Annotated in this window: 47 protein-coding genes (1 of these 47 running past the window's edge); 25 read left to right on the top strand and 22 right to left on the bottom strand. The window is 35.6% G+C overall.

The window, feature by feature from the left end; genetic code table 11:
• The 3 genes in view from BUB25_RS15470 to BUB25_RS15460 are tightly spaced (at most 8 nt apart) and all read left to right on the top strand, a layout consistent with a single transcriptional unit that may run on beyond the window.
• On the top strand, window positions 1-881 hold the 3' portion of the coding sequence (locus tag BUB25_RS15470; protein WP_072945928.1) for an efflux RND transporter periplasmic adaptor subunit. Its footprint begins 265 nt before the window's first position; the window shows 881 of its 1,146 coding nt (coding positions 266-1,146); its start codon lies beyond the left edge, outside the window; the stop codon is at window positions 879-881.
• Window positions 882-889: 8 nt separating this feature from the next.
• Window positions 890-4,060 (top strand): efflux RND transporter permease subunit, encoded by a 3,171-nt coding sequence (locus BUB25_RS15465; RefSeq protein ID WP_072945926.1) that lies wholly within the window; start codon window positions 890-892, stop codon window positions 4,058-4,060.
• Window positions 4,050-5,450, top strand: coding sequence for an efflux transporter outer membrane subunit (locus BUB25_RS15460; RefSeq protein WP_072945924.1), 1,401 nt, complete (start codon window positions 4,050-4,052; stop codon window positions 5,448-5,450). The genes BUB25_RS15465 and BUB25_RS15460 overlap by 11 nt, the downstream gene beginning before the upstream one ends.
• A gap of 160 nt (window positions 5,451-5,610) precedes the next feature.
• Here BUB25_RS15460 and chrA read toward each other — a convergent pair whose 3' ends face one another.
• The 3 genes from chrA to BUB25_RS15445 form a co-directional block, all read right to left on the bottom strand.
• On the bottom strand, window positions 5,611-6,744 hold the full coding sequence (gene chrA / locus BUB25_RS15455) for a chromate efflux transporter (RefSeq protein WP_072945922.1): 1,134 nt from the start codon (window positions 6,742-6,744) through the stop codon (window positions 5,611-5,613).
• Window positions 6,745-6,931: 187 nt separating this feature from the next.
• The gene (locus tag BUB25_RS16515) at window positions 6,932-7,141 is read right to left on the bottom strand and encodes a hypothetical protein (protein ID WP_139256921.1); all 210 of its coding nucleotides are present in this window, start codon (window positions 7,139-7,141) and stop codon (window positions 6,932-6,934) included.
• A 68-nt stretch (window positions 7,142-7,209) separates the two neighbouring features.
• On the bottom strand, window positions 7,210-7,734 hold the full coding sequence (locus tag BUB25_RS15445) for a GNAT family N-acetyltransferase (RefSeq protein ID WP_072945953.1): 525 nt from the start codon (window positions 7,732-7,734) through the stop codon (window positions 7,210-7,212).
• Window positions 7,735-8,541: 807 nt separating this feature from the next.
• Here BUB25_RS15445 and porX point away from each other — a divergent pair.
• From porX to BUB25_RS15420, 5 genes are all read left to right on the top strand, one after another.
• Window positions 8,542-10,095: a T9SS response regulator signal transducer PorX gene (gene porX, locus BUB25_RS15440; protein ID WP_072945918.1), complete on the top strand. Its 1,554-nt coding sequence runs from the start codon at window positions 8,542-8,544 to the stop codon at window positions 10,093-10,095.
• Between the two features lie 120 nt (window positions 10,096-10,215).
• A complete protein-coding gene (tsaE, locus tag BUB25_RS15435) occupies window positions 10,216-10,623 on the top strand; it encodes a tRNA (adenosine(37)-N6)-threonylcarbamoyltransferase complex ATPase subunit type 1 TsaE (RefSeq protein ID WP_072945916.1) in 408 nt (135 codons plus the stop codon).
• Between the two features lie 12 nt (window positions 10,624-10,635).
• Window positions 10,636-11,106 carry a GNAT family N-acetyltransferase gene (locus BUB25_RS15430; protein WP_072945914.1) on the top strand — a complete coding sequence of 157 codons (471 nt, stop codon included), beginning with the start codon at window positions 10,636-10,638 and terminating at the stop codon, window positions 11,104-11,106.
• 91 nt (window positions 11,107-11,197) lie between these two features.
• Window positions 11,198-12,397, top strand: a complete 1,200-nt coding sequence (locus BUB25_RS15425; RefSeq protein WP_072945912.1) for an alanine dehydrogenase — start codon at window positions 11,198-11,200, stop codon at window positions 12,395-12,397.
• 34 nt (window positions 12,398-12,431) lie between these two features.
• Window positions 12,432-12,809 carry a DUF4258 domain-containing protein gene (locus BUB25_RS15420; protein ID WP_072945911.1) on the top strand — a complete coding sequence of 126 codons (378 nt, stop codon included), beginning with the start codon at window positions 12,432-12,434 and terminating at the stop codon, window positions 12,807-12,809.
• Between the two features lie 78 nt (window positions 12,810-12,887).
• On the opposite strand, the gene BUB25_RS15415 is transcribed toward BUB25_RS15420, so the two are convergent.
• Complete coding sequence (locus BUB25_RS15415) at window positions 12,888-13,562, bottom strand: uracil-DNA glycosylase (RefSeq protein WP_072945909.1); 675 nt, start codon at window positions 13,560-13,562, stop codon at window positions 12,888-12,890.
• 113 nt (window positions 13,563-13,675) lie between these two features.
• Here BUB25_RS15415 and BUB25_RS15410 point away from each other — a divergent pair, with 113 nt between their 5' ends.
• The 3 genes from BUB25_RS15410 to BUB25_RS16820 all read left to right on the top strand — a co-directional run bounded on the left by BUB25_RS15410 (window position 13,676) and on the right by BUB25_RS16820 (window position 16,594).
• Window positions 13,676-15,844: an endonuclease MutS2 gene (locus BUB25_RS15410; RefSeq protein ID WP_072945907.1), complete on the top strand. Its 2,169-nt coding sequence runs from the start codon at window positions 13,676-13,678 to the stop codon at window positions 15,842-15,844.
• Between the two features lie 129 nt (window positions 15,845-15,973).
• Window positions 15,974-16,390 (top strand): thiol-disulfide oxidoreductase DCC family protein, encoded by a 417-nt coding sequence (locus BUB25_RS15405; RefSeq protein WP_072945906.1) that lies wholly within the window; start codon window positions 15,974-15,976, stop codon window positions 16,388-16,390.
• A gap of 75 nt (window positions 16,391-16,465) precedes the next feature.
• Entirely contained in the window at window positions 16,466-16,594 is a 129-nt protein-coding gene (locus tag BUB25_RS16820; RefSeq protein WP_262496854.1) for a hypothetical protein, read from the top strand.
• A 54-nt stretch (window positions 16,595-16,648) separates the two neighbouring features.
• Here the strand turns inward: BUB25_RS16820 and ettA are convergent, their stop codons facing one another.
• The 3 genes from ettA to holA are packed head-to-tail and all read right to left on the bottom strand — an operon-like array spanning window position 16,649 to window position 19,617.
• On the bottom strand, window positions 16,649-18,343 hold the full coding sequence (gene ettA, locus BUB25_RS15400; RefSeq protein WP_072945904.1) for an energy-dependent translational throttle protein EttA: 1,695 nt from the start codon (window positions 18,341-18,343) through the stop codon (window positions 16,649-16,651).
• Between the two features lie 41 nt (window positions 18,344-18,384).
• Entirely contained in the window at window positions 18,385-18,567 is a 183-nt protein-coding gene (locus BUB25_RS15395) for a CAL67264 family membrane protein (RefSeq protein ID WP_072945902.1), read from the bottom strand.
• A gap of 45 nt (window positions 18,568-18,612) precedes the next feature.
• Window positions 18,613-19,617: a DNA polymerase III subunit delta gene (holA, locus tag BUB25_RS15390; protein ID WP_072945900.1), complete on the bottom strand. Its 1,005-nt coding sequence runs from the start codon at window positions 19,615-19,617 to the stop codon at window positions 18,613-18,615.
• Between the two features lie 92 nt (window positions 19,618-19,709).
• On the opposite strand from holA, the gene BUB25_RS15385 reads away from it, so the two are divergent.
• The 3 genes from BUB25_RS15385 to BUB25_RS15375 all read left to right on the top strand — a co-directional run bounded on the left by BUB25_RS15385 (window position 19,710) and on the right by BUB25_RS15375 (window position 22,173).
• Window positions 19,710-20,162, top strand: coding sequence for a type I restriction enzyme HsdR N-terminal domain-containing protein (locus BUB25_RS15385; RefSeq protein ID WP_072945898.1), 453 nt, complete (start codon window positions 19,710-19,712; stop codon window positions 20,160-20,162).
• Between the two features lie 116 nt (window positions 20,163-20,278).
• Window positions 20,279-21,268, top strand: coding sequence for a glycosyltransferase family 2 protein (locus BUB25_RS15380; RefSeq protein WP_072945896.1), 990 nt, complete (start codon window positions 20,279-20,281; stop codon window positions 21,266-21,268).
• 71 nt (window positions 21,269-21,339) lie between these two features.
• Window positions 21,340-22,173 (top strand): OmpA/MotB family protein, encoded by an 834-nt coding sequence (locus BUB25_RS15375; RefSeq protein ID WP_072945895.1) that lies wholly within the window; start codon window positions 21,340-21,342, stop codon window positions 22,171-22,173.
• 73 nt (window positions 22,174-22,246) lie between these two features.
• On the opposite strand, the gene BUB25_RS15370 is transcribed toward BUB25_RS15375, so the two are convergent.
• From BUB25_RS15370 to BUB25_RS15350, 5 genes are all read right to left on the bottom strand, one after another.
• Window positions 22,247-22,984, bottom strand: a complete 738-nt coding sequence (locus BUB25_RS15370) for a LytR/AlgR family response regulator transcription factor (RefSeq protein ID WP_072945893.1) — start codon at window positions 22,982-22,984, stop codon at window positions 22,247-22,249.
• Window positions 22,984-24,024, bottom strand: coding sequence for a sensor histidine kinase (locus BUB25_RS15365; RefSeq protein WP_170860237.1), 1,041 nt, complete (start codon window positions 24,022-24,024; stop codon window positions 22,984-22,986). The genes BUB25_RS15370 and BUB25_RS15365 overlap by 1 nt, the downstream gene beginning before the upstream one ends.
• Before the next feature lie 473 nt (window positions 24,025-24,497).
• The gene (locus BUB25_RS15360) at window positions 24,498-25,118 is read right to left on the bottom strand and encodes an L-threonylcarbamoyladenylate synthase (RefSeq protein WP_072945889.1); all 621 of its coding nucleotides are present in this window, start codon (window positions 25,116-25,118) and stop codon (window positions 24,498-24,500) included.
• A gap of 34 nt (window positions 25,119-25,152) precedes the next feature.
• On the bottom strand, window positions 25,153-27,486 hold the full coding sequence (locus BUB25_RS15355) for an ATP-dependent helicase (RefSeq protein ID WP_072945887.1): 2,334 nt from the start codon (window positions 27,484-27,486) through the stop codon (window positions 25,153-25,155).
• A 78-nt stretch (window positions 27,487-27,564) separates the two neighbouring features.
• Window positions 27,565-28,332, bottom strand: a complete 768-nt coding sequence (locus tag BUB25_RS15350; RefSeq protein WP_072945885.1) for a sulfite exporter TauE/SafE family protein — start codon at window positions 28,330-28,332, stop codon at window positions 27,565-27,567.
• A gap of 150 nt (window positions 28,333-28,482) precedes the next feature.
• On the opposite strand from BUB25_RS15350, the gene BUB25_RS15345 reads away from it, so the two are divergent.
• Window positions 28,483-29,004: a DUF7935 family protein gene (locus BUB25_RS15345; RefSeq protein WP_072945884.1), complete on the top strand. Its 522-nt coding sequence runs from the start codon at window positions 28,483-28,485 to the stop codon at window positions 29,002-29,004.
• Window positions 29,005-29,006: 2 nt separating this feature from the next.
• Here BUB25_RS15345 and BUB25_RS15340 read toward each other — a convergent pair whose 3' ends face one another.
• Both BUB25_RS15340 and BUB25_RS15335 read right to left on the bottom strand, forming a co-directional pair.
• Entirely contained in the window at window positions 29,007-29,906 is a 900-nt protein-coding gene (locus BUB25_RS15340) for a patatin-like phospholipase family protein (protein WP_072945882.1), read from the bottom strand.
• Between the two features lie 64 nt (window positions 29,907-29,970).
• Complete coding sequence (locus BUB25_RS15335) at window positions 29,971-32,031, bottom strand: M1 family metallopeptidase (protein ID WP_072945881.1); 2,061 nt, start codon at window positions 32,029-32,031, stop codon at window positions 29,971-29,973.
• A 217-nt stretch (window positions 32,032-32,248) separates the two neighbouring features.
• Here BUB25_RS15335 and BUB25_RS15330 point away from each other — a divergent pair, with 217 nt between their 5' ends.
• Window positions 32,249-32,983, top strand: a complete 735-nt coding sequence (locus BUB25_RS15330; protein ID WP_084089660.1) for a Dph6-related ATP pyrophosphatase — start codon at window positions 32,249-32,251, stop codon at window positions 32,981-32,983.
• 211 nt (window positions 32,984-33,194) lie between these two features.
• Here BUB25_RS15330 and BUB25_RS15325 read toward each other — a convergent pair whose 3' ends face one another.
• Window positions 33,195-34,397 (bottom strand): sensor histidine kinase, encoded by a 1,203-nt coding sequence (locus BUB25_RS15325; protein ID WP_072945878.1) that lies wholly within the window; start codon window positions 34,395-34,397, stop codon window positions 33,195-33,197.
• A gap of 329 nt (window positions 34,398-34,726) precedes the next feature.
• Here BUB25_RS15325 and recG point away from each other — a divergent pair, with 329 nt between their 5' ends.
• The 7 genes from recG to BUB25_RS15290 all read left to right on the top strand — a co-directional run bounded on the left by recG (window position 34,727) and on the right by BUB25_RS15290 (window position 45,801).
• Window positions 34,727-36,832, top strand: coding sequence for an ATP-dependent DNA helicase RecG (gene recG, locus BUB25_RS15320; RefSeq protein ID WP_072945876.1), 2,106 nt, complete (start codon window positions 34,727-34,729; stop codon window positions 36,830-36,832).
• Between the two features lie 279 nt (window positions 36,833-37,111).
• Window positions 37,112-38,002 (top strand): hypothetical protein, encoded by an 891-nt coding sequence (locus BUB25_RS15315; RefSeq protein ID WP_072945875.1) that lies wholly within the window; start codon window positions 37,112-37,114, stop codon window positions 38,000-38,002.
• Window positions 38,003-38,356: 354 nt separating this feature from the next.
• A complete protein-coding gene (locus BUB25_RS15310; protein ID WP_072945873.1) occupies window positions 38,357-39,418 on the top strand; it encodes an efflux RND transporter periplasmic adaptor subunit in 1,062 nt (353 codons plus the stop codon).
• A gap of 80 nt (window positions 39,419-39,498) precedes the next feature.
• Window positions 39,499-42,594: an efflux RND transporter permease subunit gene (locus BUB25_RS15305; protein ID WP_072945871.1), complete on the top strand. Its 3,096-nt coding sequence runs from the start codon at window positions 39,499-39,501 to the stop codon at window positions 42,592-42,594.
• Window position 42,595: 1 nt separating this feature from the next.
• On the top strand, window positions 42,596-43,909 hold the full coding sequence (locus tag BUB25_RS15300; protein WP_106357598.1) for a TolC family protein: 1,314 nt from the start codon (window positions 42,596-42,598) through the stop codon (window positions 43,907-43,909).
• Between the two features lie 29 nt (window positions 43,910-43,938).
• Window positions 43,939-44,802 carry a bestrophin family protein gene (locus BUB25_RS15295; RefSeq protein ID WP_072945868.1) on the top strand — a complete coding sequence of 288 codons (864 nt, stop codon included), beginning with the start codon at window positions 43,939-43,941 and terminating at the stop codon, window positions 44,800-44,802.
• 81 nt (window positions 44,803-44,883) lie between these two features.
• Window positions 44,884-45,801 carry an AraC family transcriptional regulator gene (locus BUB25_RS15290; protein ID WP_072945866.1) on the top strand — a complete coding sequence of 306 codons (918 nt, stop codon included), beginning with the start codon at window positions 44,884-44,886 and terminating at the stop codon, window positions 45,799-45,801.
• Window position 45,802: 1 nt separating this feature from the next.
• Here the strand turns inward: BUB25_RS15290 and BUB25_RS15285 are convergent, their stop codons facing one another.
• A complete protein-coding gene (locus tag BUB25_RS15285; protein ID WP_072945864.1) occupies window positions 45,803-46,177 on the bottom strand; it encodes a DUF779 domain-containing protein in 375 nt (124 codons plus the stop codon).
• 77 nt (window positions 46,178-46,254) lie between these two features.
• Entirely contained in the window at window positions 46,255-47,760 is a 1,506-nt protein-coding gene (locus BUB25_RS15280) for an aldehyde dehydrogenase family protein (protein ID WP_072945862.1), read from the bottom strand.
• Window positions 47,761-48,024: 264 nt separating this feature from the next.
• On the opposite strand from BUB25_RS15280, the gene pheT reads away from it, so the two are divergent.
• Window positions 48,025-50,445 carry a phenylalanine--tRNA ligase subunit beta gene (gene pheT, locus BUB25_RS15275; protein WP_072945861.1) on the top strand — a complete coding sequence of 807 codons (2,421 nt, stop codon included), beginning with the start codon at window positions 48,025-48,027 and terminating at the stop codon, window positions 50,443-50,445.
• A gap of 84 nt (window positions 50,446-50,529) precedes the next feature.
• Here the strand turns inward: pheT and BUB25_RS15270 are convergent, their stop codons facing one another.
• The 5 genes from BUB25_RS15270 to BUB25_RS15250 all read right to left on the bottom strand — a co-directional run bounded on the left by BUB25_RS15270 (window position 50,530) and on the right by BUB25_RS15250 (window position 55,462).
• Window positions 50,530-51,084 (bottom strand): fasciclin domain-containing protein, encoded by a 555-nt coding sequence (locus tag BUB25_RS15270; RefSeq protein ID WP_072945859.1) that lies wholly within the window; start codon window positions 51,082-51,084, stop codon window positions 50,530-50,532.
• Window positions 51,085-51,315: 231 nt separating this feature from the next.
• Window positions 51,316-51,903, bottom strand: coding sequence for a TMEM175 family protein (locus BUB25_RS15265; RefSeq protein WP_072945857.1), 588 nt, complete (start codon window positions 51,901-51,903; stop codon window positions 51,316-51,318).
• Between the two features lie 49 nt (window positions 51,904-51,952).
• Window positions 51,953-52,843, bottom strand: a complete 891-nt coding sequence (locus BUB25_RS15260) for a Ppx/GppA phosphatase family protein (RefSeq protein WP_072945855.1) — start codon at window positions 52,841-52,843, stop codon at window positions 51,953-51,955.
• Window positions 52,844-52,898: 55 nt separating this feature from the next.
• The gene (gene ppk1, locus BUB25_RS15255) at window positions 52,899-54,968 is read right to left on the bottom strand and encodes a polyphosphate kinase 1 (protein ID WP_072945854.1); all 2,070 of its coding nucleotides are present in this window, start codon (window positions 54,966-54,968) and stop codon (window positions 52,899-52,901) included.
• A complete protein-coding gene (locus BUB25_RS15250; RefSeq protein ID WP_072945852.1) occupies window positions 54,968-55,462 on the bottom strand; it encodes a SixA phosphatase family protein in 495 nt (164 codons plus the stop codon). The genes ppk1 and BUB25_RS15250 overlap by 1 nt, the downstream gene beginning before the upstream one ends.
• A gap of 1,001 nt (window positions 55,463-56,463) precedes the next feature.
• Between BUB25_RS15250 and BUB25_RS15240 the strand changes: the two genes are divergently transcribed.
• Window positions 56,464-57,671, top strand: a 1,208-nt coding sequence (locus BUB25_RS15240) for a SprB repeat-containing protein (RefSeq protein WP_139256922.1), incomplete at its 3' end; no start/stop codon positions are given.

The following is a 57,671-nucleotide window of genomic DNA, read 5'->3' as shown; positions in this document are numbered from 1 at the left end:
TAGAAACACAAGCTTTAAATCAGGATGCGGCTGCGGCCAAAGCGATGGTTCAAGCTGCTCAAGTAGAAGTCGATCGATTAAAGCCTCTTGTAGATCGAAAAATCATCAGTACAGTTCAACTGGAAACAGCTAAAGCAAAATTAGCCCAAGCTAAAAGTGCTTACGGTAGTATTGCAGCAAATATTGGCTACGGGACAATTTATTCTCCTGCCAGCGGAACCATAGGAAGCCTACCATTCAAAGAAGGAAGTTTAGTAAGTGCTGCAAATCAAGAGCCTTTGACTACGGTTTCAGATACAAGAATCGTACGCGCATATTTCTCGATGAACGAAAAACAATTGCTTTTATTCAACAAGACTTTTAAAGGAGCAAACGCAGCCGAAAAATTAAAGTCGGTTCCTGAAGTTTCATTGCTTTTAGTAGACGGTTCTGAATACGATCAAAAAGGAAAAATTACAACCATAAACGGTTTAGTGAATGCCGCAACAGGAACTACTGATTTTAGAGCTGAATTTCAAAATCCACAGGGAATTTTAAGAAGCGGAAGCAGCGGAATTGTTCGTTTGCCAATTATTCAAACTAACGTAATTCTAGTGCCTCAAAATGCTGTTTTTGAAGTACAAGGAAAACAAATCATTTATGTGGTTGAAAAAGGGAATAAAGTAAAATCAAGAATCATTGAAACCAATGGAACTTCTGATTTGAATTTTATTGTAACAAGCGGACTTTCAGAAGGAGAAGTTGTTGTGGTTGAAGGCGCTTCAAAACTAAAAGACGATATGGAAATAGTTCCACAGCAAGCTAAAAGCAATATCTCAGAAAAGAGTGCTGCCGCCGCGATAGATTCGGTAAAAACAAATAGTACACCCGCTAAAAAATAATACTCAAGATGTTAAAAACCTTTATAGAGAGACCTGTTCTCTCGACCGTAATCTCGATCTTAATCACCATTTTGGGTATTTTAGGATTGATGTCATTACCCGTAGAACAATATCCCGAAATAGCGCCGCCAACAGTTCAGGTAACGGCTACTTATACAGGAGCAAATGCCGAAACGGTTCTTAACAGTGTCGTTATTCCACTGGAAGAAGAAATCAACGGTGTGGAAGGAATGACGTATATGACTTCTTCTGCCGCTAATGATGGTTCAGCAAAAATTTCCGTTTACTTTGAATTGGGTGTAGATCCTGATATTGCCGCAGTAAACGTTCAAAACAGAGTTTCCAGAGCAACATCAAAGCTGCCTCAGGCGGTAGTACAAACGGGAGTTACAACCCTTAAAAGTCAAACGAGTGCGTTGATGTTTTTTGCTTTGTATTCCAATAATGATAATTTTGATGAAACCTATATTCAGAATTATGCCAAAATAAACTTGGTACCCAAGTTACAGCGTGTAAAAGGTGTTGGACAGGTAAACGTTTTTGGAGCCAAAGATTACTCGATGAGAATTTGGATTGATCCGGCAAAAATGGCCAGTTACAATCTCTCTCCAAAAGACATTCAAACGGCATTACAAGAACAAAACGTAGAAGCAGCTCCGGGTAAATTTGGAGAAAATGCTGAAGGAGTTTACGAATATGTAATCAAATATAAAGGACGCCTTTCTGAAACAAAAGACTATGAAAACATCATTATCAAAGCCACTGGAAACGGAAATTTCTTAAGACTTAAAGATGTTGCCACGGTAGAATTAGGTGGTTTCAATTATGGAACTAAGAATATCGCCATGGGTAAACAAGGTGTTGCTGTTGGGGTGTTTCAAACTTCTGGTTCCAATGCACAAGATATCATTACCGAAGTTGTAAGTATTCTGAATGAAACAAAACCTAATTTCCCCGAAGGAGTAGATTATGTTATTCCTTACAATACTAAAACTTTTTTAGATGCGTCTATAGATAAGGTGATTTCTACATTAATTGAAGCCTTTTTATTGGTATTCCTTGTAGTCTATTTATTCTTGCAGGATTTTAGATCGACATTAATCCCAGCTATTGCGGTACCTGTAGCGATTATAGGAACTTTTTTCTTCTTGCAGATATTTGGCTTTTCGATTAATATGTTAACCTTATTTGCGATGATTCTCGCGATTGGTATTGTTGTCGATGATGCCATTGTCGTCGTCGAGGCGGTTCATGCCAAGCTCGATGAGGGAGCCAAATCAGGAAAAGAAGCTACTATTTCAGCCATGAGCGAAATTACCGGAGCAATTATTTCGATTACCTTGGTAATGGCAGCGGTATTTATTCCGGTATCTTTCTTGAGCGGACCTTCGGGCGTTTTTTACCAACAGTTTGCGATAACATTAGCCATTGCCATTTTGATCTCGGCAGTAAATGCATTGACTTTGAGCCCGGCTTTATGTGCTTTATTTTTAAAGCCGCATACTGATTCTGAACATCATAAGAAAAACTTTAAAGAGAGATTCTTCATTGCTTTCAATACTAGTTTTGATCGAATGAATAACAGATATGTGAAATCTCTTGGTTTTTTGGCCAGAAAAAAATGGATTACCGTTACAGCTTTAATCGTTTTTTCAGGAATCACTTTCTTTTTGTTTCAAACGACTCCTTCCGGATTTATTCCTAATGAGGACAGGGGAATTATCATGGCCGATTTGACACTTCCTCCGGGAACAACCTTGGAGAAAACACAGAAAGCGGTCAATGAATTGGATTCTATTTTAGCATCGATGGATATTGTTGAAGCCAGAATGAGCGTGGTAGGTTTCAGTTTGTTAAACGGCGTAAACGGAGGTTCTTATGCCTTTACGGTAATTAAATTAAAAGACTGGAAAGAACGTAAAGAAGCCAACCAATCGGTTGATGCCGTAGTGGGCGAATTATTTGGTAGAACAGCGCATTTTAAAGATGCCAGAGCATTGTTCTTTACGCCTCCAAGTGTGCAAGGTTTTGGTGCAGCAGATGGTTTTGAACTAAAAATCCAGGATAAAGGGGACGATGATTGGGCTACAGTGAGTAAAGTATCGAATGAATTTTTAGGGGAATTAATGAAAAGACCTGAAATTCAATACGCGATGACCAACTTCAACCCTTCTTTCCCGCAATATCAAATGGATATTAACGTGGAAAGGGCCAAAGATGCCGGAGTGTCTGTAACAGATATTTTCAATACGATGCAAGGTTATTATGGTGGATTGTACACTACGGATTTCAACAAATTCGGGAAACAATACCGCGTAATGATTCAAGCCAAAGCGTCAGACCGTGCTAATCTGGAATCTATTAATTCTATTTATGTCAAAAATGCCTCAGGACAAAAAGTGGCAATCAGCCAATTTGTTGATTTCAAAAGAATTTATGGTCCAGAAGCAGTAGCGCGATTCAACATGCTGAAAGCGGTAAACGTCAATGGTAAAGCTAAACCGGGTTACAGTTCCGGTGATGCGATCAAGGCGGTTCAGGAAGTAGCAGCTCAGCATTTACCTAAAAGTTATACTTACGAATTTTCAGGAATGACACGTGAGGAAATTTTGGCTGGAAATCAAGCTATCGGAGTGTTCTTATTGAGTTTAATATTTGTTTATTTCTTGTTGAGTGCGCAGTATGAAAGTTATTTAGTGCCACTTTCGGTATTACTTTCGCTTCCTGTGGGTATAGCCGGAGCTATTGGTTTTGTGAAATTGGCAGGACTAGAAAACAATATTTATTTCCAGGTTGCCCTGATCATGCTGATAGGACTACTGGCCAAAAATGCCATTCTGATTGTGGAGTTTGCCATACAAAGGCGCCGACACGGAATGGATCTTACGGCCGCTGCCATTGAAGGGGCAAAAGCCCGTTTACGTCCTATTTTGATGACCTCATTAGCCTTCATCTTCGGATTGATGCCATTGGCATTGGCCTCAGGAGTTGGTGCTGTAGGAAACCGTTCTATCGGTATGGGAGCTGTTGGAGGAATGTTAGTAGGAACTGTTTTTGGAGTGTTTGTGATTCCAATATTGTTCGTAATATTCCAAGGATTACAGGAAAGAATTTCCGGAAAACCATTTGATGATAAAGAAGCTGATGTAATACTTTTAGACGAAGAAAATGAAAAATAAAATATACAGAGTCGCACTATTGACTGTCACGGCAACACTGATGCAATCGTGTTTTGTCGCCAAAGACTACAAGCGTCCGGAGCTAAAAACAGAGAATTTATACCGAAATGAAGTAGTGACCACAGACACTACTTCATTGGCCAATGTATCTTGGGACAAGATCTTTACAGATCCTGTTTTGCAGGGCTACATCCAGAAAGGATTGCAAAACAATTTGGATATCCGAATTGCGATGCAAAACCTCGCTGCAGCAGAAGCTACGATGAAGCAAGGAAAGGCGGGCTACTTCCCTACTCTTTCCGCTGGAGCCGACTGGACGCATCAGGAACTTTCCAAAAACAGTCAGTTTGGTGCCTTGTTGAAAGATCGCAGTACTGACCAGTTTCAGATGACAGGTACTTTATCTTGGGAAGCGGATATCTGGGGCAAAATAAGAAGTAATAAGCGTGCTGCCAATGCATCTTATCTACAAACAACGGCAGTAAATCAAGCGATAAAAACGCAATTGATTGCTACGATTGCCACGACTTATTACCAATTGCTTTCGGTAGATGCTCAAATAAAAGTAGCCGAGAAAACGTTGATAAACAGAAATCAAAGTGTCGAAACAATCTTGGCTTTGAAAGATGCCGGAAATGTGACCGAAGTAGGAGTAAAACAAACCGAAGCGCAAAAATATGCCACCGAAATCATTATTGCCGATCTAAAAAACAACATTATTTTCTTAGAAAATACAATGAGTGTCCTTTTAGGAGAGCCATCAGCTAAGATCGCTCGTAGCACTTTTGAATCACAAACGATGCAACCCAACATAACATTGGGAGTTCCTGCCCATTTATTGAGAAACAGACCCGATGTTATTGCCGCAGAATACAATTTGATCACTAATTTTGAAATGACCAATGTGGCCAAAAGTGGCTTTTATCCAACGCTAAAAGTAACAGCGACAGGCGGACTTCAAAGTATTGATTTGAAAGAATGGTTCAGTGCCAATTCGATTTTTGCCAATATCATCACTGGTCTGACCCAGCCGATATTCAATCAAAGACAAGTGAAAACCAAATATGAAATAGCCAAAACCAATCAGGAAAAAGCTTATTTACAGTTTGAGCAATCCTTGCTTACGGCCGGTAAAGAAGTATCTGATGCTTTAGCGCAATACAACAATGAAACCTATAAAATCAAAGTTCGCGAGAAACAAGTAGATGCTCTTGTAAAAGCTTCTGAGTTTTCAGATGAATTATTGACTTATGGTTTAGCCAATTATTTAGAGGTTTTAACTTCTAAAAATGACGCTTTGAATGCCGAATTGAGTTTAGTAGATAATAAATTCCAACAATACAAAGCCATCATCCAATTATACAGAGCCCTTGGAGGCGGATGGCAATAGCTTAGTTCTTTAAGTAGAATTAAATTTGGTTGATTAGGTTCGAAAGCCGCTGAGTATTTTTACTTAGCGGCTTTTTTATGGTCACAAGTCACTAAAAACTGCTTCAAGGCCAGCTTTTTTGATTCAAAAGAAGCATTACAAACAGAAAAATGATTCGGAATTATATAAAATACAATAAATATCCCCCAATGGAACCGCCCAAAACAATCAAGGCACTGTTTATTTTTTTATACTGAAACGCAATCAAAATACTCGCTAAAGCAATCAGAATGGTGCGCCAATCTGTTATACTGTCTTTTCCCATTTGGATACAGATGGAAACAATAATCGCCACCGAAGCTACATTGACAGCATCAAGAAAGACGGAAAAAGGCTCAGAATTCCTAAGTTTTTTAACCAACGGATTGAGCAAAGCGACAAAAAGAAAAGAAGGCAAGAATATGGCCAAGGTAGAAAAAAAAGCGCCTGATACTCCATTGATTTGGTAACCTATAAAAGTCACCGACGAAAAAACAGGCCCCGGTGTAAACTGTCCCACGGCGATAGCGTCAATCAAAGCGGATCGTGACAATAAGCCTTTGGCAACTAATTCTGCGTCCAAAAAGGCAAAAAGCACATAGCCGCTTCCGTAAAGAATCGCGCCTATTTTCAGGAAAATCAGGAATAAATTGAAATTGGTCGAAGCAACTACAGTGGTTTTCGATAATGGGAAAAACGCCAGCGGCATCCAATTGAGTTTAGCCGTTCCCGATTCCCCCTTTTTTAGGGAATTGAAAAACAAACCTACAAAGCCAGCTCCAAAAAGAAGTGCAATTTCATTGATTTGCAACAGCGAAAGGGACAAAACCCCAATTCCTATTATCGTCAATAAGCCCGTTTTTAAGGATTTCTTGGCCAATGGAAAAATAGCGGCCAGAATAATGGCAATAATCGCGGGTTTTATACCGTATAAAAAAGCTTGCAGCTCCGGTAACTGTCCATATTCCTTGTACAAAAAAGCAAAAAATCCCGTAATCAAAACCGCAGGCAGGATAAAGCAAAGTCCGGCCACAATCAATCCCTTCCAGCCGGCTTTTTCGTGGCCAATATGAATAGCCATTTCAGTACTATTGGGTCCCGGAATCAAATTAGTGGCTCCTAATAAATCCAAAAAACGCTGTTCACTGAGCCATTTTCTTTTTACGACGACCTCTTGTTGCATCATCGCAATATGAGCCGCCGGACCACCAAAACCGATAATCCCCAATTTCAAAAATAGTTTGGCGACCTCTTTTAAATCCTCTTTTTTTTGCATTTTAGCTGCTGTTTTTTTTTTTTTTTTCCAGCAGCCAAGTTATACTAATATTTTAATTTGAATGTTACCAAAAAGTGTCCTTTTTAACGAAATTACAATCAGAAGAAGGTTAAGGAATGTTGCTGTAGCAATTGCCTTTGACTTTCATTTGGATCATAAAACCCCACTTCATTCAAGAGAAATATACTTATTTAAGAGTTTGCTTTTCGGCGTTTTTCATGTCCAAATAGAATTTCATAAAAAGTACGGCTGCCGCCAATCGGGACAATCGATACACCCAGATGTTTACTTCCCAAAGCAACAGCTTGTGTGTCGCTCCGGTATCAAACAAGGAGTCAATAAAAGAGAGTAAAAATAGTATGGCTAGTACCAGATAGACTGTTTTGGACATTTTCATAAGGCTAAAATGATTGGTTAGCTCCTGTGCGCAATCGCCCGGGAGAGAGACTATATTTTGTTGCTGTATTAGCGGTTTAATTTTAATTTCATCATTAGATCTGTTTGCTCGTCATCACCTAATTTGAAAAGGTGTTTGTCAAACTCCACGAAGCCATTTTTCTCGTAAAAACGTATTGCTCTAGAATTTTTTTCCCAAACGCCCAGCCAAATATATTCCGACCCTTTTTGCTTGGCAATTTCGATGGCTTTGTCATACAGCAATTGCCCTACGTTTTTTCCGTGAAATTCTTTTGAAACATAGATGCGTTCAATTTCGAGTGCCTGACTTTCTTTTAATTCCGTTTGTGCCGCTCCAAAATTGATTTTTAAATAGCCAATCACTTGCTCGTTCTGCAAGGCAAAATAAAAGGCTGAATTTTCGTCTTCAAGCTCTGCTGTGAGCTGTTCTATGGATAATGCCTCTTTCAGATAACTTTTCATATTCTCCGGAGAATTATAAGCTGCAAATGTCTCCTGAAAGGTTTGACGGCTAATTTCTTGCAAGGGTACAAGATCGTCTAGGCTTATTTTTCGAATTTCAATAGCGGTCATTTTTGGTAGAAATTTGATTGAACTATGGCTAAAATAGGCTGATTTCTTTGTTAATCGCGTTGCAAACGCTACGATTTGTCTTCTTTCTGTAGGTACTCGTTTCAAACGAGCACCAGTGGGACTTTCCTCATTGTGCGTGCGCAAAGTCGGAGACATTTGCGCAGCGAGCTACACTTTGCAGAGCTGGGAATTCCTTTGTTGCAATTTTATCCCGCATTGGCAACTTTGGGTGAATGTCTGTCAGCATAATAATTTAGTTTTTTATGTTGTCTTGTTTTATGTTGTGCGGTCTGTTACGCTTGCCACTAACTTGTATATACACGTTATAAAGTAGCGGATATACACCCCCTTTGGGATAGATTAGCGCTAGTCTATATCGTTTTCTAAACAAATATAAAATAATATTTTTATTACAAATCATCGAATAGGCTTTATATTTAACATAAGTTATAGTTTACCATTTTGTTGATATATAAATTCCTCATTATTTGTAAACAATTGACATTAAAAACTAAATCCTTCTTATAAATACTACTCCTTCTCGCAACCGCGTGAGAGACGGCAACGGAGAGCCCACAGTCGCGACTTTTTAGCGGCGAGGACTTGCAGTGAACTGCCTGACCGAAGCTTTGGCGGAGGACACGCCCAAAAAAAAGATAGGCCGGAGCGCCAATAAAAAGTCATTTTTGGAGTTCTATACTTGGCTTTTAACACTAAGATTTATCATAATATTAGCAAGTGGAAGCCTCAAAAAGCTGTAAATTGGCAGAATGATTCCCGGAACGGGAACACTAGTAGCACGACTATATGGATAAGATAAAAATACTTTGGGTTGATGATGAAATCGACTATTTGAAACCGCATATTTTGTTTTTGGAGAAGAAAAATTACAGCGTGACCACCTGCAATAACGGCCGCGATGCGATTGATATTTTTGAAAATGAGAATTTTGATATTGTTTTCCTAGACGAAAACATGCCGGGCATGAGCGGGCTGGAAACGCTCTCGGAAATGAAGGAGAAAAAAAGCTCTATTCCGATGATTATGATCACCAAAAGTGAGGAAGAATATATCATGGAAGAAGCCATAGGCTCTAAAATTGCCGATTACCTGATTAAACCGGTGAATCCAAACCAGATTTTGCTGAGTTTGAAAAAAAATCTGGATCACTCGCGACTGGTTTCGCAAAAAACAACCTTGGACTACCAAAAAGAATTCCGAAAAATTGCAATGGATATGGCGATGGTCAATTCCTATGAAGACTGGATTGAATTGTATAAGAAACTGATTTTTTGGGAACTCAAACTCGAAAACATCAACGATCAGGGCATGATTGAGATTCTGGAATCCCAAAAAGTAGAGGCCAACTCGCAGTTTGGAAAATTCATAGAGCGGAACTATGAAGATTGGTTTTTGCCAAAAGCAGATAAACCCATTCAGTCTCATACCTTATTCAGAGAATTAGTGGTGCCTGAAATCGTAAAAAAGGACAAACCTATTTTATTTGTCGTAATCGATAATCTGCGCTACGATCAATGGAAATCTTTTGAAAGCGTGGTGGCTAATTATTATAAATTGGAAAAAGAGGTTCCCTACTACTCTATTCTGCCTACAGCCACCCAATATGCAAGAAATGCCATTTTCTCTGGCTTGCTACCGGTGGAAATGGAAAAACAGTTTCCGCAATATTGGAAAAACGATCCCGAAGAAGGCGGAAAAAACCTGTATGAAGCAGAATTTTTGTCGGCGCAACTGAAACGCCTTGGACTAAAAATCAAAGAGGACTATTTTAAAATCACCAATCTTGCCGGTGGTAAAAAACTGGTTGAAAACTTCAAGTCCTTAAAAGACAATGATCTGGTGACGGTGGTCTATAATTTTGTGGATATGCTCTCCCATGCCAAAACCGAAATGGATGTAGTCAAAGAACTGGCTTCAGATGACAAAGCCTATCGCTCGTTGACTCTGAGTTGGTTTAGGAATTCGCCTTTACTGGAAATCATCCAACAAGCTCAAAAACTGGGTTTTAAATTGATTTTAACCACCGATCACGGAACCATAAACGTAAAAAATCCTTCGAAAGTAGTGGGAGACAAAAACACCAGTTTGAATTTGCGCTATAAAACAGGGCGTAGCCTTACCTACGAGCAAAAAGATGTTTATGCGGTAAAAGAACCAAAAAAGATTGGGTTGCCTGCCATAAATATGAGCAGTTCTTATATTTTTGCAAAAAATGATCTGTTTTTGGCCTATGTCAACAATTACAATCATTATGTGAGCTATTATAAAAACACCTATCAACACGGCGGAATTTCACTCGAAGAAATGATTATTCCTTGTTTGATTTTTAGTCCGAAGTAGGCTATTTTTGTTTCAGGTTTGAATTTTCATGTTTCAAGTTTTGGAAAAAAAGTACATATAGTGATATCCATCACGAATAATTTAGAATTTAAAATTCATAATTTAAAATAATAAAAAAGAATGGAATTTATTTTTTCATTAGATGAAATCGAAAATATAGCGCAGCAAGTAGTAGCAGAAAATCCTAATAAAGTGATTCTTTTTCACGGCGAAATGGGAGCCGGAAAAACTACTTTTATAAAACAATTGTGTAAGACTCTGGGGGTTAGCGAAGCAACGAGCAGCCCTACCTTTTCTTTAGTTAATGAATACCAAACCATTGACAATCAAATTGTTTACCATTTTGATTTTTACAGATTAAAAAATGAAACTGAAGCGCTCGATATGGGGGCAGATGATTATTTGTATTCCGGAAATTGGTGCTTTATCGAATGGGCCGAAAACATCCCAAACCTGATTCCCGAATCCCATTCGGTTATTTCGATCAAGGTACTTGCTGACGGCAAACGTTCTTTAGAATTAAGTTAACTGACTACTGTGATGAATTTAGAAAATGACGTTGCCATTGTCTCTTTTTCAGCGGACCTGAAGGAGCCGATAAAAACCCTGAATATAGAATGGCTTGAAAAATATTTCAGAGTAGAACCCAAAGATGAAAAAGTACTTTCGAACCCGCAGCAAGAAATAATAGACAAAGGCGGAATGATTTTTTATGCCCGATACAAGGATGCAATTGTAGGCACCGTGTCTTTAATTAAAATCGAGGAGACTGCATTTGAATTAAGTAAAATGGCGGTTACAGATGGACTTCAGGGCTTGGGAATTGGTAAAAAACTAATCAAGCATTGCATTGAAGTGGCTAAAGAACAGCAAATTGGAAAACTTATTTTGTATTCGAACAGGAGTCTAAAGCCCGCTATTCATTTATATAAGAAGTTTGGTTTTGAAGAAATAGACTTGGAAGAAGGTATTTATGAAAGAGCCGATATTAAGATGGAAAAAATAATTTAGAGTGTAAATAATTTTACGCAAGCATTTCTGGACAGAAAATGCTGTTTTTTAATCTTTTTACGTAAATTTACTTCTTATTATCATCATTACAATGTCAATAGCAATAACTCCATTTACTAAATCTCAGCTGTTACCCCAAGAAGAAAAACTTGAGGTAAAAAGACAAAAAAGCGAACTTTTTATAGGAATTCCTAGTGAAACCAGCTATCAGGAACGACGCATCTGTCTTACTCCTGACGCTGTGAACTCCTTGACGTATCACGGGCATCGCGTAATGATTGAGTCTGGTGCGGGAGTTAGCTCGAGTTATTCCGACAAAGAATACAGTGATGCCGGAGCCGAAGTTACCTGCGATACTCGTAAGGTTTTTGGCTGTCCTATGATTTTAAAAGTGGGTGCTCCTACTCTTACCGAAATTGAAATGATGAATAATCAGGCCATTTTGATTTCGTCAATTCAATTAAAGACCAAGAAAAAAGCCTATTTTGAAGCCTTAACCAAAAAGAAAATTACCGCTCTTGCTTTTGAATATATCAAGGATCCTGATGGAACTTATCCAGCAGTGCGCTCCTCAAGCGAGATTGCAGGTACAGCTTCCATATTGATCGCAGCCGAGTTGATGATTACCAATGAGTTCGGGAAAGGATTATTATTTGGAAATATCACCGGCGTTCCGCCAACCGAAGTTGTGATTATAGGAGCCGGAACTGTAGGCGAATTTGCGGCCAAAACCGCTATAGGTCTCGGAGCCAACATCAAAGTATTTGATAATTCCATTACCAAACTAAGGCGTTTGCAAAACAATTTGAACCAACGCATTTTTACGTCAACAATCCAGCCTAAATCCTTATTGAAAGCGTTGAGACGTTGCGATGTGGCTATTGGAGCCATGCGTGGTATCGAGCGTTGCCCAATTGTTGTTACTGAAACGATGGTTGAAAACATGAAAAAAGGAGCCGTAATTGTTGATGTCAGCATTGACACCGGCGGTTGTTTTGAAACTTCGGAGGTTACTTCCCATGAGAAACCTACCTTTATTAAAAATGATGTATTGCATTATTGCGTACCTAATATTCCTTCTCGATATTCAAAAACAGCTTCGCTGTCCATCAGCAATATTATCACTCCTTATTTGATGCAAATTGCCAACGATGGCGGAATTGAAAGTGCCATCAGATGTGACATGAGTTTAAAAAATGGCGTTTACCTCTACCACGGTATTCTTACCAATAAAGCCATTGGCGATTGGTTTGACTTACCCAATAACGACATCAATTTAATTGTGTTTTAAACAAAGTTTCATTTACCTTTGCCAAAAAAATTTCATGAAATTTGCACAACGTTTTGCCTACTATTTAGTAGGATTGGTAATAGGTCTGTTTTTTGTTGCTATGGTTTTTGGAGGTAAAGACACTCGCTGTAATTATTTCCCAAACTCGAGGGTTTTAAATGATATCAGAAATAAACCTTTTGAATATTCTGAAAAAGCTTCCCAAGTTTTAGCCGAAAAATGGGTTGATACCACTGATATTAAAAAATCCTTGGAATTTGGAGATGTAGATTTTGACAAAAGCGATACCGAATTTGGAAAAAACGCGAAACTATACTTTATTGAAGGCAAAACAGCAGCCAACCAAAAGATTATCCTTAAAATAACGAACCGTTCTGACAAGGCTATTTTAGAGGATATCATCAAAGAATAGTAAGTATTCCATTCACTTAACATTACTATAGCTGTTGATTTTAATATAGAAAATCAAACTGACTACATTTTATAACAATCACAAAACCCACTCAATAGGCGTTTTGTGATTTGTTTTTAAATAGGCGTTGGTCTTACTAAAATGTTTGTTTCCAAACCATTTTCCTTGGTTGGCACTCATTGGAGACGGATGTCCTGATTCTAAAACCAAATGTTTGCTTCGGTCAATCTTCGCCCCTTTTTTATGGGCAAAATTTCCCCAAAGCAAGAAAACCACATGCTCTTTTTCATCTGAAATTTTTTGGATTACGGCATCGGTAAAAAGGTTCCAGTTTAAATGTTTATGACTGTTAGGCTTATCTTCTCTTACGGTTAAACTGGCATTCAAAAGTAAAACACCTTGTTTTGCCCAGCCTTCTAAATTACCCGAAGTTGGCATGAAAACAATGCCCAGATCATCACACATTTCCCGATAAATGTTGCGCAATGATGGAGGAATTCGGATGTCGTTGTTGACAGAAAAAGCCAAACCATTGGCCTCCCCCTTTCCGTGATATGGGTCTTGACCAATTATAACCACTTTTAAATCTTGGAAACTGCAATAGTTAAAAGCCGCAAAAATTAAGTCTCTTATCGGATAGCAAGTATGATTTTCGCATTCCTCATCTACGGTCTCCATTAATTCTATAAAATAACTTTTCTGGATTTCTTCAGCTAAAATGCTTTGCCATTCCGAATTGAGATTGATATGCATGTAATTTATTTTGGCACAAAGTTCGCAAAGTTTTTCACAAAGTCCGCTAAAAAAATTAACGCATTTCACTTTGAATCTTTGTAACTTTGACACCGTACAATTTAGTCTATAAAATGATATCCATTACCGAAAAAACCTTACAAGATCTGCAATTTCCAACCGTTCTAGAAACTATTTCGGCCATTTGCAATACAGATATTGGAAAAGACAAAGCCTTAAGAATTACTCCTTTTAGAGACAAAGAAAGCTTGATGCAGGCCTTGATGCAAACCTCTGAATATGTCTCATCCTTTCAAAATAACAATGCGATTCCTAACCACGGATTTGATGCCATAACACATGAGATTAAGTTTCTGGCCATTGAGGACAGTTTTCTTGAAGTAGGGAGTTTTAGAAAAATTGCAAGCCTGTCTTCTACGGTTAATTTTTTATTGAATTTCCTGAAAAAATTTGAGGATTATTATCCAAATCTAAATGCAAGAGCCTCGGAAGTAGAATTGACTAAGGAAATCATTACGCTTGTTGATGCCATAGTCGATAAATACGGAGAAATCAAGGACAATGCCTCTCCTGAGCTTTTAAATATTCGCAGGGATATTAATCTGGTGCGCGGCAAAGTGAATCAAAGTTTTGGAGTCGCTTTGACCCAATACAATAGCTTGGGTTATCTGGATGACATCAAAGAAAGTTTTGTGCAAAATCGCCGCGTTTTGGCTGTTCTCGCCATGTATCGCCGTAAGGTAAAAGGAACAATATTAGGAAGTTCAAAAACCGGTAGCATCGCTTATATCGAGCCCGAAGCGACCTTGAGATATTCCCGTGAACTCAGTAATTTAGAATACGAAGAGAAGGAGGAAATCACCCGAATTTTAAAGCAGTTATCAAATGCGATTCGTCCTTTTTTACCACTTTTAATCCAATATCAGGATTTCCTGAGTGATATTGACGTGATTGCCGCCAAAGCTAAATATGCTGATCGCATCAACGGAATCATGCCTACAATCACAGAAGAAAGACGACTTTATTTTAGAGACGCCTTTCATCCTATTTTGTATTTGACCAACAAACAAAAAAAGGAAATTACATATCCGCAAACCATAGAATTAAGTCAGGAAAACAGAATTATTGTGATCTCGGGACCCAATGCCGGTGGTAAAACCATCTCTTTAAAAACGGTCGGTTTGCTGCAATTAATGCTGCAATCCGGTATGTTAATTCCGGTGCATGAACGTTCCGAAACTTTTTTATTCGACAGGATACTAACCGATATTGGTGACAATCAATCTATTGAAAATCATTTAAGTACCTACAGTTATCGTCTAAAGAACATGAACTACTTTTTAAAGAAGTGCAACCGCAAAACCATGTTTTTAATTGACGAATTCGGTACAGGATCTGATCCCGAATTAGGTGGTGCACTAGCCGAAATTTTCCTCGAAGAATTCTATCATCGGGAAGCTTTTGGGATTATTACTACCCACTATTCGAACTTAAAAATTCTGGCTAACGAACTCCCTTTTGCGACCAATGCCAATATGTTATTTGATGAAAAATCATTGGAACCCATGTACAAACTGGTTTTAGGCCAAGCCGGAAGTTCCTTTACCTTTGAGGTGGCCTTGAAAAACGGTATTCCGTTTAGCCTAATCAATCGCGCCAAAAAGAAAATTGAAGTTGGAAAAGTACGTTTTGATAAGACTATTGCCACCCTTCAAAAAGAGCGTTCAAAGATGGAAAAAACATCGCAAACGCTGAAAGAAGAAGAAAGTAAAGCACGCGAAGAAGGCAAGAAAATGGAAACCATCAATGTCAAAATCAAGCAAAAACTGGAAAGCTATCAGGAATTGTATGACAGCAATCAGAAAACAATTTACATAGGTCAAAAAATTGAAGATATAGCCGAGAAATATTTCAACAATAAGAACAAGAAAGACCTGATTGGTGAGTTTTTGAAAATTATCGAAATCGAGAATTCAAAACGCAAGAAAGCTTCTCCAAAGGAGGTAAAAGCAATTATTGAAAAGAAGAAAGAAATCATTGCCGAAGTAACTGTTCAAGTTGAAGAAATCAGAAAAGAAAAGAAAGAAAAGAAACTCAAACCGATAATTGAAAAACCAAAACACATTTTAAAGGTAGGCGACAGAGTGCGCATGCTCGATGGAAAAGCAGTGGGAAGTATTGATATCATTGAAAAAAACAAGGCTACAGTCAATTATGGCGTCTTTACTTCTAAGGTAAGTTTGGATGAATTAGAACTGGTTGAAGCTGTTAAGAAAAAGTAATCAGTATTCAGATTACAGTGTTCAGTCAGTAGCGTCTTTGCGAGGCACGAAGCAATCACACTAGCACAGACTCAACTTAAGAAACTAAATGCGATTGCTTCATGCCTCGTAATAACTAAAACTAAAAAAATGCTTGATTTCCCTAAAGACAAAAAAATAATCCTCTTTGACGGCATTTGCAATTTGTGCAATTCGACGGTGCAATTCATTATTAAACACGATAAAAAAGACCTCTTTAGATTTGCTGCCATCGAATCTGATATGGGACAACAGATTCTCAAACACATTGGGATTGACCCCAAAAAAAGTGACAGTGTTATCCTTTACGAACCTGGGATTGCCTACTCCTGTAAATCAGAAGCCGTTTTAGAAATAGTTCAAGATCTTGGCTCTTTTTACAGTTTGTTGACTGTTTTCAAAATATTTCCAACAGCATTTTCGGATTCTGTTTATGATTATGTTGCCAAAAACCGATACCAATGGTATGGAAAAAAAGAACACTGCCTACTCCCTACTGCCGATTTAGAATCTAAATTTTTACACTAAATCCGAAATTACTGATTTTTATCATGTTCTATGCTTAATAGAATTTCTATTTTTGGTATTCTAAATACTGAAAATATGAAAAATATAGCGCTTTACAATTGGGATAACGGTTCGATAATCATTGTTTTTGTCTTTGGTTTTGTCGTAATAGGATTAGTTACGGCAGTTTTATTAATGATGAATAACGACCGAAAAAAGAAATAAAAAAAGAGGATGCTGCTAGACATCCTCTTTTTATTATTCAAAAAAAAGTAAAAATTAACTTCTGATTAATTTTCTGTATTTTAATCTTGTTGGAGTTAAATCTCCACCTAAACGTTTCTTTTTGTTTTCTTCATAATCAGAGAAACCACCTTCGAAATAGTACACTTCAGAGTTTCCTTCAAAAGCCAAGATGTGCGTACAAATTCTATCCAAGAACCATCTGTCGTGTGAAATAACCACGGCACAACCGGCAAAATTCTCCAATCCTTCTTCTAATGCACGAAGGGTATTCACATCCAAATCATTGGTAGGCTCATCCAATAGCAAAACGTTGCCTTCTTCTTTTAAAGTCATCGCAAGATGCAAACGGTTACGCTCTCCACCGGAAAGTGTCGCCACTTTCTTATTTTGATCGCTTCCGCCAAAATTGAATCGGCTCAAATAAGCGCGAGAATTCACTTGGCGACCGCCCATCATAATCAATTCCTGACCGTCACAGAAATTTTCCCAAATGGATTTTTCCGGATCAATATTGGAATGCGATTGGTCCACATAAGCAATTTTCACGGTTTCCCCGATAGCAAATTCTCCGCTATCTGGTTTTTCTTCGCCCATGATCATTTTAAAAATAGTCGATTTACCAGCGCCATTGGGCCCAATAATCCCCACAATTCCAGCTTGTGGTAATTTGAAATTCAAATTATCGTATAATAATTTCTCTCCAAAAGCTTTTGAAACATTTTTGGCTTCAATGACATTGGTTCCTAAACGCGGACCGTTAGGGATGTAAATCTCCAGGTTTTCGTCCAATTGTTTTTGGTCTTCATTCAAAAGTTTGTCGTAGTTCTGCAAACGCGCTTTTTGTTTCGTTTGACGTCCTTTGGCACCTTGACGAACCCAGTCCAACTCACGTTCCAATGTTTTTCTGCGTTTTGAAGCCGTTTTCTCTTCTAGCGCCATACGACCAGATTTTTGTTCCAACCAAGAAGAGTAATTTCCTTTCCAAGGAATACCTTCTCCTCTGTCTAATTCTAAAATCCAACCCGCCACATTATCCAAGAAATACCTATCGTGCGTTACCGCAATTACAGTTCCTGCATATTGTGCCAGATGTTGCTCTAACCAAAGAACACTTTCGGCATCCAAGTGATTCGTAGGCTCATCCAAAAGCAAAACGTCCGGTTGTTGCAATAACAAACGACATAAGGCAACACGACGGCGTTCTCCACCTGATAAATTCTTAATTGGCGTATCTGCTTCCGGAGTACGCAAAGCATCCATGGCAATTTCTAATTTGGTATCAATTTCCCAAGCACCCAAAGCATCAATTTTATCTTGTAAAAGCGCCTGACGATCCATTAACTTATCCATTTTATCTGGATCCTCATAGTTTTCAGGAAGGCCGAATAAATCGTTAATTTTATTATATTCTTCTAAAACTGCCATAGTTTCGGCAACTCCTTCTTTTACAATTTCGATCACTGTTTTGCTGTCGTCCAAAATTGGTTCTTGCTCCAAGTAACCCACTGTGTATCCGGGTGCAAAAACGACATCACCTTGATAATTTTTATCGGCACCGGCAATAATTCTTAATAAAGAAGATTTTCCTGAACCATTAAGACCTAAAATACCAATCTTTGCTCCGTAAAAGAAACTCAAATAGATGTCTTTTAAAACTTGTTTGTTACTGCTTGAGTAGGTTTTACTCAACTTTGACATTGAAAATATCACTTTTTTATCGTCTGCCATTTTTTTATTTAAAATTTAAAATTCAACATTTAAAATAGTACTTAAACTCTCCCCTTCAGAGAACTGAAAACCCAGGCAATAGCCAAGAATCCAACGCCTACGGCTGCAAATCCCCATCCGGAAACATCGCTGTATCTGAAAGCGCCTAGACCAATTAAGAGTAATCCCATTAATATCATAATAAAAGTAGCCCATCCTAAAATGGTGTTCTTATTCATTCCCATAATTGTGGTATAATTTAGAAGTGCAAATATCGTTAATTTAAACTGCTAATTAAATATATTATAAAGCATTTCTCTTAATAAATCAGCATTTGACATTGCATTTGCTCCTACTCCTTTGCTTTTTACGTCAATCTCTCTCAAAGAAGCCACAATTTGACTCACCTTTCGCATCGGATAATTCTTAAGTGCCACATCATATTCTTTCAAGAAAAACGGATTCACCCCGATTACGGCGGCCACATTTTTCGGATTTTTATCTTTCAACCCATGGTATTTGAGCAATTGAACAAAAAAGCCAAAAACCAAACTGGTGGTAACCACCATTGGATTTTCTTTTGGATTATTGGCAAAATTTTCAGCTATAGTGTACGCCTTAAGTTGGTTGCGCTCCCCGATTGCTTTTCTTAATTCAAAAACATTGAAATCTTTACTAAAACCAATGTTTTCCTCAATATCTTTTGGACTGATGGTGCTTCCTTTGGGTAAAATAATCTTCAATTTTTCCAATTCGTTATTGATCTTACTCAAATCAGTTCCCAAAAATTCAACCAACATTGCAGCAGCTTTAGGTTCTATTGCATACTTTTTTGCTGATAAAACCCGCTTTATCCAATCTCCAACTTGATTTTCATATAGCTTTTTGCTTTCGTAAACCACCCCGTTTTTAGCTAATAATTTAGTAGCTTTTTTACGCTTGTCTAAGGTTTTGTATTTATAGCACAACACCAAAACGGTTGATGCCATCGGGTTTTCGGCATAAGTTTCCAGTTTATCAATAGTACGGCTTAAGTCTTGCGCTTCTTTTACAATGACCACTTGACGCTCTGCCATCATAGGATAACGCTTGGCTGTAGAAACAATGTCTTCTATAGTTACGTCTCTGCCGTACAAAACGGTTTGATTGAATCCTTTTTCTTCCTCTGACAATACGTTGGCTTCTATATAATCCGATAATTTATCGATATAGTACGGCTCTTCCCCCATCAAAAAATAGATTGGTTTGATGTTTCCGCCCTTGATATCGTTTACAATTTTGATAACCTCGTCCATTCCTCTTTGTTTAAAGTTTGAATTTTAAAGTTTGTTGTTTCGAATGAAGCTTTTAAACTTTAAATTTTAAACTTATTTAATACTTTTGCTTCATGCAAAAATTAAATTTCCAACTTTATAACTTTCGGTTCAAAAATAGCGAAAATAAAGTATCCATTTTCGATGAAATCAGGAAAAAATTTATCATTCTCACACCCGAAGAATGGGTTCGTCAGCATGTGGTTCAGTTTTTAATGGAAGAGAAAAAATATCCCAAATCCTTAATTAATGTTGAAAAAGTATTAAAAGTCAACGGATTGAAAAAAAGATACGATGTAGTGGTTTTTAAGCCCGACGGCTCTATTTTTGTTTTGATCGAATGCAAGGCTCCCGAAATAAAAATAGCGCAAGCGACATTCGACCAAATTGCTCGTTATAATATGACGCTGAATGCTCAATTTTTGATGGTTACCAATGGTTTGAATCATTACTTTTGCCAAATGGATTATGAAAATGAAAAATATGAATTTTTGAGAGAGCTTCCAGATTTTAGCAGCCATTTATAATTATGGAACTCCCTATATAATTTCGCTTTGCGAACATTGAGGGAGCTCATTTTGTACTATAAAATTTTGTGATTTTAGTAAAAATCTTTTCGAACTTTACCCCTAAAAAATAAAACTTGAAAAAAATAGCAGTCGTCATACTTAACTGGAATGGAGTTCAACTATTAGAGCAATTTTTGCCTTCCATCATACAATTTTCACCTGAAGCGACAATTTATGTTGCCGATAACGCCTCTACAGATACTTCAGTTTCATTTGTGGAAAAGCACTTTCCCAATGTTCAAATAGTTAAAAACAAAGGCAATTTTGGTTTTGCACAAGGTTACAATGAAGCCTTGAAACACATTGATGCCGAAATCTATGCTTTAATCAACTCTGATATTGAAGCAACCCAAAACTGGTTAGGACCTATTCTTGAAACTTTTGACAAGGAACCAGATATAGCCATCATCCAACCTAAAATATTGGATTTTAAAAACAAACAATATTTTGAATATGCAGGAGCTGCCGGAGGTTTTATAGACAAATATGGTTATCCTTATTGCCGAGGGCGTATTTTTGATACTATCGAAAAAGACTTAGGCCAATACGATGACAACCGTGAAATATTTTGGGCTTCGGGGGCTTGCTTTTTTATACGAAGTGCTGTTTATAAGGAATTGAACGGTTTTGATGATGATTTTTTTGCACATCAGGAGGAAATTGACTTGTGCTGGCGCGCATTTAATAAAGGACATAAAATAAAATACAATTACAAATCGGTGGTTTATCATGTGGGCGGAGCAACCTTGCAACAAGGAAATCCAAGAAAAACCTTTCTTAATTTTAGAAATTCGCTATTGATGTTGACTAAAAATTTACCTAAAGAAAGCCTATACAAAGTACTCTTTTTAAGAATGATTTTGGACGGAATTGCCGGACTCCAATTCATTTCAAAGGGGAAATTCTCTCATTTTACTGCAATCCTTAAGGCTCATTTCTCTTTTTATAATTTATTTTCAGACACTTATAAAAAAAGAGCACAATTCCAAACAAAGAAATACTATAACCAAAAAAGCATCGTTTATAACTATTATATAAATTGTGGCAAGATTTTTGTTAAATGATTTTAACATAATTTATTTGTATAATCTAATCTTTAAAAACTAACTTTGTAATTCACACTAACATTAAATTTATGAAAAAAATTGTAATTGCCTTATCTGTGTTGGCACTTTTAACTTCATGTGTTTCTAAGAAAAAATATGCCGATTTAGAAGCTCGTAACAAAGAAACTCAAGATTTATTAAATAGCGCAACTGTAAAATTAAATTCTTGCCTAGAAGAAAAAGCGGGACTTACTGCTACTGTTGCTGGTTTAAAAGAGCACAATCAAGGATTGATTAATGTGTCAAAAGATTTGACAATGTTAACCTCTAAAGGTGCTGAAAATTTAGAAAAATCATTAGAAAGCTTAAAAGAGAAAGATTTAAAAATTTCAAGACTTCAAGACGCTTTAACCAAGAAAGACAGTGTAACATTAGCATTAGTTTCTAGTTTGAAAAGCTCTGTTGGAATCTCTGATCCAGATATCGAAATCAACGTAGAAAAAGGAGTTGTTTTCATCTCCATCGCTGATAAATTATTGTTTAAAACAGGCAGCTATGAAGTGTCTGACAAAGCAAAAGGAGTATTAGCTAAAGTTGCAAAAGTAGTAAATGACAAACCTGATTTTGAATGTATGGTTGAAGGTCATACTGACAATGTTCCATTGAACGGAAGCGGAGTTCTATTGGACAACTGGGATTTAAGTGTGAAACGTTCCACTTCTATCATCCGTGTACTTACAAATCAATTAGGTGTTAAACCAGAGCAATTGATTGCTGCAGGTAGAAGTTCTTACATTCCTTTAGTTGCGAATGATTCTGCTGAAAACAGAGCACGCAACAGAAGAACTCGTATCGTTGTATTACCAAAAATCGATCAATTCTACGATATGATTGAAAAAGAAATGAAAAAACAACAAAAATAGTTTTGATTTCAAATAGCGGTTTGTCAATGCAAATTGCCTAAACAGAAAACGTCTCGATATTCGAGACGTTTTTTTATGCCTTATACCATTCTAAAAAGGTCTTTATTCTCAATCGGCTGACCACGAAATCAAATTCTTTTGCTTCAGGAATTTGAAGTAGCATTTGACCCTCATTTTTCAATGCTGAGATGTATTTTTTATTGACAAGATACTTTCGGTTGATTCTAAAAAACGACTTTGGTTGAAGTTGTTGTTCTAAGCTATCTAAAGAATTATTAATCACAAATTGCCTGTTTTGATTGGTCAAAATGAAAGTAGCATTGATATCACTAAAAAAACAAATCACTTCATGGGATTCGATTTTTATAATATGGTTCCCAGCAGAAACAATGAAAGAAGTCTTAAATTTATTTTCTATATTTTCTTCCAAAACTTTCCAGTTCAACGCATTTGTAAAACCCGTTTTAAAAGCATTGTATTTTGAAATCATCTTATCCAACTTAGATTCATCAATCGGCTTCAAAAGATAATCAATAGCATTATAATTGAATGCCTTCAATGCAAATTCATCATAGGCCGTGGTGAAGACAATTTTGGATTGTATTTGAATTTTATCCAATATCCTGAAACAATTTCCATCTCTTAGTTTGATATCCATGAAAACCAAATCCGGCTGACTGTTTCCTTCAAACCATTTCAGGGCACTCACAACCGAAGGCAAAATAGCCAAAACGATGTAATCTTTTTTCATTAATATCTTTTCAAGCCGTTTTCCTGCCGGTATTTCATCCTCTATAATTACTGCTGTCATTAAGATTCAAGTGTTAAAATGGGAAGATTTACTTGATGCATGCTTGAACTACCATTAATATCGATTTCTTTATTAGTCAAAATTTTGTAGCGTTTATTAATATTTTCCAAACCTACTTGATTGGATTGCTTGCTGAATTTATTAGAAACGGAATTCTCAATAAGCAAGCCATCATCACTTGTGGAAATTCGTATTTCCAAAGGACTCTCTTCGTCCATCTTGTTATGCTTAAAAACGTTGTCTACAATTTCCTGCAGCGAAAGGGACAATATATATTCGTTTTCTTTTGGAAGAGCGCTAATTTCAAATGAAAAACCATTTTCAAATTTCGCCTTATAAATTTCTAAATATTCTTTTATGAACTCTAATTCCTCTTTCAGTAAAACAAAATCATCGTCTTGATTCTTTAAATAATGACGATAGGTATTCGATAAATGATGACCGAATTCAACCGCTTTCTTAGGATTTATTTCGATAAAAGAAATTAAAGTGTTCAAATTATTGAACAAAAAATGAGGATTCACCTGATTTTTCAATTGCAAATATTCAGCTTCTTTTTTGGAAACGGAATTAGCCAAACTTTTTATTTTAAAAGCTGTCTTTTTTTGCTTATTACGATACAGAAGTACAACCATTAACAATGGACCTGATAAAGTGGAGGGATCAAAAAAAGAATTTAAAAAATGATTATCGTAAACGCGTATCTGTAATCTTAATAGAAAGGTCAGTGATAAAAAAAGTATAAGGACTATCAATAAATTGTTTTGTTTTAACCATGATAAACGTGATAATCCCCAGATTAAAACTAATGAAACACTTGTAACCAAAAGACAATATACCCCTACTTCAATAAAAATAGCAATTAGCTTATTTACGGACAAATAATCAAAAGTAGGGAATGCACTTTCGATTTGAGTCAATATTAACATCATTCCAAATAGGGATACAATAGTACTTACTGACACAATTAATTTAATATAAAAAAGTATTTTTTCATCAAAAACTAATTGGTAGGATTTAGAATATGTTATTAATGTCACACCTAAATAGTCAAATGAAAAAATACAAAGACAAAGAAAATAATTAGAGATTATATACGTATAGAAATTTTTATTAATTATAAAAAAATTTCCTAAAATAAGTACATTGTAAATCAATAGCAAAACAAAAATACATACCACTGAAATCAATAAATTATGCAAAATACTCTCTTTTTTATTTTGTAATTTTTCAAAAATGTATACATAACTAAATGAAGCTACTACAAAATATCCCAAATAAACACTAAATATCAGCGATAGAGAACCTGTAAAATTAGCGCTAAAATTACCTAGAATGACGATAAATGATACTATATAAATAGTGTAAGATAGAATAGTCAGTAAACAAAACTTTTTAAATGCTTTCATAATGCTGTTTTTTAAAATTCAAATCAAAAGTCGTATAATTTGAATTTTAATAAAAAATAAAGATAGTGAAATGCATTTATCGGCTAGTGAATGGTAAATAATCTTTAGATAATATCTACATCACCCTTACCTTCCCTGATTATAACCGGTTCATGTCCTGATAAATCAATAATAGTAGAACCTACGTTGTCACCATAACCTCCGTCAATAACCAAATCGACCAGGTTTTGCCATTTTTCAAAAATAAGCTCTGGATCTGTAGTATATTCGATTACATCATCTTCATCATGAATCGAAGTGGAAACAATAGGATTTCCTAACTGACGTACAATTTCCAAAGCAATGGAATTATCAGGAACCCGAATTCCCACTGTGGTTTTCTTTTTGAATTCCTTTGGCAAGTTATTATTTCCCGGCAAAATAAATGTATAAGGTCCTGGTAAAGCTCTTTTTAACAATTTAAAAGTGGAGGTATCAATTTGCTTCACATAATCTGATAAATTACTCAAATCGTGACAAATAAAAGAAAAATTAGCTTTATCTAATTTAATACCTTTTATTCTGGCGATGCGCTCTAAAGCTTTGGAATTTGTAATATCACAACCCAAACCGTAAACAGTATCTGTTGGATAAATCACCAAACCGCCTTCTTTTAAAACCTTTACTACTTTGGCTATAGCCGCTTCGCTGGGTTTGTCTTCGTATATTTTTATAAATTGAGCCATTTGTTTTGGTTTAAAGTTTCAGACTTAAAGATTTTTATCCAATAATATCCAGTTTTGCAAAACGCAACAATAATTTTTTGATTCCCCCTACTTCGAACTTGATTTCTGCTTTTTTATCAGCACCCACGCCCTCTAAGTTTAAAACTTGCCCTTTGCCAAAACGTTCGTGCATTACCACATTTCCAGCTACTAATTTATTGTCAAACAAATTAGCATTCGCAGACGGAGTATTGGCTGATACTGGTTTTAATTTTCGAATATTTATATCCGCTTTGGGTTCCTTATCCGTAATATATTTTGGAGGCGTCGCATTGGCAGGTTTTGCCAAACGCAGTTTTGATTTATCTACATCTCCAAAAACATCAATATCAATCATCGGTCGATAACGATAATTACTTTCTGCCGGAGTCAGATACTCCAGATATTGCGCATCAATTTCTTCGATAAAACGAGAAGGTTCACTGTCTGTCAACTTACCCCAGCGGTATCTGGATTGGGCATAAGTCAAATAAGCCTGATGCTCCGCCCTTGTCAGCGCAACATAAAACAAGCGTCGTTCCTCCTCCAGTTCCGATCGGGTACTCATACTCATCGCGCTAGGGAACAAATCCTCTTCCATTCCCACCACAAAAACATGGGGAAATTCTAATCCTTTGGCCAAGTGTATGGTCATCAAAGCCACACGGTCTTCGTCGCTGGTGTCTTTATCTAAATCCGTTGCCAATGCTACGTCTTCCATGAATTCAGACAAAGCCCCACGAGCACCATCTATTTCTTTTTGCCCTTCGGTAAAATCCTTAAGTCCGTTTAAGAGTTCTTCGATATTCTGAATTTTTGCCATTCCTTCCGGTGTGGCGTCCTTTTTCAGTTCCTGTACCAATCCCGTTTTTTTAGCAACATGATCGGTGATATAAAAGGCATCCTGATTTTCATTGATGACCTGAAAACTCTGAATCATCGTCACAAAATCTTTCAATCTTTGCTTGGTTCCCGAATTCAGTTTCAAGTCAATTTTATCTATATTTTGCATTACCTCAAATATGGAACGCTTGTAATGATTGGCTGCTACAGTCAACTTCTCAACAGTCGTATCACCAATACCGCGAGCCGGATAATTAATAACGCGCATCAATGCTTCCTCATCTTTTGGATTGATTACCAATCGCAAATAACAGAGTATATCTTTTATCTCTTTCCTTTGATAAAAGGACAATCCTCCATAAATTCGATACGGAATATCTCTTTTTCTCAAGGCATCCTCCATCGCACGGGACTGTGCATTGGTACGGTATAAAATCGCAAACTGACCATTGGTCATTTGGTTTTGCATCTTTTGTTCGAAAATGGTACTGGCAACAAAACGCCCTTCTTCGGCATCGGTCATGCTGCGGTGTATTTTAATCTTTGGACCAAAATCATTGGCTGTCCAAACGATTTTATCCAATTTGACCTTATTTTTATCGATGATCGTATTTGCCGCTTCAACGATATTTCTGGTCGAACGGTAATTCTGTTCGAGTCGGAAGGTTTTTACGCCTTCATAATCTTTCTGGAAATTCAAAATGTTATTGATATTTGCTCCACGGAACGCATAAATACTTTGGGCATCATCACCAACCACACAAATATTTTGGAATTTGTCCGATAAAGCTCTTACAATCAAATATTGGGAATGATTCGTATCCTGATACTCATCCACCAGAATATAACGAAAACGGTTTTGGTATTTGGCTAGAACTTCTGGGAATCGGGTTAGCAACTCATTTGTTTTCAACAACAAATCATCAAAATCCATCGCTCCAGATTTGAAACATCTTTCCACATATCTTTGATACAACTCTCCCATTCTTGGTTTTTTGGACATCGCATCGGCTTCCTGCAAATCGGGATCGTTGAAATAAGCTTTAACAGTGATCAAACTATTTTTAAAATTAGAAATCCTACTCAAAACCTGTTTGGGTTTATAGACATCTCTATCCAATTGCATTTCTTTGATAATCCCGGAGATTGCACGAAGGGAATCCTGGGAATCGTATATCGTAAAATTAGATGGGTAGCCCAAAAGGGAAGCTTCGGAACGCAATATTTTAGCAAAAACAGAGTGAAAAGTTCCCATCCAAAGATTTTTTGCCTCGCTACTTCCAACAATATCAGAAATACGATTTTTCATTTCACGCGCTGCCTTATTGGTAAAGGTAAGCGACAAAATGTTGAATGCATCTATTCCCTGATGCATCAGATAGGCAATTCTTATGGTTAACACACGTGTTTTTCCTGAACCAGCACCGGCAATAATAATCATCGGTCCGTCTTTCTGTAATACGGGTTCGCGTTGGGCTTCGTTAAGTTGGGAAATGTATTTTTGCATTGAAATTTTCTATTTATGCAAAAATAAGAATTTAAGAATTAGAAAGTTCTTAAACAGAAGTAAAAACAGCAATTAATCTTATTTAAAAAAGACATCATAAGCAAAACGAATCAAAGTTCCCACGACAACTACCAAGAAGAAAATGCGAATAAAACCGTTTCCTTTAGAAATAGCCAGTTTAGCACCAATCCACCCACCAAGGGCGTTACTCGCAGCCATAGGCAAAGCGATGGCCCAAATTATTTTTCCTTTGATCATAAATAAGCAGATCGATCCAAAATTAGTCGCCAGATTGACCATTTTAGCATTTGCAGAAGCATGAAGAAAATCAAAACCCATTAAGGCAATAAAAGCAACCACTAAAAAACTACCGGTTCCAGGACCAATAAATCCATCATAAAAACCAACCACAAAACTGATTAGTATTGCATTTAAAATTTGAGTTCTTTCAGAAATATTTCGTTCCACATGTTGTCCGAAATTTTTCTTGGCGTAGGTATAAATCGCTAAAAGCGAAAGGATAAAAAGCAATAAGGGCTTCATAAAATCATTGCTAATATAAGTCAACAAGGTCGATCCTAAAAATGCAGAAGGCAAGGCTACTCCCATCATGACAAACAATAATTTCCAATTCATTTCTACCTTTTTCAGGTATTGAAAAGCAGCAAATGAAGTCCCGCTAAAGGCCGGTATTTTTAAAGTTCCAATAACAGTTGAAACCGGTAAATTGGGCAACAAAATTAAGCCTACAGGAGTTTGAATCAGTCCGCCGCCACCTACAATAGCATCAATAAATCCAGCCGCAAAAGCAGCCAGACAGAGAAAAACAATGATATAAACGTCCATTTATAATTTGCGATAAGAATTAAAGGGAATCTAAACTATTTCAGCCTGATCTTTTTGCCGCAAAAGTAACACTCCCTGTTAACATTCCATTGGAATTGATGCGAATTTATCGGCAAAAAGTATATTTTTGTTTTTCAAAATTTAAACCAAATGGACTCAAACACTATAGTTGACATAATTGCTTTTTCGCTTCCTTCCTTAATAACAGGCGGTGTCGCTTATTTTTTATTCAATTCCCATTTTAAGGATCAACAAAACACACGACGATGGTTGTTGCAAAAAGACAATCAATCAGCCACCTTACCACTTCGTTTACAAGCTTATGAGCGATTGACTTTGTTAATGGAACGCATCAATCCTTCGCAATTAATGGTGCGTATTAATCCGATTTCTGATGATAAAACTGAGTACCAAAATTTTGTAATTGCACAGATCGAACAAGAGTTTGAACATAATTTATCCCAACAAGTTTACATTTCTGATGAATGTTGGTCCATTATTGTAACGGCAAAGAACGCTACTATCCAAATGATTCGACTAGCTGCCAGAAACGAGAAAGTAAAAGACGCAGATGCTTTGCGGGAATTAGTTATTGCTGATTTATTGGAAAAACCGTCTCCAAGCAGTGCTGCTTTGGCTTTTATAAAAAACGAAGTAGGACAGCTGTGGTAAAATCAAATGAGGTTTTCTTTAGGTTCGCTTTTATTCTGAGCGTAATCAAATCCCGTTTTCCACCATTCTTTCATTTTATCATTATTAAATACCAGAGCGTTGTGCGTCAGTTCTATAGGCGTGTAGAAAATATTTAATTTTACATTATTATCAGCTGCGGTTAGTTTTCCTAACAAGATATCATGCTTTTCAATTTGATCCAATTCAATTCGGAATAAATCAATCAATAGTGAAAAGGGATTTTTTCCGATGGCAATTTTAGCGGTTGTCTTTTCGGTTTCCAAAACAATCACATCTATCTCGGTAGCACCGCGAATGATGGCTTGCTGAATAGGTACCAGACTCGAAAATCCTCCATCACCGTAATCAAATCCGTTTATCGAAACCAAACTCATAAAGGGAATATAGTTACTAGAAATCCAAATCCAATTGCAAAATTCATCATAGTTACAATCATGAATGGATTTGTATTCGGCTCTATTTTTAGAAAGGTTCGTAACACTAATCACAATATCTGTTTGCAATGCCTTCAATTGCCTAAAATCATCCATTGTGAAGCTTTCCTTTATATAATTAAGTAACCTTTTACTTTCACCAAAGGTTCTTCTCCTTCTGAAAAACTGTTTGATTATATTGAAATGATTAATTGTTACAGTGTCAATTCCGTTTTTGTTTTTAACAATAAAAGGATTAACATCAAAGATTTTAGCCATATTAACCTCAGTAAAAGCACTATAAATTTTATCAATTTTTCCTAAAGCCAAATGAGGAATAAGCAGGCTTCCAGTTGAAGTTCCAATGAACAGATCGTAGTTTTTATTTTTATTTTGCAATAAATATTGAGCCACACCTCCAGCAAAAGCGCCCTTACTTCCGCCACCAGAAATCACCAATGCTTTCATAACTATTTTATAAAAATCATACAGAAATCATTAAAAACCAGCTTACAATCACTTAAATATAAGACTAATTTAACAATCTATTCAATTGAAATTGCTCTTTTTCATTCAAATCAGGCATAATGCGTTCAAATGAAGTTCTCCACTCCTTATTTTTCAGCAAAGTGCGAATAGTATCTCTTCCATATTTAGAAAATTGCCACATATGATGCGTCGTGGCATTGACAAGATTTTTCAGAACGTCATCGTCAATCAATTTAAAACTAACGAGCTTCTCTAATGCATTTTGTCTTGTAATCGCTTCAAAAGCCGGTGACGAATACTGAACCAATTCCTTTATAAGTTTTTCCTTGTCTACAGTATAATTTGGTGTCGAAATCGACAACGATAACCACAGTGTTTTTAGATTAAAATCGTTGAAACCAATCCAATCTTTTGATCTGTCCAAATAATCAATACGGAATTCCGGGAAATTATTCCACAAATTGTATAAGGCTATTTCCTGGGTTTGATAAGAACGATCATCGAGTAAACTCTCATATTGCAGCCTGAAATCTTCTGGAATTTTTGACAATGAAGCGGCTACCGCTTGGCGCACTTGGATATTTTTAGTTTCCAAAGCAAGCTCGAGCAGTTGCTTTTTAGCTTCAAATTTTTCATTTTTTAGCTGGCCGACCACCGCTTCTTTTATGGCGGAATACGCCTTCGATTTTAAAATTTCGACAAAAAACTCCTCTTTCTCTGCCAGTGTTTTTTTCTTGGCCTGTTCCACTTCAAACAACAGCTTCATCGCTTTATTCTTATTAAGCAATTTATTGATTTCTTGACTATCAGCTACACTTGATTCAAGCCAGACTTTACTAAAATTATTGGTGTCAAAATCTGATACTCTATTGATTTCATCCCAAAAATCCTGAGTGGTAACCGTTTTAAAAGCATTCTTTTTCAAATAGTTTCGTACCGCTTTTTTAAATGCCTTATCTCCTATTGCTTCATGCAATGCAAACAAGGTCCAAGCGCCTTTTTGATAGAAACTTAACGAACTCGCCTTTTCATTCAAAACCGGAATCGTGTCCGTTCTCGAAGCATATTTTATTTGCTGAGCGGATTCGTATAATTTGGAATAAAAATAATCCTCACCAAAGATTTCCCTTTCGGCCAGCAAAGCGTAATAGGTTGCAAAACCTTCCTGCAACCAATGGTGTTTCCCGCTTTGGGCAGTGACTAAATCTCCAAACCATTGGTGTGCCAATTCATGCGCATTGACATTGATGTAGTTGCGGTCTTCAAAACCAATGGAATCAACAACATATCGGCTCGAAAACAGCGTCGCAGAGGTATTTTCCATGCCCGCGTACAAGAAATCCCGAACCGGATTTTGTTTGTAAATTTTCCAAGGATATTTCATTCCTATTTCTTTTTCCAAAAAGTCAAACATTCTTTTTGAATAGCGATAAGTAGGCTCCAATTTGTCCGTGTCTTTTGGCTCAAAATACATTTCCAAAGGAATCCCAGACTTTGATTTTTGAACGTTTTTTTCAAATTTTCCAATAGCCAGCATCAACAAATAAGAGCTCATCGGTTTTTGCATTTTATAGCTCCAAGTCAAAATTCCATTTATTTCCGACTTAGCCTTCAAAATACCATTTGAAATTACTTGGTAATCTTTGTCAAAAGCAATTTCCAAACTGAATACCACTTTCTCATTCACATCATCAAAACTCGGAAACCAATGACTGCTATATTTTCCTTGACCTTGTGTCCAAATCTGTAAATCATCAGCCGCGGCAGAACCTACAAAATACAAAGTTTGTTTGGGTTTGGCCTGATAGTGGAATGTCAATTGGTTATTCCCTTTTTTAAACGGAAAAATAATTTGCAATTCTTTGTTGGTATTTCGATAATTGATGGGATTCCCATTGAGTTTCAAATCTGAAAATTCCATATTTTGAGCGTCGATTTTAATCGTGTCGATGGGTTTCAATACTTCAAAATCATAGTTTACATCACCAGAAATAGATTTAGCCGTTGCATTAATCGCTATTTTTCCTAAAACCGATTTAAAATCAACAAATTGGGTCTGTTGCGCAAATGTGAAAGAAGATATTAAAAGAAAAAGGTATTTCATTCTAATTAAATTTAATGGAATCCGTATTCCAATTTTTGGGGTTGTTTAATCAAACGAATTATAATTCCAATTTTTCAATCGATTGGACTCTATTTGATATCTATTTTTATACAAGAACATCCCTGAGATTTTTGTGATTTTCAAAGTTACAAAGGTTTCACGAACTAATCCGACTAATTTTGTAAGTTTACCCACAGAAATACACAAAACAATGACATTGAAAAAGAAAGCCTTATTTAACTGGAGCAGCGGCAAAGATTCAGCCTTGGCCTTATATAAAATTTCACAGCATCCCGAATTCGAAATTAGCTGTTTGCTGACCAGTGTAAATCAGGAGTTTCAACGCATTTCGATGCACGGCGTTCGGGTAGAATTATTGGAACAACAGGCGAAAAGCATTGGCTTGCCCCTTGAAATAATGCAAATTCCCGAAATGCCCACGATGGAAGTCTACGAAAAGGTCATGCTGGAAACATTGGCAAAACTAAAAGACCAAGGCGTTACTCATTCCGTTTTTGGCGATATTTTTTTGGAAGATTTGCGCAAATACAGAGAGGATAAATTGGTGGATATCGGTTTTGAAGGTATTTTTCCGCTTTGGAAAACTCCAACAAAAGATTTGATTCAGGAATTTATTTCATTAGGTTTTAAAACGATAGTGGTATGTGTAAATGAGCGATTCCTCGACAAAAGTTTTGTAGGCCGTGTGATTGATCAGGATTTTATTGACGATTTGCCTGAAAACGTAGATGTTTGTGGCGAAAACGGTGAATATCACACCTTTACCTTTGACGGTCCCATTTTCTCCAAGCCTATTGATTTTGAAATTGGCGAAATCGTGTACCGAAAATATGAAAAACCAAAAGAACATTCCTCTGATACCGCTTGCGACAGCAGTGCAACCGATGCCTTTGATTACGGATTTTGGTATTGTGATTTGGTGGAAAAATAGCATTTAAAAAAAGTGTTACCCTAAACTGATTACTGATTCAAAATCAATAGGTTACAATACTTTATCACTAAATCCATCGATATTTAACATTATTCTTTTTAGCATCAATATTAGTATAAAAAAACACCGAAGTCATTTAACTTCGGTGCGTTCTATTATTTATTTTCTAAAATTGTATTTGGAAAATATTACTATATAGCAATTCAGTCTACTATTTTGCTATTGTGAAAGTAAATTTTGATCCATTTCCCATTTCAGATTCCACATAAATAGTACCTCCTAACTCTTCCACCATTTTTTTTACAGTAGCAAGTCCTATTCCGTTTCCTCTTTCTCCAAAACGATCTTGATTTGATAGAACTTCAAATAGCTGGAAAATTCTTTCATAATCTTCTTTTAAAACACCTGGACCATTATCCTTAACGGAAATTTTATAAAAATCTTCGTCTTCCAACAATTCAATTTCAATATCAGTAATTTCTTTATCATTATATTTTATTGCATTTGCAATCAAATTTATCAATATTTGTTCTATTGCGGTTTTATTTGTTTTTATTGAATCAACATTTGATTTGAATGTAATGGAACAGTTATTTTTAAAAATAAAAAGGTTTGAAATTTCGTCTATTAAAATTTTAAAATTAATTTCTGTTTTATTTTCCGCTAACATTTTATCGGTTTTACTGTATTCCAGTAAACCGTCAATCATTTGTCTCAACTTGTCGGAAGAACTTTTAATTAACTGAATAATCTCTTGTCCTTCTTCGTCTATTGATGAACTGTAATTTTCAATAAAAAACTCAGCAAGTCCCGATACATTGGCTAATGGCGATTTTAAATCATGAGCTGCAATTTTGGCAAATCTTTCTAACTCCTCATTTTTCTTTTCAAGTTTTTCCATTGTTTTCTTCAATTCCAAAGTCTTCAATCGCAATTCCAATAATTTCATGGTTTGATCAGAAAGTGCTTTTAAAGAATGTATTTGATTTTGACTTAATGTCTTTGGTTTATGGTCAATTACACAAAACGATCCAATTGGTAATCCCTTTTCATTAATTAAAGGAATTCCTGCATAAAATATCACTTTTGGCTCTCCTAAAACGATTGGATTATCATGAAAACGTACATCTTGTCTGCTATCTTCAATGATAAAAACATCATCCGGATCATTTATCACATGGGCACAAAAGGAAAACTCTCTGGATGTTTCAGAAATATCCAGACCGTGATGGGACTTAAACCATTGCCGATCTTTATCAATTAAACTAATAAGAGAAATTGGTGTGCCACATATTTCGGCTGCAATTGCTGTTAAATTATCATAATCAATTTCTGGAAGTGTATCCAATATAGAATAGGATTCTAAAAATTTGATTCTTTCCTCTTCCCTTCTATGCTTTTCTGGCGCAATCATAAATTTAGTTTATTTCAATTTTTTAAAATGTAGTTCCCGTTTTATTTGATGCAATTACTTTAGAAAACAAATCGTCCAAAGTCTTATTAGCATTAATATTTTTCAAAAATACAGCTTATTTTTTAAGTATGAATTCAGATAAAGGAATATAAAATCAGATAAAATTCATTATAGACGTAAAAAAAAATTATCTGAAATTTATCTATTTTCGAATATCCAAACAAAAAACTATCTTCGCTTTTTAAAAAAGAGAAAAGAAAATAGAACAAAGAAAAAGACTCCGAACTTCTATATTCTGTTCTCTCTATTCTATTTTCCAAAAAGACAAAATGAACAATCTCCTGCTTACCCCTATTGAATACCTCAAAGGCGTTGGTCCCAATCGGGGCGAATTGCTGCGCAAGGAACTGGGGATTCACAAGTACGGCGATTTAATCAATTTGTATCCCAACCGCTACATTGACCGAACCCGTTATTACAAAATCAACGAATTGCAAAATAATGCGGCCGAAGTACAGATTATTGGCAAAATTATCAATGTCAAAACGGTTGAGTTTGCCAAAGGCCGAAAACGCCTGGTGGCAACTTTTGTGGATGATACCGGCCAGATGGAATTGGTCTGGTTTCAAGGACATAAATGGATTCGCGAATCTCTAAAAATCAATGAAGTAATTGTGATTTTTGGGAAATGCACTTCGTTCAACGGCATGTACAATATGGCGCATCCCGAAATTGAATTGCTAAGCGAACACGAGCAAAGTTTACGCTCGGCCATGCAAGCCATTTATCCTTCGACAGAAACGCTAAGCAATCGCGGGATTTCAAACCGAACCATCAACAAAATGATGCAGCAACTGTTTCTGGAAACACAAGCCTTATTTACAGAAACTTTGCCGGATTACTTAATCCAACAATTACAGCTTATTCCTAAAAAAGCGGCTTTATTCAACATCCATTTTCCAAAAAGTGCCGAAGCTTTGGCGAAAGCCCAATACCGCTTAAAGTTTGAAGAATTGTTCTTTATCCAATTGCAATTGATCATGAAAAACCTGATTCAGAAGCACAAAATAAAAGGACATCCTTTTACAATTGTAGGCGAGTTTTTTAATGAATTTTATCAAAATCACCTGCCTTTTGAACTTACGGGAGCGCAAAAAAGAGTGATTAAAGAAATAAGGGCTGATATGGGTAGTAATGCTCAAATGAACCGATTACTACAAGGCGATGTAGGTTCCGGAAAAACCATTGTGGCTTTTATGAGCATGCTTTTGGCGATCGACAACGGCTTTCAAGCCTGTTTGATGGCGCCTACGGAAATCTTGGCAAATCAACATTTTATAGGTCTTTCAGAATTAGCTAATAAGCTGAATATAAACATAAAAATACTCACGGGTTCCAGTAAAACTGCCAGTCGAAAATTAATCCATGAAGAGTTAGAAAACGGAACTTTACAAATACTAATTGGTACACATGCCTTACTGGAAGACAAAGTAAAATTCAAAAATTTAGGCTTGGCCGTTATTGACGAGCAACACCGTTTTGGCGTCGAGCAGCGCTCTAAATTATGGAAAAAAAACACCATTCCGCCCCACGTTTTGGTAATGACCGCCACTCCTATTCCGCGCACTTTGGCGATGAGTTTATACGGCGACTTAGATATTTCGGTAATTGACGAATTGCCTCCGGGTCGAAAACCCATACAAACCGTGCATCGTTTTGACTCCAACCGACTGAAAGTTTGGAAATTCATCCGAGATGAAATTGCCATTGGCAGACAAATTTACATTGTTTACCCATTAATTCAAGAATCCGAAAAAATGGATTTCAAGGATTTGATGGACGGTTACGAGAGTATCTCCCGTGATTTCCCTTTGCCTCAGTATTCTATTTCCATTTTGCACGGAAAAATGAAACCGGCGGATAAAGATGCTGAAATGAAACGCTTTTCGGAAGGGAAAACCAATATTATGGTCGCTACCACCGTGATTGAAGTGGGCGTCAATGTGCCTAATGCTTCGGTGATGATTATTGAAAGTGCGGAGCGTTTTGGCCTTTCCCAACTCCATCAGCTAAGAGGTCGTGTGGGTCGTGGTGCCGATCAGAGTTATTGTATCCTGATGACAAGTCACAAATTGAGCAGCGATAGTAAAACCCGAATGGAAACCATGGTAAGTACCAATGACGGCTTTGAAATCGCTGAAGTCGACCTGAAACTTCGTGGCCCCGGAAACCTGATGGGGACCCAACAAAGTGGTGTCCTTAACCTTCAAATCGCCGATATTGTAAGAGACAGAGATATCTTGGCTTTAGCCAGAGAACATGCCCAGAAAATCCTTAGCGCCGATGCCCCGTTACAGAAACCAGAACACGCCACACTGAGAGCCGTATATATAGAACTTACCAAAAAGAAAAACATCTGGAATTATATAAGTTAAATCTTCTATATTTCAGTATTTAATTGTCCACTCTCGTTCTACAATTTTAATAACTTCTCTAGACAATTTGCTTTTTAGACGACAATACTGCCAATTCATAATATATTATGTTAGTTCACACATAATATTGTGCTAATAGTTTAAAAACAATGCATTTAGACGTTAAATTTTCAACTTAATCGTTTATATTACTAATCCTACATGCAGATTGAAAAATATTATTAATATTTGTTTCTAATTAATACGAATAACTTTGTAATTAACTAAAAATCAATCCAAATGAAGAAAATCATTTTAACCCTTGCAATTGCTATATCGATGATAAGCTGCAGTAATGAACCGCTTGATGTTACTACAGAAGCTGTCGTAGGTAGTAACCTAACAGCCAAAAAAATGGCAATAACTACAACTGTACTTCCAAGTTCTGATTATGCTTTAGAAACTTATCTAAATTGCAATGACAATTGCATTGCAAAAGACAGTCAAACTTTTTTTGGAAAATCTGATCAACAAACCGTTTCATGGGGAGGAGACAAGTTTTCAAAAACCGTTTATATCAAATATTTCAACACACGTACTCACTTTGTTCTTCAAGTTCTAAGTACTGAGGGTTATTCTGACCTCGTGATCGATGGCATTCCTTCAGGAATTAAAGCTGCACCAAACACTTGGGCAAATTATACGTTTCCTCTTAAGGCAGACTGGAAAGCTTGCGATGCAGTTAATCTGAAATTACAAGTGGCTGGAAATGGTCCACAAGGGGTATTTGACGTAAGTTACAACCTTGTTGGATTGTGCCCTGAAATTAGCACATGCGAAAACTTATTTACAGGTAAAGCAATTTCTTGTGGAACATCCCGTGAAGCTGAATATACTTTTACCTCAAAAGAAGCTTTATCTAATTTAAAAATTCAAGGTGGTTTAACTAATTTCACCGGTTCTGATGCAGTGGTTACGATAGTAGGTGGTACTTTAACTCATTCACAAAAAACTCCAGGCGGAAGCTCTAATAGAGTGATAACTATTGAAGGAAGTGTGGGAGCATGTGAAATAGTAAAAATCAAAGTAAAATGGAATTCATCTAATAGTGGTGGTATAATTACTGGCGATTGGTCCGCTAGTGGTACAGGTGTTGCTGTTGCTCCTATACAAGGTCTAACTTGCAATTAACAAAATTTAAAATATAAAGAAAAAGAGAGCAAATGCTCTCTTTTTTTATGCCGAAAATTTCCAATTCTTAAATAGTAAACATTTTCAAATAAAATATTTTTCCCTTTTTCTTTAAACCTTTTTAGCATTTTAACATCTTATTACGATTGATATCCACTGATTTTCTGAATTTATAAATGTTGTTTTCCATTACTATTTCTGAGGATTCATTAGTTTTTTTTTTTATTTATTAAAAATATCTGTATAGACAAACGTTAAATAAAAATTAACAAATTGCTGATTCCGAATTGAAAACCTAAATTTGTTTTTTAACATAAAATTACAAAACGCTAATCCTCACTTTACCTAATAACCATGAAAATAAAATACATTATATACACCTTATTGATTGTTGGCTTTGGTTCACTTATAACATATCGGATTATAGAAAATAAAAACAATTCCGGTGACACTAAGGACAAATCCGGTAAACCCAACGCGACCACAGTAAGCGGAATAGTGGTGCAAACCCAAAATTTTGACAACAATCTGTCTCTTTCGGGTTCGCTTGAAGCCAATGAGCAGGTCGAGATTCGATCTGAAGTTTCGGGAATTGTTGAAAGCATTAACTTTCAGGAAGGAAGCAATGTCACTAAAGGCCAATTGCTTTTTAAAGTAAATGATCAGGAGTTAAGAGCACAACTGAGTCAGGCCAATACCAAAGAAAACCTAGCATCCGAAAACGAAAGACGAGCCAAACTGTTATTGCAAAAAGAAGCGATAAGTCAGGAAGAATATGATGTAGCCAAAGCAGAATATGCCTCAACAAAGGCACAAAGCCAATTGATCAAAGCCCAAATTGCAAAAACTTCAGTTAAAGCTCCTTTTTCAGGAAAGATAGGATTGCGCGCCATATCAGTAGGAACTTATATCACACCGGCTATTTTAGTGGCCAAACTGGTTAATATCAGCAAACTTAAAATCACTTTTTCTATTCCTGAAAAATATGCAAGCCAGATAAAAACTAACGCTAATTTGAGTTTTTCTGTTGATGGCTCTACCGATAAATATACCGCTAAAGTGTATGCTATAGAACCTGCCGTTGAAATCGCCACCAGAACCTTACAGGTTCGGGCCATTGCCGAAAATAAAGACGGAAAGTTATTACCGGGTACTTTTGCCAATGTAGAACTGCCTTTGGATATTATAAAAGATGCCATAATTGTCCCAACCGAGGCGATTATACCGGTTCAAAACGGAAGAAAAGTTTTTATTTCCAGCAACGGCCAGGCCAAAGAAGTTATGGTAGAAACTGCAACAAGGACAGCTACTTCCGTTTTAGTGCTTTCTGGATTGAAAGCGGGAGACACGGTTTTAACCAGCGGAGTTATGAGTCTGAAAAACGAAACGCCGGTAAAAGTCAAAGTTAAATTGTAAGTTATGAATTTTAAATTTAGGTGCTTCAGACCTAAAACCAATCTCATAATTCATAAACATAATTTATAATTTTAAAAAAAATGAGTTTATCTACATTAAGCATAAAAAGACCCGTATTTACAATTGTTATCAATTTGACGATCGTTTTATTCGGAATTATTGGTTACAGTTATCTGGGTGTCAGGGAATTTCCTTCGATAGATCCTGCTCAAATTTCCATCCGAACCAATTATACCGGGGCTAATGCCGACATCATTGAGTCGCAAATTACCGAGCCGCTGGAAAAAGCAATCAATTCAATTGATGGAATCCGAAACATAACTTCGTCCAGTGCTCAAGGAAGCAGCAATATTACGGTCGAATTTAATTTAAGTAAAAACCTCGAAGAAGCCGCCAATGATGTTCGCGATAAAGTTTCGCAGGCCGTAAGAAGCTTGCCCCAAGACATTGATGCGCCTCCAGTAGTTTCTAAGGCTGATGCCAATGGCGAAGCGATTATTTCGATGACCGTTCAAAGTGATACCCGAAATGCGCTTGAATTGAGCGACTATGCCGAAAACGTAATCGGACAACGATTAGAAACCATTCCCGGTGTGAGCGGTATTCAAATTTGGGGACAAAAAAGATACGCAATGCGATTGTGGATTGATCCTGTGAAATTAGCCTCATACGGTTGCACAGTGGCCGAAGTTCGTGCCGCACTAAACAAGCAAAACGTTGAACTGCCTTCGGGAAAATTAACCGGAGACAATACCGAACTGACGGTAAAAACCGTTGGGAATCTCTCTAAAGCTGAAGAATTCAACAATATCATTATCCGATCTGAAGGGGAAAAAACAGTTCGTTTCAGCGATATTGGTACAGCCAGTCTTGGTCCTGAAAATTTAGAAACTAAAATGAGTGAATCCGGTGCGCCTTTAGTGGGTGTGGCTATTGTTCCTCTTCCCGGAGCCAATTACTTGGATATTTCGGCAGCATTTTATAAAGAATTCCAAGCTTTAAAAAAGGATTTACCTAAAGACATCAAATTAAACATTGCCATTGACAGTACTCTTTTTGTCAAAAAATCAGTCATCGAAGTGGCCGAAACTTTAGGCATCTCGATCATTCTGGTAATTTTAATCATCTACTTATTTTTTAGAGATTGGGCCATTGCTTTCAGACCATTAATTGATATCCCGGTTTCCCTGATTGCTACTTTTTTCATTATGTGGCTTTTCGGATTTTCGATAAATGTATTGACTTTGCTTGCCATTGTCCTTGCAACCGGGCTTGTAGTCGATGATGGAATCGTAGTTACCGAGAATATCTTCAAAAAAGTGGAAGAAGGCATGTCGCCAATTGAGGCCGCCATAAAAGGTTCAAACGAGATCTTTTTTGCGGTAATTTCGATCTCCATAACTCTGGCAGCCGTTTTCCTTCCTGTAATTTTCCTCGAAGGTTTTGTTGGACGACTATTCCGGGAATTTGGTGTCGTCATTGGTGCTGCAGTATTAATCTCGGCCTTTGTTTCTTTGACTTTAACCCCTATGCTGAATGCGTATTTGATGAAAGGCGGCGAACAAAAGAAATCTAAATTTTATCTTCTTACTGAACCTTATTTCCAGAGATTAAACAGCGGTTATGCCAATGCTTTGGAGAATTTCATGAGAAGAAAATGGATGAGTTTCCCTATTCTAATTGCTTGTTTTGGATTAATATATTTGTTTTTTAATTTACTTCAAAAAGAAACCGCGCCTTATGATGACCGAAGCGCATTGGTGATGAGCATGACTACTCCCGAAGGTTCATCTTATGAATATACCGATCGATTTATGCAGGAAATATCACAACTTATAAATGATTCTATTCCTGAAAAGAAAGTAAGTTTAGTAATCACTTCCCCTGGATTTGGTTCTTCTTCGGTAAATAGTGGGCGAATTCGAATCGCCTTGGTAGAACCTAACGAAAGAACAAGATCACAGAAGGAAATCGCCGAAAAGCTGACCAAGTTGACCAAGAAATATTCGGAAGCAAAAACATCGGTGATAGAGCAGCCTACAATTGCAGTAAACAGACGTGGCGGTTTGCCGATTCAGTATATTATTCAGGCACCCAATTTTGAAAAGTTGAGAGAAAAAATCCCTTTGTTTATGGACGAAGTATCTAAAGATCCTACTTTTTCAACAACAGATGTAAATCTAAAATTCAATAAGCCGGAAATCAACGTGACCATAAACAGGGAAAAAGCCGAGAGTTTGGGCATTTCTGTAATCGATATTGCACAAACTTTGCAATTATCATTGAGTGGCCAGCGTTTTGGTTATTTTATGAGAAATGGAAAACAATACCAGGTCATTGGACAATTTGATCAAAAAGACCGTTCCAAACCAATGGATTTAACCTCTATGTTTGTCAAAAACAATAATGGACAATTGATTCAGATGGATAATGTGGTGACGATAGAGGAACAAAGTAATCCGCCGCAGCTGTACCATAATAACAGATATATGTCGGCCACCGTTTCAGCGGGGCTGGCTCCGGGCAAAAGTATCAGCGATGGTATCGATGCGATGAACGAAATAAAAAGCAAAGTTCTGGACGATACCTTTACTACTGATTTAGGGGGAGAATCCAGAGATTTTGTCGAAAGTAGTTCTAATACTTCTTTCGCATTTGGATTGGCATTGTTGCTGATTTTCCTAATTCTGGCGGCACAATTTGAAAGTTTTATCGATCCTTTTATTATTATTTTGACGGTACCTATGGCGGTTGCCGGAGCTTTATTTTCGCTATGGTTATTCGGCCAGACCTGGAATATTTTTAGCCAGATTGGTACGGTAATGCTTATTGGTTTGGTAACTAAAAACGGAATTTTGATTGTTGAATTTGCGAATCAACTCCGGGAACAGGGCAAATCCAAATTAGAAGCTATACTGGAAGCTTCAGAAGCGAGGCTGCGCCCTATTTTGATGACCAGTTTAGCCATTTCACTGGGAGCTTTGCCTATTGCTTTGTCTCTTGGAGCCGCTTCTGTAAGCAGAATGGGAATGGGAGTTGTTATCGTTGGGGGAACTATTTTCTCTTTGGTTTTAACCTTATTTGTAATTCCGGCCCTGTATTTAATGTGGTCTAAAGCACGAAAACATTATCCTGAATTTGACCATATCGATGAATTTGAAAAAGAAAGTAAATAAAATGAAGTATTCTAAAATAGTATTTCACAGTTCGGTTTTGTTTTTCTTATGCGTTCTTAACAGCAATGCACAAGAGTACCTAACCGTTGAAGATGCCGTAAAAATTGCATTAGAAAACAATTATCAAATCAAAATTGCTAAAAATGATTTAAAAATTAGCGAAACTAATGTATCTGCTGGAAATGCGGGTATGTTACCCAGAGCTACCGCTTCGATTGTTGACAATAATGGTATTCAAAACCTGAGTCAAACCCGAAGCGACGGAACGGTCAACAAATTGGATAATGCCAAAAATAATAGTTTGAATTATGGGGTAACTCTGGATTGGACAGTCTTTGATGGTATGAAAATGTTTGCCAAAAGAGACCAATTGAAAGAGTTGCAAAAACTAGGCGAAACCCAATTAAAGTTGACAATTTTGACTAAAATAAGTGATGTCAATGCCACTTATTTTGACTTGGTACAGCAACAACAGCAATTGGCTGCCTTAGACTCTACGCTGGTAATTTCAAATCAACGATTGACCTTGGCGCAAAATCGCTTTAAAATCGGAAAAGCTTCAAAACTGGAAGTTTTAAATGCTCAAGTAGACTTAAATACTGACAAAGTTACCTTATTGAGACAAAAAGAATTGTATGCCAATACAAAAATTCTGTTGAACCAAATTCTCGCCAGAGCCACCACTTCAGAATTTGTGGTTGCAGATCAAATTGTTGTGGATCAAGGTTTATTGCTTTCTGAATTGACCGCTTTGGCAGAAAAACAAAATCCAGAATTAAAAGCTCAAATTATAAATAAAAGAGTTAGCGAATTGCAGTTGAAACAAATTAAAGCAGTAAGATATCCAACGGTAAAAGTGAATACAGGCTATAATTTCTCTGAGAGTCAATCTAGTCTTGGTTTTACAACCCAATCCTCAGCCAGAGGACTAAATTATGGTTTTAGCGCTACATTAAATTTATTTGATGGTTTTGCTCAAAACAGAAATGAAAAAATCGCTTCTATTGCTGTTGAAAATTCAAAAATATTGATAGAGGAACAAACTTTGGCATTAAATACACAATTATCAACAGCTTATCAAACCTATTTGACTAATCTGGAATTGATTAGTCTGGAAGAAAAAAATGAAGCGATTGCCAAACAAAATCTGGATATTACATTGGATAAATTTCGCATTGGAACTATAACTACCTTGGAGTTTAGAACAGCTCAATTGAATCATGTCAATGCAAAAGTACGTAATAGTAATGCCCAGTTTCAGGCTAAATTATCTGAAATTGCACTTAAAGAATTAGCCGGAACAATTAATTTTTAAATTAAATTTGCGAAAATATTTCGCCTCTAATGATATCATACAACCCAAAAGATTGGATTACTTTTATTTTTCACTTTCATAAAGCCGATACCTTTCGAAAATTAATCCCAATGATGATTTTCATTGGATTCTATTCAGCCACTATAGCATATCTTGAAATTGAATATTGGGATTTGCCGGATGATAGCCATGTCAAAAATATTTCTATTATGCATGGAATGCTGGGTTTTGTAATTTCATTATTGCTGGTTTTCCGAACTAATACAGCCTATGATCGCTGGTGGGAAGGACGCAAAATGTGGGGAGGTCTAGTAAACAGCAGTAGAAACCTAGCCATTAAACTGTCGGTTATTTTAAAAGAGGAAAGTGATCGTGCTTATTTTCGAAAAACAATCCCCAGTTTTGCATCTATATTAAACAAGCATTTAAAAGATGACGATACAGCAAAGCAATTATTTGAAGATGACCATTTATCTATAGATAATCACAAACACAAGCCTAATCAGGTGGCTAAAATAGTATTTCAAAAAATAAACGACTTGTATCTAGCTAATAAAATAACCGGTGATCAGCTGATTATTTTGAACCATGAAATTCAATCCTTTACTGAGATTTGTGGTGCTTGTGAAAGAATAAAAAACACGCCTATTCCCTATTCATACAGTGCTTTTCTTAAAAAATTTATTTTTTTCTATGTAATGACACTTCCCTTTGGATACGTGTTCAACTTAGGCTATTATGTCATTCCGGTAGTAATTTTTATCTTCTATGTTTTGGCGAGTTTAGAATTAATTGCCGAGGAAATTGAAGATCCTTTTGGTGATGATGCCAATGATTTACCTACCACAAAAATGGCTGAAAACATAAAAAGACATGTAGAGGAATTGTTATAATTATATTCTTTTTAACAAAAAAAAATGCATTAATAGGTTTATTTTCAATAAGTTTATAATCCCTGATTTAAAACTTTAACCATGAATCGCAGCTATATAAATCCTCCGCATTTATCAAATGAAAAATCGCTAAAAACCTTAGTCGAAAATAGAACGGCTTACAATTTAAACCATTGTGAATTAAATATTTTTGAAACCTATAAAGCTTCGAAATTAGTTCCTTTGCAATTTAATGATTTAGTGGTGACCAGCATGTTGAGAGGAAAAAAAGTGATGCATCTTTTTGATGATCCCTCCTTTGAATATCTGCCAGGTGAAACTGTAATGATCCCGCCGAATGTGGAAATGAAAATTGATTTCCCTGAGGCTTCAAAGAATAATCCCACACAATGTCTAGCATTGGCTATTGACCAGCAAAAAATTATACACACTTTAGATTTCTTGAATGAACGATATCCTAAAGATGGAAGTAAGCAATATTGGCACTTGAATTATCAAAATTATTATTTTTATAACAATGTAGAATTAGCCACTACCATCAATAAATTAATAAAGGAATGCATGAGTACTTCAGTTACCAAAGATGTTTTGGCCGACTTGAGTCTACAAGAACTATTGATTCGGATTATACAAATACAAACTGCAAAATCAATCGAAGACGGTTTGTATACAGATCAAAATTCGCCCATAATCCCCGTTATAGATTACATTCGATTAAATTTAAGGGAAAATATCAACCTCAAAAGTTTAAGCGAAAAAGCATGCATGAGCACGACTTCATTTTATCGTTTCTTTAAAAAAGAAATTGGGATGAGCCCGATTGAATTTGTCATCAAAGAAAAAATTCGATGTGCCAAAAAATTGCTCAAAAACCCCAGTATCCAAATTAATGAAGTTTGCCATTTATCCGGTTTTGAAGACAGTAATTATTTCATTCGATTATTTAAGAAACATGAAGGCATCACCCCTAAACAATACCAGTTATTGAATGTAAATTGATTTATTCAATATATTTTACAGCTTCTAAATCTTGCTCTTCTTCAGGAGTAAAAATTCGATATTCAATTTGAAACGTTTTTTTTAGCGGTGTTTCTAATGAAAATCCACCTGCGCCAAATGCATCAATCACTTTTAAAGTAAAATGGGCGTGTTTCCAATACTCAAACAAATCTTTATCGACCCAAAATTCGGTTTCCTCAACCGTTCCAATGCATACATCACCCATTCTTTGATAAAAACCTCCTTTTTCAAAACACTGGGGCTGAGTCCCTTCACAACAACCTCCTGCTTGATAAAACATAAGTTCCCCATGTTTTTCTTTTAGAATTTGGATCAATGCGATAGCCTCTTTTGTAGCGTCAATTCTTTTTATCATTTATTTTTCATTTAAAACAAAACCTGACAAATCGTACAATTTGCCAGGCTTAAGATTAACCAACAATCTATAATCTACTAAAAAAATCCCAATTTCTTTTTATCATAAGAAATCAGCATGTTTTTGGTTTGACGGTAATGTCCTAACATCATTTTATGGTTTTCACGACCTATTCCGGATTGCTTGTATCCACCAAAGGGTGCCCCGGCAGGATAGGAATGGTATTGATTGATCCATACACGACCCGCTTGAATTGCTCTTGGAACTTGATAAATTTCATGTGCGTCACGAGTCCACACTCCTGCACCTAAACCATACATCGTATCATTGGCTATAGCAATGGCTTCTTCAGTAGTTTTAAAAGTTGTAACCGCCAATACTGGTCCAAAAATTTCTTCCTGAAAAATTCTCATTTTATTATTTCCTTTAAAAAGAGTAGGCTGAATATAATAACCTCCTTCTAAGTCTCCTCCAAAGTGATTTGCATCTCCTCCAATCAACAACTCGGCTCCCTCTTCCTTACCTAGTTTTAAATACGACATAATTTTTTCTTTTTGTACTAATGAAGCCTGTGCTCCCATCATAGTAGTTCTGTCTAAAGGATTTCCCACTTTGATCGCTGCTGTTCTCTCAATAACTCTTGCAATAAACTTTTCATAAATATCTTCATGTACCAATAATCTGGAAGGGCAAGTACAAATTTCTCCCTGATTTAGTGCAAATAGTACAGCACCTTCAATGGCTTTATCAAAGAAATCATCATCGGCATCACCAACGGATTTCATAAAAATATTGGGGGATTTCCCTCCTAGTTCCAGCGTAACAGGAATAATATTTTCAGTGGCATATTGCATCACTAAACGTCCCGTAGCAGTAGAACCTGTAAAAGCTGCTTTTGAAACTTTTTTATTGGTCACCAATGCTCTACCAAGCTCTGCCCCAAAACCATTCACAATATTAATAACTCCTGGAGGCAAAATATCTCCAATCAACTCCATCAAAACAAGAATTGAAATGGGGGTGCTTTCGGCTGGTTTTAGAACTACTGTATTTCCAGCTGCAAGAGCCGGGGCTAATTTCCAAACCGCCATTAATATTGGGAAATTCCAAGGTATTATTTGTGCCACAACTCCCAATGGTTCACTTAAAGCAATAGAAACCGTTTGAGAATCTAGTTCTGTTATCGAACTCTCTTCGGCACGAATTACACTGGCAAAATACCTAAAATGGTCTATTGCCAAAGGAATATCAGCTGCCAGAGTTTCACGGATTGCTTTTCCGTTATCTATCGTTTCTACGGTAGCAATATATTCCAAATTATCTTCAATAACTTGGGCAATTTTATTCAATAAATTACTGCGCTCAGTAACTGAAGTCTTTCCCCAGCTTTGAAACGCTTCATGCGCAGTATCTACTGCCAAATCTAAATCTACCTTGGTAGAATGCGCCGCTCTTGTAAATACTTTTCCATCAATGGGAGATACAACATCAAAATATTGTCCGCCTATTGGTGAAACAAATTTCCCCCCTATATAATTATCATACTTTGCCTTAAATTCAGGTCTTTGAACTATGTTACCCATACTATCTAATTTTTAATTTTATCAAATTTACCTTTATCAAAACACTATGAATAGCATTATTCATTCAGTTAATAGCATAAAATTTCCATATTCATTTATTATGATTAACAATATTTCTTAATTCTCAAAAAATTAAATTTAAAACTGCACTTTCCTTATTTAGAAACCTCTTCAATCTGGACAATAATGCCCCAAAAAACCAAAAAAATTGTTTCTTACTACAAACTGCAATCCTTATATTTGCAGTCTTATTAAAATTGACAGATGAAAATATCTTACAACTGGTTAAAACAATTCATTAAAATAGATTGGAAGTCAGAGGAAACTGCAGCACTACTTACTGACCTAGGTCTTGAAGTAGAAATTGTTGAAAAATACCAATCGGTAAAGGGAGGATTAGAAGGTATTGTAGTAGGACATGTTCTTACTTGTGTTCCCCATCCTGACGCCGACAGACTAAAAATAACCACCGTTGATTTAGGTGATGGAGTCCCTGTACAGATTGTATGCGGTGCTACCAATGTGGATGCTGGACAAAAAGTACCAGTTGCTACAATTGGAACTGTGCTATACGATGAGGCTGGAGTCCCTTTTACGATCAAAAAAGGAAAAATCAGAGGACAAGAAAGTCATGGAATGATTTGTGCCGAAGATGAGCTAGGTCTTGGAACCAGCCACGAAGGCATCATGATTTTAGACAATTCAATTGTTGCCGGAACAAAAGCTTCTGAAGTTTTCAAAATAGAAAATGACGAAGTATTTGAAATAGGGCTAACCCCAAACCGCGCTGATGCTATGAGTCATCTAGGTACAGCCCGTGATTTAAGAGCTGGTTTACTACAAAATGGTGTAAATGCGGAACTAATCACTCCTTCAGTAAGCAACTTTAGAGTTGACATGAGAACACTGAAAATTGATACTACTATTGAAGAGCCTCTTTTGGCACCGCGTTATTGTGGTGTTACCATTTCTGGAATTTCTGTAAAACCGTCACCAAACTGGTTACAAGACCGACTAAAAGCAATAGGAATCACTCCTAAAAACAATATTGTTGACGTAACTAATTATGTGTTGCATGATTTAGGACAACCTTTGCACGCCTTTGATGCTTCAAAAATCAATGGAAAAATAATTGTAAAAACTGTCGCTGCGGGAACTAAATTTGTTACTCTTGATGATGTAGAAAGAACACTTCATGAAGAAGATCTAATGATTTGTGATGAAAAAGGACCTTTGTGTATTGCTGGTGTTTTTGGAGGTAAAAACTCAGGTGTAAATGAACAAACAAATGCCATATTTTTAGAAAGTGCTTATTTTAATCCAATTAGCATTCGAAAAACAGCCAAAAGACATCAATTGAATACAGATGCATCTTTTAGATTTGAAAGAGGTATTGACCCAACAATTACGGCTTACGCATTGAAACGTGCTGCTTTATTGATCCAAGAAGTGGCTGGTGGCGAAATTACCTCAGATGTAAGTGATGTGTATCAAAAGAAAATCGAAGACTTTTCGGTTTTCCTAAATTTTGCCAATGTTGCTAAAATTATTGGTCAAGAAATTCCTAAAGATACCATTAAACAAATATTAGTATCACTTGATATTAAAGTAAACAGCGTTTCGGAAATAGGTTTGGGTTTAACCATTCCTTCTTATCGCGTTGATGTACAAAGAGAAATAGACGTTATTGAAGAAATCTTAAGAGTCTATGGATACAACAAAATCGAGTTTTCAAAAAAATTGAATGCTACGGTTTGCAATTCTCCAAGAAACGAAGATTATAGAATACAAAATATCGTTGCCTCTCAATTAAATTCGCAAGGATTTAATGAAATGATGGCCAATTCATTGACAACTGCATCTTATGTAGCACTTTCTGAATCATTAAAGGAAGTTCATAACGTCACTATGTTGAATCCGTTGAGTAATGATTTAGCCACGCTTAGACAATCGTTATTATTTTCTGGGCTGGAAGCAATTTCATATAATATCAATCGTAAAAACAGTGATTTAAAATTATTTGAATTTGGTAAAACCTATCATAAATTTCTTTCTGGCTTTGAAGAAAATAAACATCTGACTTTATTTCTTACCGGAAATAGAAATCAAGAAAGCTGGACAAATCCTGAAAAACCATCTGATTTCTTTTTATTTAAAGGATATGTAGATGCTATACTTTCGAGATTTGGAATTCAAAAAACACAAAACTCTCCCGTTTCATCGGATGTTTTCTCTGAAGGGATTGCCATAGGAACCGGTCATAATACTCTAGTTGAATTTGGAGTTGTAAAAAAATCAATATTGAAACATTTTGGTATCAAACAAGAAGTTTTTTATGCTGATTTTAATTGGGATTTAATTCTGAAAGCCATAACTAGCAAAATAAAATTTACTGAAATTCCAAAATACCCGGAAGTTCGCAGAGATTTAGCCTTGTTAATTGATCAAAATGTTACTTACGACAGTATTTATGCAATTGCAAGACAAACGGAAAAAAGCTTATTAAAAGATATCAATTTATTTGATGTCTATGAAGGTAAAAACCTTCCTGAGGGAAAAAAATCATATGCCTTAAGTTTCATTATTCAAGACAGTTCAAAAACCTTAACGGATGTACAGATTGACAAAATAATGAGCAAATTGCAAAAGAATTTTGAAACAGAACTTGGAGCAACTTTGAGATAAGTTTCTTTATAAAATTATAATAAAAGCCCTGTTCATTTGAACAGGGCTTTTTAATTGACAATAAATCAACCTCTTATAAAAAAACTATTTCTTAGGTAACAAAACGGTGTCAATAACATGAATCACTCCGTTGGATTGATTGACATCAGCAATTGCAACCGTAGCCATCGAGCCGTTTTCATCGGTAATGTATAGCGTTTTTCCTTTCATCCAAGCCGTCAATGTCCCGCCGCTTACCGTTGTTAGCATCGCTTTTCCATTGCCCGCTTTAATCGCTTTTGAAACATCTGAGGCAGTCATTTTACCCGCCACTACATGATAAGTAAGAATACTTTGTAATGTTTTTAGATTTTCCGGTTTCAATAAAGTTTCTACTGTACCCATTGGTAATTTTTCAAAAGCTGCATTTGTTGGAGCAAAAACGGTAAAAGGTCCCTTTCCTTGTAAAGTTTCTACTAAGTCTGCCGCCTGGACTGCTGCAACTAATGTAGTATGATCTTTTGAATTTACGGCATTTTCAATAATATTTTTTGATGGATACATGGCCGCTCCACCTACCATAACTGTTTTTTGTGCAAATGATGTTGCTCCAAATACTAATGCGAATAATGCTACTGATAAAACTTTTTTAGTTTTCATAAATTTTTAATTTAAGTTATATAAAAGCATTTACGGGATTGGATGCTTTTTGGATTTAAAAAAATGAAAAATAATTTCAAAACACTCAAAATCAATAGCTAATACCAAATAAAAACTAAATCGGCAAATTTACAACTGATTCAATTGAAAAAGTAAAAATCCAAACGTTGTGCTAGGAAGCACAACATTTGGATTGTATATAAGATTTATTTTCTATGTAAAAAACGAAAGCTATTTTTCTTCCTTCTCCAAAAGAATCTTTTCTATTCTAGTGTCCGGGATAAGCCAAATAATTGCCACCACAAAGTAGATTAAAATAGAAATCCATTCATTAAAAAAAGATACAACAATAGCAATTAGATATAAAGACTGAGAAATTCTCCCCTTCGAATCATTTCCTACAGCTTTAGCTAAAAGTGATTTTTTTCCTTCGCTAGAAAGAATTACATTCTGTAAAATCAAAAATGCTATTGCCGACATGAATAGAATAATTCCATACAAAGTCACTGGTGCTTTTGCAAAATAATGTTCTCCAAGCCATCCTGTTGAAACCGGAATTAAGGACAGCCAAAAGAGAAGATGCAAATTGGCCCAAAGAATCTTGCCATTAACTTTTGTAAGCCCCTGCAATAAATGATGGTGATTGTTCCAATATATACCAACATAAATAAAACTCAGAACATAACTGATAAACTTTGGAAACAGCGGGAAAAGATCAATAAAATCTTCTCCTTGGGGTACCTTTATTTCTAATATCATAATGGTGATGATAATAGCTAGTACCCCGTCACTAAAAGCTTCCAATCGGTTTTTATTCATGTTATTGATCTATTTTTTGTTTATAAAAATAGTCGTATTGACAGTAAAATTAAATTTTACCATAATACATTGACTTAACGATTCCGTCCGAAAGTCCAATTTTTGGTACATAAATTTGTCTGGCACCACTCCATTTCATCGCATTCAGATAAATACGAACAGCGGGGATGATTACATCGGCACGATCGGGATTTAAACCTAATTCAGAAATTCTTTGTTCGTAGGTCAAGGAATTTAAGAAGGCATATTGTGAGTTGATATAAATATAAGACAATGGCTTTTCTTGCATTTTCCCTGACATTTTAAACAACTTATTGATATTTCCTCCCGAACCTATTAAGGTAACTTCTTCAAAATCTTCGGTGATTGTTTTAATCCACTTTTCAATTTCTTCCCAGACTACATCGTGAACCATGTCATTTAGCAAACGAACCGTTCCGGCTTTAAATGATCTTGAATGTACAATTTTACCATTAGAAAACAAGGTAAATTCAGTACTTCCACCGCCAACATCTACAAAAAGATACGTTTGATCAGTATTTAATAAATGGTATAAATCTGTAGAAGCAATTATGGCTGCTTCCTTTTTACCGTCTATTATTTCTATGTTTATATCTGCTTTATTTTTTATAATCTCAACCACTTCATTCCCATTATAGGCTTCTCGCATTGCCGATGTCGCAAAGGCTTTGTAAGACTGAACTTTATGCACTTTCATCAGTAAATTGAAAGCGGTCATGGCATCGCACATTCTATCAATATTCTCTGGCGAAATTTCTCCCACCGTAAAAGCGTCTTGCCCTAGACGAATGGGTACGCGAACTAAGGAACTTTTATTAAATTGAGGTTCTTTTCCCTCTTGCTCAACAATATTCACTATCAATAAGCGCATCGCATTAGATCCAATATCAATAGCAGCATACTTTTTTATTTTAATCATTCTTGATTATAATTTGTAATTATTTTATATTTAAAAAACAATGTGATATTAACTATTAAATAGTTTCCTCTAATGGATTAAGCTTTCTTTGATAATATTTATACGTTTCTAATTGCGCTCTAAAAACAGGTTCATCTCCTCTTTCTCGGTATTTATTATCTAAATTTTCCGAATGATAGCGCGCTTTTACATTTCCTTTCCATCCCAGATCAAAATTATCAATCAATTCATTTTTAATATCTTGATCGTAAATCGGACAAGTTACTTCGACTCTTCCATCTAAATTTCGAGTCATAAAATCAGCCGATGAAATATAAACTTCTGTTTGACCGCCATTTGCAAAAATATAAATTCGGGAATGTTCCAGATAATTATCAACGATACTTATTGCTTCAATATTAGCACTCATTCCTTTGACACCCGGAATCAACGAACAAATACCTCTCACTTCTAGCTGTATCTTTACCCCAGCATTACTGGCTTCATATAATTTATCGATCATGGCATAATCAGACAAACTATTCATTTTTAATTTTATATAGGCTTTTCGTCCGGCTCGTGCGTTCAAAATTTCCCTTTCAATCAATTTATAAAATCTAATACGGGTATAATGCGGCGAAACAATCAAATGCTTGTAGCGATGAATCCTATAATTAATGTCAAAAAATTCAAATACTTTTGTAACATCTTTCAAAATTTGCTGATGACTGGTAAAAAGAGTCACATCAGTATAAACTTTGGCCGTTGTTTCATTAAAATTTCCGGTAGAGATAAAGCCGTATCGTTTTATTTTACCATTTTCATTCCTTTCAATAACACATATTTTACTGTGTACTTTCAGTCCTTTTATCCCAAAAATCAATTCTATCCCTTCCGTTTGCATCTGCTCAGCATAGGAAATATTAGATGCTTCGTCAAAACGAGCTTGTAATTCTATTTGAACTATTACTTTTTTTCCGTTTTTGGCTGCATTTATAAGCGAACTTATAATTTGAGAATTCTTAGCTAATCGATACAAAGTGATTTTAATTGAAGTCACCTTTGGATCCAGAGCTGCCTCTCTTAGAAATCTGGTGAGATAGGAAAAAGATTGATAAGGCGCATTCAATAAATAATCTTTTTCACTTATTTTTTCTAAAAGACTTCCTTCTAGACTTAAGCCTGGAATAGGCAAAGGATCATTGGTTTTATACAACAAATCAAATCTACCTAAATTTGGAAAATCCATATAATCTCTTCTGTTGTGATATCTTCCGCCAGGAATGATACTATCTGTAGAAACGATTTTCATTTTGTCAAGAAAAAATGCAAGAGTATCTTCTTCAATCAGTTCATCATAAATAAAACGAACAGGCTCCCCTATTCTTCTATCTTTTACGCTGGTAGAAATTTTCTCTAGCATACTTTTACTCAAGTCACTGTCAATTTCTAATTGGGCATCACGACTGATTTTAATCATGTGAGCAGAAACGCTTTCATAATCAAAAATATTAAAGATGCTTTTCAGATTGCGTCGGATTACATCGTCGATCAAAATAACATATTGCTTTTCATTCTTTGAAGGCAAAACAATAAAACGGTTCATTGTTTTTGGAATTTCTATAATGGCGTAGCGTACTTCTGAATCTTTTTTCATCACCAATTTTACCGCTAGATAGCCCACGTTGTCTTTGAGTAAAGGGAATTCAGCTAAATCATTCAAAATTATCGTTACCAGCTCCGGGCTTAGTTTTTGAATAAAAAAATCTTTTAAAAAGATTTCCTGTTCTTCTGAAATTTCATTTTCATTGATAATGAAAATATTTTCCGCTTCCAGTTCAGTTTCGATTCTTTTTAATATTCTTAAACTCTCAGCTTGGTGTTCAATTACAATCTCAGTAATTTCTTTTACTAATTGTTGGGCTGATATTCCTCCCAAAATTTTCTCACCAGATTTACCTGACAAACTCAACCTTCTAATGGCGGCAAAGCGAACTCTAAAAAACTCATCTAAATTATTGGAAAAAATTCCTAAGAAACGTAATCTATCTAAAAGTGGCACCGAATCATCTGCGGCTTCCTGAAGTACTCTGGCGTTAAATGCTAACCAACTTTTTTCTCTATCTATATATTTTTTATTTGACACTATTCTGTTAATTTTAAATCTTTTGGTATTAGTATTTTTTTTGTTTTTCCTCTATCAATTTTTGCCCAATCATCTGTATTAAACTCTAAAGAAACAAATCCAGATGTAGGAACATTATCTATAAAAACATCTCCAAATTTATTGACAAAATTTGTAATTGCGGCATTATGTCCAAAAAGAATCACACTATCAAATTCATTTTTACAGGATTTAATTGTTTTCTCTAATTGGTTTTCATCAAAAGTATAAAGCTCTTTCATATAAACAATACTTTCTACGGGATATAAGATATTTTGTGCAAAAATAAGCGCCGTATCCGAAGCTCTTTTTGCGATACTACTCCAAATTACATATGTTTTAGGAATAAAATCTAAAATATTTGAAGAAACTAAGTGAGCATCTTTCATTCCTCTTTGATCTAAAGGTCTGTCAATATCTTTTAAAGGGGTGTCCCAATTTGATTTTGCATGTCTTATTAAAATTAGATTTTTCATAGGAACTTTTTTTAAAAATAAATATTTAAAACAAAGGAGAAATATTGTTACAATTTACAAAAGAATTACTAAACATTTATCTTTTTTTGAACTGAGCTTTATTTTTTTTGGATTAATTTCCAAAATCTATTTATTGGAAAAACATTCTGTTTCTATTTTATCAAACCATCCATAATTTATTTCTCCACTTTCTTCAAGAAAAATTTATAAACTGAAAAATTTATTTACAGCAGCAAACTCCAAAACAAATTCTAGCTTAACAAAAAAAAAAATGTACTGACATAGAACATGTTAATAATTTACATAAAAAACCAAACAGGATTAAACAATAATCATTTTTAACCCTAATTAACAGAATATATCACACATTTTTATGAATATTCATTAAAAACATCTATTTAAAAATACAAATTACTGATTTATATTAACTCAGTACCTATGAAAAACAGTTTAAATAGCGTAGTTTTTTAAATCTAATTAGTAAGAAAAGTACTTTCATCGAGTATTTCGGTTATTTATAGAGAATAAATATCATTTTATTTTTTTATAACTAGTTTAGTTCCATAATCTTACAATTAAGCAAATAATTTATACTATTTTATTAAAATTTTAGCTATAAAATTATTTGCCGGTACAACAAAAAATCTAGTTAACTATAAAACAAATATTTACATATTTTAATAAAATTAACAATCCTATAAATACACTAAGTATTAGAATTCAATATTACAAACAACCTATTAAAAATTGATTGTATGAAAATAAAAATTACCCCAAACAAGAAAATATGCTTTCAACCTATTTTTTTTACTTTGAGCTTTCTCTTCAGCTTATTAGATAGCTTATCGAAGCTTTTTCCTCTATCTAATTTAGATAAATCTAACACTTATAGATACTCTGTTTGTCTTGCAAAAGATGCCACAACAATAACTTTTGATCGAAAATTAGATCAAACCTCATATTAAGGAATTCATTACTCGTTTATTTAAATAATAAATATTATGAAAAAAATTACTTTTATTCGATTTTTAGCTTTTTTAATATTGTTGTTTTCAACAACAATAGGGTTTTCGCAAACCGTTTTTTCAGGTACACCAACTTTAGCCAATGCTTGTGTTTTGGCTCAAAATGACTGCACAACCTCTGCTGTAACTATTGGAGAAGTGTATTTAGGTAATTCAGAAGGAGTCGCGATTACATCATGTACTTTTGGAACTCCTTTGATAGATGTTTATATTTGGGTAAATGTTTTGAGTTCTACTAAAGAGAATATGTATGTACAATTTGATTTGTTCAAGAATAATAATAAAATAGACATTAATGGAGCACCTTATGGAGGTACACAAAAAATCAGTGTAGGTCATGTTGGGACTTTCTCATCTGGAAAATATAGAATTGTTGCCGTACCAAGCTATTCCTGTGGAGAGATTTTAGAAATTAAGAATTTATTTATGTCTTGGCAGGTTAATAGTCAAAGTCCTCCTGGTTGTCATAAGCAAAATTCTATGTGTAATAAAGATTTACTTACATCTACAATAATTGTAAATACACCGATATTTGCTAATTTTTCTACAAATCAAGTATGTAATGGCGGAGCTTTTCAACAAGTAACTTATACAGACTTAACTACTGGAGGTGTTGCAAATAATGTTTATGCATGGTCATTTCCTGGAGCTGTAACGGTTTCTCCAACTAGTCTAACAACAAAAGGACCATATACAGTGACTTATTCTTCGGCTGGTCCTCATAATGCTAGTTTAACGGTTTCACATCCTACAAATGTGGTAAGTCCAAGTATTAAAACAGTCAACAATATAACTTTGGCATCTTGTTGTACAATAGCTATTAACTCAATAACAAAAACTAATATCAAATGTAATGGAAGCTCTGATGGCACAGTAACAGCGACTAAAACTGGAGGTACCGGAACAATAACTTATGATTTGCTGTATTCAGCCACTTCTGGAGGAGCTTATACTGCAACCGGTTTGCCTACAAATGGTGATTCAAATGGAATTTATACAGGTTTAGGTGTAGGATTTTATAAAGTAGTTGTATCTGAAGCGAACGGATGCAGTAATACAAGTTCTGAAGTGCAAATTACGCAGCCAGCTGCCTTGACAGCCGCTGTGGACAAAACAAATGTGACTTGTAATGGCGCCAATGATGGAACCATTACCGTGACTGCTCCAACTGGTGGTTATGGAAC

Source organism: Flavobacterium granuli (assembly GCF_900129705.1).
In the GTDB taxonomy this organism is placed as follows: domain Bacteria; phylum Bacteroidota; class Bacteroidia; order Flavobacteriales; family Flavobacteriaceae; genus Flavobacterium; species Flavobacterium granuli.
This window is presented reverse-complemented; position numbering and strand designations above follow the sequence as displayed.

Excerpts from the sequence above, each read along its gene's own strand:
- BUB25_RS15465 (WP_072945926.1), top strand. The coding sequence starts at position 890 with ATGTTAAAAACCTTTATAGAGAGACCTGTTCTCTCGACCGTAATCTCG.
- BUB25_RS15460 (WP_072945924.1), top strand. The coding sequence starts at position 4,050 with ATGAAAAATAAAATATACAGAGTCGCACTATTGACTGTCACGGCAACA.
- chrA (WP_072945922.1), bottom strand. The coding sequence starts at position 6,744 with ATGCAAAAAAAAGAGGATTTAAAAGAGGTCGCCAAACTATTTTTGAAA.
- BUB25_RS16515 (WP_139256921.1), bottom strand. The coding sequence starts at position 7,141 with ATGAAAATGTCCAAAACAGTCTATCTGGTACTAGCCATACTATTTTTA.
- BUB25_RS15445 (WP_072945953.1), bottom strand. The coding sequence starts at position 7,734 with ATGACCGCTATTGAAATTCGAAAAATAAGCCTAGACGATCTTGTACCC.
- porX (WP_072945918.1), top strand. The coding sequence starts at position 8,542 with ATGGATAAGATAAAAATACTTTGGGTTGATGATGAAATCGACTATTTG.
- tsaE (WP_072945916.1), top strand. The coding sequence starts at position 10,216 with ATGGAATTTATTTTTTCATTAGATGAAATCGAAAATATAGCGCAGCAA.
- BUB25_RS15430 (WP_072945914.1), top strand. The coding sequence starts at position 10,636 with ATGAATTTAGAAAATGACGTTGCCATTGTCTCTTTTTCAGCGGACCTG.
- BUB25_RS15425 (WP_072945912.1), top strand. The coding sequence starts at position 11,198 with ATGTCAATAGCAATAACTCCATTTACTAAATCTCAGCTGTTACCCCAA.
- BUB25_RS15420 (WP_072945911.1), top strand. The coding sequence starts at position 12,432 with ATGAAATTTGCACAACGTTTTGCCTACTATTTAGTAGGATTGGTAATA.
- BUB25_RS15415 (WP_072945909.1), bottom strand. The coding sequence starts at position 13,562 with ATGCATATCAATCTCAATTCGGAATGGCAAAGCATTTTAGCTGAAGAA.
- BUB25_RS15410 (WP_072945907.1), top strand. The coding sequence starts at position 13,676 with ATGATATCCATTACCGAAAAAACCTTACAAGATCTGCAATTTCCAACC.
- BUB25_RS15405 (WP_072945906.1), top strand. The coding sequence starts at position 15,974 with ATGCTTGATTTCCCTAAAGACAAAAAAATAATCCTCTTTGACGGCATT.
- BUB25_RS16820 (WP_262496854.1), top strand. The coding sequence starts at position 16,466 with ATGAAAAATATAGCGCTTTACAATTGGGATAACGGTTCGATAATCATT.
- ettA (WP_072945904.1), bottom strand. The coding sequence starts at position 18,343 with ATGGCAGACGATAAAAAAGTGATATTTTCAATGTCAAAGTTGAGTAAA.
- BUB25_RS15395 (WP_072945902.1), bottom strand. The coding sequence starts at position 18,567 with ATGGGAATGAATAAGAACACCATTTTAGGATGGGCTACTTTTATTATG.
- holA (WP_072945900.1), bottom strand. The coding sequence starts at position 19,617 with ATGGACGAGGTTATCAAAATTGTAAACGATATCAAGGGCGGAAACATC.
- BUB25_RS15385 (WP_072945898.1), top strand. The coding sequence starts at position 19,710 with ATGCAAAAATTAAATTTCCAACTTTATAACTTTCGGTTCAAAAATAGC.
- BUB25_RS15375 (WP_072945895.1), top strand. The coding sequence starts at position 21,340 with ATGAAAAAAATTGTAATTGCCTTATCTGTGTTGGCACTTTTAACTTCA.
- BUB25_RS15370 (WP_072945893.1), bottom strand. The coding sequence starts at position 22,984 with ATGACAGCAGTAATTATAGAGGATGAAATACCGGCAGGAAAACGGCTT.
- BUB25_RS15360 (WP_072945889.1), bottom strand. The coding sequence starts at position 25,118 with ATGGCTCAATTTATAAAAATATACGAAGACAAACCCAGCGAAGCGGCT.
- BUB25_RS15355 (WP_072945887.1), bottom strand. The coding sequence starts at position 27,486 with ATGCAAAAATACATTTCCCAACTTAACGAAGCCCAACGCGAACCCGTA.
- BUB25_RS15350 (WP_072945885.1), bottom strand. The coding sequence starts at position 28,332 with ATGGACGTTTATATCATTGTTTTTCTCTGTCTGGCTGCTTTTGCGGCT.
- BUB25_RS15345 (WP_072945884.1), top strand. The coding sequence starts at position 28,483 with ATGGACTCAAACACTATAGTTGACATAATTGCTTTTTCGCTTCCTTCC.
- BUB25_RS15340 (WP_072945882.1), bottom strand. The coding sequence starts at position 29,906 with ATGAAAGCATTGGTGATTTCTGGTGGCGGAAGTAAGGGCGCTTTTGCT.
- BUB25_RS15335 (WP_072945881.1), bottom strand. The coding sequence starts at position 32,031 with ATGAAATACCTTTTTCTTTTAATATCTTCTTTCACATTTGCGCAACAG.
- BUB25_RS15325 (WP_072945878.1), bottom strand. The coding sequence starts at position 34,397 with ATGATTGCGCCAGAAAAGCATAGAAGGGAAGAGGAAAGAATCAAATTT.
- recG (WP_072945876.1), top strand. The coding sequence starts at position 34,727 with ATGAACAATCTCCTGCTTACCCCTATTGAATACCTCAAAGGCGTTGGT.
- BUB25_RS15315 (WP_072945875.1), top strand. The coding sequence starts at position 37,112 with ATGAAGAAAATCATTTTAACCCTTGCAATTGCTATATCGATGATAAGC.
- BUB25_RS15310 (WP_072945873.1), top strand. The coding sequence starts at position 38,357 with ATGAAAATAAAATACATTATATACACCTTATTGATTGTTGGCTTTGGT.
- BUB25_RS15305 (WP_072945871.1), top strand. The coding sequence starts at position 39,499 with ATGAGTTTATCTACATTAAGCATAAAAAGACCCGTATTTACAATTGTT.
- BUB25_RS15300 (WP_106357598.1), top strand. The coding sequence starts at position 42,596 with ATGAAGTATTCTAAAATAGTATTTCACAGTTCGGTTTTGTTTTTCTTA.
- BUB25_RS15295 (WP_072945868.1), top strand. The coding sequence starts at position 43,939 with ATGATATCATACAACCCAAAAGATTGGATTACTTTTATTTTTCACTTT.
- BUB25_RS15290 (WP_072945866.1), top strand. The coding sequence starts at position 44,884 with ATGAATCGCAGCTATATAAATCCTCCGCATTTATCAAATGAAAAATCG.
- BUB25_RS15285 (WP_072945864.1), bottom strand. The coding sequence starts at position 46,177 with ATGATAAAAAGAATTGACGCTACAAAAGAGGCTATCGCATTGATCCAA.
- BUB25_RS15280 (WP_072945862.1), bottom strand. The coding sequence starts at position 47,760 with ATGGGTAACATAGTTCAAAGACCTGAATTTAAGGCAAAGTATGATAAT.
- pheT (WP_072945861.1), top strand. The coding sequence starts at position 48,025 with ATGAAAATATCTTACAACTGGTTAAAACAATTCATTAAAATAGATTGG.
- BUB25_RS15270 (WP_072945859.1), bottom strand. The coding sequence starts at position 51,084 with ATGAAAACTAAAAAAGTTTTATCAGTAGCATTATTCGCATTAGTATTT.
- BUB25_RS15265 (WP_072945857.1), bottom strand. The coding sequence starts at position 51,903 with ATGAATAAAAACCGATTGGAAGCTTTTAGTGACGGGGTACTAGCTATT.
- BUB25_RS15260 (WP_072945855.1), bottom strand. The coding sequence starts at position 52,843 with ATGATTAAAATAAAAAAGTATGCTGCTATTGATATTGGATCTAATGCG.
- BUB25_RS15250 (WP_072945852.1), bottom strand. The coding sequence starts at position 55,462 with ATGAAAAATCTAATTTTAATAAGACATGCAAAATCAAATTGGGACACC.